55 protein-coding genes and 1 pseudogene (1 of these 56 running past the window's edge) are annotated in these 55,118 nt (G+C 73.0%); 26 read left to right on the top strand and 30 right to left on the bottom strand.

The genetic code is table 11. The features are described from left to right. From AB0E85_RS14930 to AB0E85_RS14910, 5 genes are all read left to right on the top strand, one after another. Window positions 1-71 carry the 3' portion of an ABC transporter ATP-binding protein gene (locus tag AB0E85_RS14930; protein WP_361926554.1) on the top strand. Its footprint begins 727 nt before the window's first position, so only the last 71 of its 798 coding nucleotides appear in the window; its start codon lies beyond the left edge, outside the window; the stop codon is at window positions 69-71. Between the two features lie 102 nt (window positions 72-173). Continuing rightward, window positions 174-890, top strand: coding sequence for a hypothetical protein (locus tag AB0E85_RS14925; RefSeq protein ID WP_361926346.1), 717 nt, complete (start codon window positions 174-176; stop codon window positions 888-890). Continuing rightward, window positions 887-1,429: a histidine phosphatase family protein gene (locus AB0E85_RS14920; protein ID WP_361926343.1), complete on the top strand. Its 543-nt coding sequence runs from the start codon at window positions 887-889 to the stop codon at window positions 1,427-1,429. The genes AB0E85_RS14925 and AB0E85_RS14920 overlap by 4 nt, the downstream gene beginning before the upstream one ends. 124 nt (window positions 1,430-1,553) lie before the next feature. Continuing rightward, window positions 1,554-1,838: a hypothetical protein gene (locus tag AB0E85_RS14915; RefSeq protein ID WP_361926340.1), complete on the top strand. Its 285-nt coding sequence runs from the start codon at window positions 1,554-1,556 to the stop codon at window positions 1,836-1,838. Window positions 1,839-1,904: 66 nt separating this feature from the next. Further along, on the top strand, window positions 1,905-2,531 hold the full coding sequence (locus AB0E85_RS14910; protein WP_361926337.1) for a YigZ family protein: 627 nt from the start codon (window positions 1,905-1,907) through the stop codon (window positions 2,529-2,531). Between the two features lie 42 nt (window positions 2,532-2,573). Here the strand turns inward: AB0E85_RS14910 and AB0E85_RS14905 are convergent, their stop codons facing one another. Beyond that, a complete protein-coding gene (locus AB0E85_RS14905) occupies window positions 2,574-4,112 on the bottom strand; it encodes an MFS transporter (protein WP_361926335.1) in 1,539 nt (512 codons plus the stop codon). Between the two features lie 70 nt (window positions 4,113-4,182). On the opposite strand from AB0E85_RS14905, the gene AB0E85_RS14900 reads away from it, so the two are divergent. The 3 genes from AB0E85_RS14900 (at window position 4,183) to AB0E85_RS14890 (ending at window position 9,271) form a co-directional block, all read left to right on the top strand. Beyond that, window positions 4,183-4,785 carry a MarR family winged helix-turn-helix transcriptional regulator gene (locus AB0E85_RS14900; protein ID WP_361926332.1) on the top strand — a complete coding sequence of 201 codons (603 nt, stop codon included), beginning with the start codon at window positions 4,183-4,185 and terminating at the stop codon, window positions 4,783-4,785. A 332-nt stretch (window positions 4,786-5,117) separates the two neighbouring features. Then, window positions 5,118-6,281 (top strand): exonuclease SbcCD subunit D, encoded by a 1,164-nt coding sequence (locus tag AB0E85_RS14895; RefSeq protein WP_361926329.1) that lies wholly within the window; start codon window positions 5,118-5,120, stop codon window positions 6,279-6,281. Further along, a complete protein-coding gene (locus AB0E85_RS14890; protein WP_361926327.1) occupies window positions 6,278-9,271 on the top strand; it encodes an SMC family ATPase in 2,994 nt (997 codons plus the stop codon). The genes AB0E85_RS14895 and AB0E85_RS14890 overlap by 4 nt, the downstream gene beginning before the upstream one ends. A 2-nt stretch (window positions 9,272-9,273) precedes the next feature. Here AB0E85_RS14890 and AB0E85_RS14885 read toward each other — a convergent pair whose 3' ends face one another. Further along, window positions 9,274-9,720 carry an Lrp/AsnC family transcriptional regulator gene (locus AB0E85_RS14885; RefSeq protein ID WP_361926324.1) on the bottom strand — a complete coding sequence of 149 codons (447 nt, stop codon included), beginning with the start codon at window positions 9,718-9,720 and terminating at the stop codon, window positions 9,274-9,276. Between the two features lie 94 nt (window positions 9,721-9,814). Between AB0E85_RS14885 and AB0E85_RS14880 the strand changes: the two genes are divergently transcribed. From AB0E85_RS14880 to AB0E85_RS14870, 3 genes are all read left to right on the top strand, one after another. Then, window positions 9,815-10,288 carry a rhodanese-like domain-containing protein gene (locus AB0E85_RS14880; protein WP_361926321.1) on the top strand — a complete coding sequence of 158 codons (474 nt, stop codon included), beginning with the start codon at window positions 9,815-9,817 and terminating at the stop codon, window positions 10,286-10,288. A 45-nt stretch (window positions 10,289-10,333) separates the two neighbouring features. Beyond that, complete coding sequence (locus AB0E85_RS14875; RefSeq protein ID WP_361926318.1) at window positions 10,334-10,852, top strand: immunity 21 family protein; 519 nt, start codon at window positions 10,334-10,336, stop codon at window positions 10,850-10,852. Window positions 10,853-10,913: 61 nt separating this feature from the next. Next, a complete protein-coding gene (locus AB0E85_RS14870) occupies window positions 10,914-11,747 on the top strand; it encodes an SDR family oxidoreductase (RefSeq protein ID WP_361926315.1) in 834 nt (277 codons plus the stop codon). Here AB0E85_RS14870 and AB0E85_RS14865 read toward each other — a convergent pair whose 3' ends face one another. After that, entirely contained in the window at window positions 11,748-13,439 is a 1,692-nt protein-coding gene (locus tag AB0E85_RS14865) for a DUF885 domain-containing protein (protein ID WP_361926311.1), read from the bottom strand. A gap of 31 nt (window positions 13,440-13,470) precedes the next feature. Beyond that, window positions 13,471-13,962 (bottom strand): Lrp/AsnC family transcriptional regulator, encoded by a 492-nt coding sequence (locus AB0E85_RS14860; RefSeq protein WP_030835643.1) that lies wholly within the window; start codon window positions 13,960-13,962, stop codon window positions 13,471-13,473. Window positions 13,963-14,029: 67 nt separating this feature from the next. Between AB0E85_RS14860 and AB0E85_RS14855 the strand changes: the two genes are divergently transcribed. Further along, window positions 14,030-15,250 (top strand): PLP-dependent transferase, encoded by a 1,221-nt coding sequence (locus AB0E85_RS14855; RefSeq protein WP_361926551.1) that lies wholly within the window; start codon window positions 14,030-14,032, stop codon window positions 15,248-15,250. 9 nt (window positions 15,251-15,259) lie between these two features. Here the strand turns inward: AB0E85_RS14855 and AB0E85_RS14850 are convergent, their stop codons facing one another. From AB0E85_RS14850 to AB0E85_RS14830, 5 genes are all read right to left on the bottom strand, one after another. Then, complete coding sequence (locus AB0E85_RS14850; protein WP_361926309.1) at window positions 15,260-16,516, bottom strand: GNAT family N-acetyltransferase; 1,257 nt, start codon at window positions 16,514-16,516, stop codon at window positions 15,260-15,262. 109 nt (window positions 16,517-16,625) lie between these two features. Next, window positions 16,626-18,188 (bottom strand): alkaline phosphatase D family protein, encoded by a 1,563-nt coding sequence (locus AB0E85_RS14845; protein ID WP_361926306.1) that lies wholly within the window; start codon window positions 18,186-18,188, stop codon window positions 16,626-16,628. Between the two features lie 127 nt (window positions 18,189-18,315). After that, the gene (locus AB0E85_RS14840; protein WP_361926303.1) at window positions 18,316-19,758 is read right to left on the bottom strand and encodes a PLP-dependent aminotransferase family protein; all 1,443 of its coding nucleotides are present in this window, start codon (window positions 19,756-19,758) and stop codon (window positions 18,316-18,318) included. Between the two features lie 43 nt (window positions 19,759-19,801). Further along, entirely contained in the window at window positions 19,802-20,632 is an 831-nt protein-coding gene (locus AB0E85_RS14835) for an alpha/beta fold hydrolase (protein WP_361926300.1), read from the bottom strand. Between the two features lie 163 nt (window positions 20,633-20,795). Further along, the gene (locus AB0E85_RS14830; protein ID WP_361926548.1) at window positions 20,796-21,449 is read right to left on the bottom strand and encodes an NAD(P)-binding domain-containing protein; all 654 of its coding nucleotides are present in this window, start codon (window positions 21,447-21,449) and stop codon (window positions 20,796-20,798) included. 110 nt (window positions 21,450-21,559) lie between these two features. Here AB0E85_RS14830 and AB0E85_RS14825 point away from each other — a divergent pair, with 110 nt between their 5' ends. Together AB0E85_RS14825 and AB0E85_RS14820 are read left to right on the top strand one after the other, a co-directional pair. Continuing rightward, entirely contained in the window at window positions 21,560-22,444 is an 885-nt protein-coding gene (locus tag AB0E85_RS14825) for an RNA polymerase sigma-70 factor (RefSeq protein WP_361926297.1), read from the top strand. Between the two features lie 168 nt (window positions 22,445-22,612). Next, window positions 22,613-23,374 (top strand): GntR family transcriptional regulator, encoded by a 762-nt coding sequence (locus tag AB0E85_RS14820; protein WP_361926294.1) that lies wholly within the window; start codon window positions 22,613-22,615, stop codon window positions 23,372-23,374. A 222-nt stretch (window positions 23,375-23,596) separates the two neighbouring features. Here the strand turns inward: AB0E85_RS14820 and AB0E85_RS14815 are convergent, their stop codons facing one another. From AB0E85_RS14815 to AB0E85_RS14805, 3 genes are all read right to left on the bottom strand, one after another. Continuing rightward, window positions 23,597-24,745, bottom strand: a complete 1,149-nt coding sequence (locus AB0E85_RS14815; RefSeq protein WP_361926291.1) for an ROK family transcriptional regulator — start codon at window positions 24,743-24,745, stop codon at window positions 23,597-23,599. Window positions 24,746-24,832: 87 nt separating this feature from the next. Next, window positions 24,833-25,495, bottom strand: a complete 663-nt coding sequence (locus tag AB0E85_RS14810) for a response regulator transcription factor (protein ID WP_361926288.1) — start codon at window positions 25,493-25,495, stop codon at window positions 24,833-24,835. A gap of 14 nt (window positions 25,496-25,509) precedes the next feature. After that, entirely contained in the window at window positions 25,510-26,679 is a 1,170-nt protein-coding gene (locus tag AB0E85_RS14805; RefSeq protein WP_361926285.1) for a histidine kinase, read from the bottom strand. A gap of 108 nt (window positions 26,680-26,787) precedes the next feature. On the opposite strand from AB0E85_RS14805, the gene AB0E85_RS14800 reads away from it, so the two are divergent. Next, entirely contained in the window at window positions 26,788-27,708 is a 921-nt protein-coding gene (locus AB0E85_RS14800) for an ATP-binding cassette domain-containing protein (protein WP_361926281.1), read from the top strand. Between the two features lie 2 nt (window positions 27,709-27,710). Beyond that, window positions 27,711-28,436, top strand: coding sequence for an ABC transporter permease (locus tag AB0E85_RS14795; protein ID WP_361926278.1), 726 nt, complete (start codon window positions 27,711-27,713; stop codon window positions 28,434-28,436). 436 nt (window positions 28,437-28,872) lie between these two features. Here AB0E85_RS14795 and AB0E85_RS14790 read toward each other — a convergent pair whose 3' ends face one another. Continuing rightward, the gene (locus AB0E85_RS14790; RefSeq protein WP_361926276.1) at window positions 28,873-29,451 is read right to left on the bottom strand and encodes a PadR family transcriptional regulator; all 579 of its coding nucleotides are present in this window, start codon (window positions 29,449-29,451) and stop codon (window positions 28,873-28,875) included. A gap of 220 nt (window positions 29,452-29,671) precedes the next feature. Between AB0E85_RS14790 and AB0E85_RS14785 the strand changes: the two genes are divergently transcribed. From AB0E85_RS14785 to AB0E85_RS14755, 7 genes are all read left to right on the top strand, one after another. Beyond that, window positions 29,672-30,043 (top strand): nuclear transport factor 2 family protein, encoded by a 372-nt coding sequence (locus tag AB0E85_RS14785; protein ID WP_361926273.1) that lies wholly within the window; start codon window positions 29,672-29,674, stop codon window positions 30,041-30,043. A gap of 121 nt (window positions 30,044-30,164) precedes the next feature. Then, window positions 30,165-30,989: an alpha/beta hydrolase gene (locus tag AB0E85_RS14780; protein WP_361926270.1), complete on the top strand. Its 825-nt coding sequence runs from the start codon at window positions 30,165-30,167 to the stop codon at window positions 30,987-30,989. Between the two features lie 148 nt (window positions 30,990-31,137). After that, window positions 31,138-32,472 carry an MFS transporter gene (locus AB0E85_RS14775; protein ID WP_361926267.1) on the top strand — a complete coding sequence of 445 codons (1,335 nt, stop codon included), beginning with the start codon at window positions 31,138-31,140 and terminating at the stop codon, window positions 32,470-32,472. 23 nt (window positions 32,473-32,495) lie between these two features. Further along, a complete protein-coding gene (locus tag AB0E85_RS14770) occupies window positions 32,496-32,921 on the top strand; it encodes a PPOX class F420-dependent oxidoreductase (RefSeq protein ID WP_361926265.1) in 426 nt (141 codons plus the stop codon). Window positions 32,922-33,008: 87 nt separating this feature from the next. Continuing rightward, window positions 33,009-34,250, top strand: a complete 1,242-nt coding sequence (locus AB0E85_RS14765) for an MFS transporter (protein WP_361926263.1) — start codon at window positions 33,009-33,011, stop codon at window positions 34,248-34,250. A gap of 63 nt (window positions 34,251-34,313) precedes the next feature. After that, the gene (locus tag AB0E85_RS14760) at window positions 34,314-34,745 is read left to right on the top strand and encodes a VOC family protein (protein WP_361926260.1); all 432 of its coding nucleotides are present in this window, start codon (window positions 34,314-34,316) and stop codon (window positions 34,743-34,745) included. A 145-nt stretch (window positions 34,746-34,890) separates the two neighbouring features. Beyond that, complete coding sequence (locus AB0E85_RS14755; protein WP_361926257.1) at window positions 34,891-35,322, top strand: hypothetical protein; 432 nt, start codon at window positions 34,891-34,893, stop codon at window positions 35,320-35,322. A gap of 4 nt (window positions 35,323-35,326) precedes the next feature. Here AB0E85_RS14755 and mug read toward each other — a convergent pair whose 3' ends face one another. The 8 genes from mug to AB0E85_RS14715 form a co-directional block, all read right to left on the bottom strand. After that, window positions 35,327-35,872, bottom strand: a complete 546-nt coding sequence (gene mug, locus AB0E85_RS14750) for a G/U mismatch-specific DNA glycosylase (protein WP_361926254.1) — start codon at window positions 35,870-35,872, stop codon at window positions 35,327-35,329. Window positions 35,873-35,885: 13 nt separating this feature from the next. Then, complete coding sequence (purB, locus tag AB0E85_RS14745) at window positions 35,886-37,328, bottom strand: adenylosuccinate lyase (protein ID WP_361926251.1); 1,443 nt, start codon at window positions 37,326-37,328, stop codon at window positions 35,886-35,888. Window positions 37,329-37,526: 198 nt separating this feature from the next. After that, entirely contained in the window at window positions 37,527-38,306 is a 780-nt protein-coding gene (locus tag AB0E85_RS14740) for an SGNH/GDSL hydrolase family protein (protein WP_361926248.1), read from the bottom strand. A gap of 62 nt (window positions 38,307-38,368) precedes the next feature. After that, window positions 38,369-39,382 carry a hemolysin family protein gene (locus AB0E85_RS14735; RefSeq protein ID WP_361926245.1) on the bottom strand — a complete coding sequence of 338 codons (1,014 nt, stop codon included), beginning with the start codon at window positions 39,380-39,382 and terminating at the stop codon, window positions 38,369-38,371. After that, on the bottom strand, window positions 39,379-40,719 hold the full coding sequence (locus AB0E85_RS14730) for a hemolysin family protein (RefSeq protein WP_361926243.1): 1,341 nt from the start codon (window positions 40,717-40,719) through the stop codon (window positions 39,379-39,381). Before AB0E85_RS14730 ends, AB0E85_RS14735 begins: the two co-directional genes overlap by 4 nt. Before the next feature lie 175 nt (window positions 40,720-40,894). Then, window positions 40,895-41,320, bottom strand: coding sequence for a GNAT family N-acetyltransferase (locus tag AB0E85_RS14725; RefSeq protein WP_361926240.1), 426 nt, complete (start codon window positions 41,318-41,320; stop codon window positions 40,895-40,897). A 55-nt stretch (window positions 41,321-41,375) separates the two neighbouring features. Continuing rightward, complete coding sequence (locus AB0E85_RS14720; protein WP_361926237.1) at window positions 41,376-43,943, bottom strand: FtsX-like permease family protein; 2,568 nt, start codon at window positions 43,941-43,943, stop codon at window positions 41,376-41,378. Between the two features lie 4 nt (window positions 43,944-43,947). Beyond that, a complete protein-coding gene (locus tag AB0E85_RS14715; protein ID WP_361926234.1) occupies window positions 43,948-44,769 on the bottom strand; it encodes an ABC transporter ATP-binding protein in 822 nt (273 codons plus the stop codon). Window positions 44,770-44,899: 130 nt separating this feature from the next. Between AB0E85_RS14715 and AB0E85_RS14710 the strand changes: the two are divergent. Continuing rightward, a pseudogene (locus AB0E85_RS14710) lies at window positions 44,900-45,255 on the top strand (fic family toxin-antitoxin system, toxin component); the annotation flags it as partial. Window positions 45,256-45,259: 4 nt separating this feature from the next. Here the strand turns inward: AB0E85_RS14710 and AB0E85_RS14705 are convergent. The 6 genes from AB0E85_RS14705 to bioB all read right to left on the bottom strand — a co-directional run bounded on the left by AB0E85_RS14705 (window position 45,260) and on the right by bioB (window position 51,094). Continuing rightward, window positions 45,260-45,934, bottom strand: a complete 675-nt coding sequence (locus tag AB0E85_RS14705) for a class I SAM-dependent methyltransferase (RefSeq protein ID WP_361926230.1) — start codon at window positions 45,932-45,934, stop codon at window positions 45,260-45,262. Between the two features lie 69 nt (window positions 45,935-46,003). Next, window positions 46,004-46,939 (bottom strand): endonuclease/exonuclease/phosphatase family protein, encoded by a 936-nt coding sequence (locus tag AB0E85_RS14700; RefSeq protein ID WP_361926227.1) that lies wholly within the window; start codon window positions 46,937-46,939, stop codon window positions 46,004-46,006. Between the two features lies 1 nt (window position 46,940). Further along, window positions 46,941-47,864 (bottom strand): class A beta-lactamase, encoded by a 924-nt coding sequence (gene bla / locus AB0E85_RS14695; protein WP_361926224.1) that lies wholly within the window; start codon window positions 47,862-47,864, stop codon window positions 46,941-46,943. Window positions 47,865-47,924: 60 nt separating this feature from the next. Beyond that, entirely contained in the window at window positions 47,925-48,650 is a 726-nt protein-coding gene (gene bioD / locus AB0E85_RS14690) for a dethiobiotin synthase (RefSeq protein ID WP_361926221.1), read from the bottom strand. Window position 48,651: 1 nt separating this feature from the next. Further along, complete coding sequence (locus AB0E85_RS14685) at window positions 48,652-49,932, bottom strand: adenosylmethionine--8-amino-7-oxononanoate transaminase (RefSeq protein ID WP_361926218.1); 1,281 nt, start codon at window positions 49,930-49,932, stop codon at window positions 48,652-48,654. Beyond that, window positions 49,925-51,094 (bottom strand): biotin synthase BioB, encoded by a 1,170-nt coding sequence (gene bioB / locus AB0E85_RS14680; RefSeq protein WP_361926215.1) that lies wholly within the window; start codon window positions 51,092-51,094, stop codon window positions 49,925-49,927. Before bioB ends, AB0E85_RS14685 begins: the two co-directional genes overlap by 8 nt. A 150-nt stretch (window positions 51,095-51,244) precedes the next feature. Here bioB and AB0E85_RS14675 point away from each other — a divergent pair, with 150 nt between their 5' ends. Next, window positions 51,245-52,372, top strand: a complete 1,128-nt coding sequence (locus tag AB0E85_RS14675; protein WP_361926212.1) for an 8-amino-7-oxononanoate synthase — start codon at window positions 51,245-51,247, stop codon at window positions 52,370-52,372. 51 nt (window positions 52,373-52,423) lie between these two features. Here the strand turns inward: AB0E85_RS14675 and AB0E85_RS14670 are convergent, their stop codons facing one another. Continuing rightward, the gene (locus AB0E85_RS14670) at window positions 52,424-52,654 is read right to left on the bottom strand and encodes a DUF397 domain-containing protein (protein WP_361926209.1); all 231 of its coding nucleotides are present in this window, start codon (window positions 52,652-52,654) and stop codon (window positions 52,424-52,426) included. A 9-nt stretch (window positions 52,655-52,663) separates the two neighbouring features. After that, a complete protein-coding gene (locus AB0E85_RS14665; RefSeq protein WP_361926207.1) occupies window positions 52,664-53,524 on the bottom strand; it encodes a helix-turn-helix transcriptional regulator in 861 nt (286 codons plus the stop codon). Between the two features lie 213 nt (window positions 53,525-53,737). On the opposite strand from AB0E85_RS14665, the gene AB0E85_RS14660 reads away from it, so the two are divergent. Continuing rightward, window positions 53,738-54,196, top strand: a complete 459-nt coding sequence (locus tag AB0E85_RS14660) for an ATP-binding protein (RefSeq protein WP_361926204.1) — start codon at window positions 53,738-53,740, stop codon at window positions 54,194-54,196. Window positions 54,197-54,331: 135 nt separating this feature from the next. Here AB0E85_RS14660 and AB0E85_RS14655 read toward each other — a convergent pair whose 3' ends face one another. Next, a complete protein-coding gene (locus tag AB0E85_RS14655) occupies window positions 54,332-54,961 on the bottom strand; it encodes a DUF6328 family protein (RefSeq protein ID WP_361926201.1) in 630 nt (209 codons plus the stop codon). Between the last annotated feature and the right edge of the window lie 157 nt (window positions 54,962-55,118).

Below are 55,118 nucleotides of genomic sequence, written 5' to 3'. Positions count from 1 at the left end.
TGCGGGCCGCCGTCAGCCGCGAAGGGCCCGACGGGCGGCCCCACGTGCGGTTCCTGGGCACGCTGGCCTGAGAAGGGAGGCCGGGCACACCACGGGTGGGGGGATTGCGCCACAGCGACCGGGAAACGCCGAACCTGCCTGCGTGGGGCCGCCCGCGCGCCTACGCTCGCCTCGTGCTGCGCATCATCGACGACCGGACCGGCGAGCCGGTCGACGCCGCCCCGGCCCGCCGGGGCCTGACCCGTGTCGAGGTGCACGCGTCCGGCTCCGAAACGACGAACCTGCGGGTGCTGCTCGTCGGGGACCTGCTGGTCAGGGCCCTGGAACTCGGCGGCACACCGGTGTGGGCGCTGCTGACCGGCGGCCACCGCCAGGCGGAGCTGCGCGCCGACGCCGCGACGCTCGGCATCCGCCCCTTCGAGGACAGCCCCGACGTCGGTGCCGGCCTGGGCGAGGCCCAGGCCGTCCACGTCACCGCCGGGGGCGGCACGGTGCCCGACGGGGTCCGGCTCACCGTCGCGCCGGCGGAGCCGGAACCGCCGCGGTCCTGTGACCCGGCCGCCCTGCGCCTCGCGCTGATCACCCGTCACCACAGCACCCCGGTCCGGCTGGAGGAGGCCGGGCTCGACGACGCCCACGCCACCCTCGCCCGCTGGCGTGGCGCGGTCGCCCGCTGGGCACGGCAGCCCTCACGGCCGATCCCCGACGCCGTACGGGGCAGGCTGCGCGACGCCTGGGAGGACGACCTGGACGTACCCGGTGTGCTGGACGTCCTGCGCCATGTGGAGACCGAGCCGGACCTGGCCGACGGCGCCCGGTTCGAGACGTACGCCTACGCCGACCGGCTGCTCGGCCTCGACCTCACCCGCGATCTGGGAGCCCCGTCATGATCGAACGCGCCGGAGCAGGCCCGCTGCGCCGCCTGGTCGTGCTGCGGCACGCCAAGTCCGCCTGGCCCGTGGACGTCGCCGACCACGAACGCCACCTCGCCCCGCGCGGCCGCCGGGACGCCCCCGCGGCCGGGCGGGTCCTGGCCGATGCCGACCTCCTGCCGGACCTCGCGCTGTGCTCCACCGCCGTCCGCGCCCGCGCGACCTGGGACCTGGCCTCCGCCGAGTGGGGCACGCCCCCGCCGGTCCGTTACGACCGGCGGCTGTACGCCGCCGGCCCGGCCGGTCTGCTGGCCGTCGTCCACGAAGTGCCCGCCGAGGTCGAGACGCTGCTGCTGATCGGGCACAACCCCGGGCTGGAGGAACTGGTCCTGGCCCTCGCCGCCGATGGCCTCGACGACACCCTGGAACGGGTCCGCACGAAGTTCCCCACCTCGGCGATCGCCGTCCTGACCTGGCGCGGCACCGCCTGGCGGGCCCTCGCGCCCGACGCCGCGCTGCTCACCTCCGTGACCGTCCCCCGGGGCAAGAAGAAGTAGCCGGGGACCCCGCGCCGGTATGGGGCCGTTCCGGTGATGTGCGCCGGGTTCGGGCTGCGCACACCTGCCGCGGCGGGTACGCCGACTGCGAAGAACGGCCGTCCCATCCATGAGGAGAGCAGCGATGCACGCGGTGATTCGGCGGTACGAAGGGGTGACCGACCCGGCTGAGGCGGGACGCAGGGTGAACGAGGAGTTCCTGCCGCTCATCCGCCAGGTCCGGGGGTTCGTGGCCTACTACTTCGTCGATGCCGGCGGCGGGGTGGTGGTGTCGACGGGGTTCTTCGAGGACCGGGCCGGAGCCGAGGAGTCGACCGAGAGGGCGGGCGGATTCGTCCGGGACCGGCTCGCCGAGCTGCTGCCCAACCCGCCCCAGATCACGGCCGGCGAGGTCGTGGCCCGCTCGTAGGGGAGGTCCCGGCGTCCCGGCCGGCGCCCGCCGGGACGCCGGCGGCCACGCGATTAGGCTGGCCGGATGCAGGACGAATACCGCACGGTCGCCGGCACCGGCGTGCACGAGACCGAGGTCAACCGCTCCCGCTTCCTGTGTGCCCTCGCCCCGGCGGCGACCGAGCAGGAGGCACAGGACTTCATCGCCGCGGTCCGCAAGGAGCACGCCGACGCCTCCCACAACTGCTGGGCCTATGTGATCGGTGCCGACGCCTCCGTCCAGAAGGCGAGCGACGACGGCGAACCGGGCGGCACCGCCGGCGTCCCGATGCTCCAGATGCTGCTGCGCCGCGACATGCGGTACGTCGTCGCCGTCGTCACCCGCTACTTCGGCGGGGCGAAACTCGGCGCCGGCGGCCTCATCCGGGCGTACGGCGGGGCGGTCGGCGAGGCCCTGGACACCCTCGGCACCCGCACCCGCCGCAGGTACCGGCTGGCCACCGTCACCGTCGACCACCTGCGGGCCGGCAAGCTGGAGAACGACCTGCGCACGACCGGGCGCGACGTCCGCGACGTGCGCTACGGGGAGGCGGTCACGATCGAGATCGCCCTCCCCGACGCCGACGTGGACGCCTTCCGGTCCTGGCTCGCCGACGCCACCGCCGGGACGGCCGGCTTCGAACCGGGCGGGGAGGCGTACGGGGACGCTTGACGGCGGTTCCGTCCCTGCGCCCCCTGCCGTCGCCGCCGGAGGTCAGCGGCCGGTGCCGTTGCGGCCCCCGTCGTCCGCCGCTTTCCCGGCCGCCGCACCCGCCGGCACGCGCCCCAGCCGGTACGCGAGCAACGCCGTACCCGCGGCGAGGGCCGCGAGGACGTAGGCCGTGAGGCCGAAGGCCCGCGCGAAGTCGCCCGAGTCCGTGTCCGGGCCCGGGGACTGGGGGTTGGTACCCAGTGAGCCGCGGTACAGGGCGCCGATGACGGCCACCCCGAAGGCCATCCCCGCCTGGGTCACGGTGTTCAGCACACCCGACCCGGCGCCCGCGTCGTCCGGGTGGACCCGGGTGAGGACGGTGTCCACCAGGGGCGCGACGACCAGGCCCTGCCCGAGCCCGGAGACGCCCATCACCGCCGCGAGCGCGACCACCTGGGCCGAGCGGTCCAGGCCGGTGACCGCCGGGACGGCCGCGAGACCCGCCGCCATGACCAAGCCGCCCGCCACCGACACCCCGATCCCGAACCGGGCGGCGAGCCGACGGCACGCGGCCGAGGCGACGATGAACCCGAGGCCGAGCGGCACGAAGACCAGGCTCGCTGCCAGCGGGGTCTGCCGCAGGCCCGACTGGAGGTGATAGGTGAGCACCAGGAACAGCCCGGCGTTGCCCGAGAAGAACATCAGCACCGTGCCCATGCTGAGCGGGAAGCCCTTGGCCCGCAGCAGCTGGCCCGGCAGCAGCGGGTCGTTGCCGGCGGCCTCCGTCCGGCGCTCCCAGCGCAGGAACGCCAGGGTGCCGGCGGCGCCGAGGACGAAGCACGGGTACGTCCACCAGGGCCAGCCGTGTTCACCGCCGAGGATCAGCGGGATCAGCACGAGGGGCAGCAGCAGGGCGGTGAAGGCCGCGCCGACGATGTCGAGGCGCGGCAGGTCCGCGCTGCGGCTCTCGCTGACGGCGGGCACCGCCGCGCACAGGATCGCCGCACCGATGGGCAGGTTGATCAGGAAGATCATGCGCCAGCCCAGACCCGCCACGTCGAGGTCCAGCAGCAGGCCTCCGCCCACGAGGCCGGCGATGACGCCCGCGCCGATGGAGGCGCCGTAGGCACCGACGGCCCTGGCCCGGTCGCGTTCGTGCACGAAGACGGCCCGGATGAGGGAGAGCACCTGCGGTGTCATCACCGCGGCCGACAGGCCCTGGAGCACGCGGGCCGCGATGAGCGTGCCCGGGCCGGGGGCGAGCGCGCACAGCAGGGAGGTCAGGGTGAAGGCGGCCACGCCGTACTGGAAGGTGCGCTTGCGGCCGATCCGGTCGCCGAGACGGCCGCCGGTCACCATGCCCGCCGCGTAGGCGATCACGTATCCGTCGATCACGAACTGGAGCTGGCCGAACCCGGCGTTCAGGTCCGCCTGGATCCCCGGAGCGGCGACGTTCACGATGAACATGTCGATCTGGCTCATGAACATCGCCAGGAGGACCACCGTGAGCCCTGCCCATTCCCGCCCGGTGGCTCGGGAGCCGGTTGTGGTGGAGGCCCCGGCCGTGGCCTTCGCGTTCGCTTTGCGTGTATCAGTGCGCATGTCACCACTCGTCGTCACGTACGTTTAGCGCTAAATTCAGATCTAAATGTAGCAGCTGGAAGGGAAGCCCATGCAGACGCCGGAACGAAGCGATGACCGGCCGGCCGCCGTCGGTGCGGCAGGAGACGATCCGGCGGATGCCATCGCGGCCGCCTGGAGCCGCGAACGCCCCCAGACACCGGTGGACTCCGTCGGTGTGGTGACGAGGATCTGGCAGCTCGCCAAGCACTTCGGGGACGACCGCCGGCGGGTCCTGGCCGAGGCGGGAGTCGATCCGGCCACCCTGGACCTGCTGAGCGTGCTGCGCCGCAGCGGCCCGCCCTACACGATGAGCACCCGGGATCTCGCCGCGCACTCCCTGGTCACCGCGGGTGCCATCTCGCAGCGGGTCGCGCGCGCCGAACGCGAGCACCTGGTCACCCGCCGCCCCGCACCCGGCCGCAGCCGCGCGGTGCTGGTGGAACTCACCCCGTCCGGACACGAACTGGTCGAGCGCACGGTGGACCGGGTGCTCGCGCGTGAGGCGGAACTCCTGGAAGGGCTGGGTGCGGAGCGGCAGGGAGCGCTCGCCGAACTGTTGCGGGAACTGCTCGGCGACGTGCAGGAGCGGCTGGGCGTGCGGGGCGTCTCCCACGTGGGGCACGAGGGCCTCGACCACCCGGAGCGGGGCTGAGCCCGCCCGGCCTCGCGCTGCCCCGGCCCGGCCGCCCTCGTGCCCCGAGGCCGTCGCCGAGCGGCTGAACGGCCGTGGGCACTCGGGGGGTTCCGGTCGTCGTCCGGGGGATGTCCGGGCCGTTGAACCACCGCATCGCGCCAGAATGACTCTGTTTCACGGCGCATCCGAGACATTTCCCCTGAATTGCCGTCGGATGGGCGTGGTGGTCCGGGGTTCGTGGTGGACCAGGGGCTCACACGCGTTAGCGTGGTGGGTCTGACATCGGGCGGGGCCGGCTCGTGCCGGTGGAGAACGACAGCAGGGGGAGCCATGCAGGCCGGGGCGGCGTCTTGAGGCTGCTGCACACCTCCGACTGGCATCTCGGCCGGGCCTTCCACCGGGTGAACATGCTCGGCGCCCAGGCCGAGTTCATCGGCCACCTCGTCACGACCGTGCGGGAGCGGGCCGTGGACGCGGTGGTCGTGTCGGGAGACGTCTACGACCGTGCCGTGCCGCCGCTCGCCGCCGTCGAGCTGTTCGACGACGCCCTGCACCGCCTCGCCGCCCTCGGCGTGCCCACGGTGATGATCTCCGGGAACCACGACTCGGCCCGCCGGCTGGGCGTCGGCGCGGGGCTGATCGGGCGGGCCGGCATCCACCTGCGGACCGAGCCGTCGGCGGCCGGCACCCCCGTCGTGCTGGCCGACGCCCACGGGGAGGTCGCCTTCTACGGGCTGCCCTACCTCGAACCGGCCCTGGTGAAGGACGAGTTCGGGGTGGAGAAGGCCGGACACGAGACCGTGCTCGCCGCCGCCATGGACCGCGTCCGCGCCGACCTCGCCGCCCGCCCGCCCGGCACGCGCTCGGTCGTCCTCGCGCACGCCTTCGTCACCGGCGGCGAACCCAGCGACAGCGAGCGGGACATCACCGTCGGCGGCGTCGCCGCCGTACCGGCCGGGGTCTTCGACGGCGTCGACTACGTGGCGCTCGGGCATCTGCACGGCTGCCAGACCATCACCGACCGCGTCCGCTACTCCGGATCCCCGCTGCCCTACTCCTTCTCGGAGGCCGCCCATCGCAAGAGCATGTGGCTGGTCGACCTGGCCGCGGACGGCTCCGTCGCCGCCGAGCGCGTCGACTGCCCGGTGCCCCGCGCGCTGGCCCGGATCCGCGGCACGCTGGAAGACCTCCTGGCCGATTCCGAACTGACCCGGCACGAGGAGGCGTGGGTCGAGGCCACCCTCACCGACCCCGTCCGCCCGGCCGACCCGATGGCCCGGCTCACCGCCCGCTTCCCGCACACGCTCAGCCTCGTCTTCGATCCCGACCGCGAAGACGACGAGTCCGAGGTGTCGTACGCCCGGCGCCTCGCCGGCCGCAGCGACCAGGAGATCGCCGAGGACTTCGTCGCCCATGTGCGCGGCGCCGGTCCCGACCCGCACGAACAGGGCGTGCTGCGGGACGCGTTCGACGCGGTGCGGGCCGACGAGACCGTGCGGGAGGTGGCCCGGTGAGGCTCCACCGGCTCACGGTCACCGCCTTCGGGCCCTTCGGAGGCACCCAGACCGTCGACTTCGACGAGCTGTCGAGCGCGGGGCTGTTCCTGCTGCACGGGCCCACCGGCGCGGGCAAGACCTCCGTCCTCGACGCCGTCTGCTACGCCCTCTACGGCTCGGTGCCGGGCGCCCGGCAGGGCGGCGGGCAGGGCACGACCCTGCGCAGCGACCACGCCGCCCCAGCGACCCGCACCGAGGTCACCCTCGACCTCACCGTCGCCGGACGCCGTCTGGAGGTCACCCGCCAGCCGCCCTGGGAGCGCCCCAAGAAGCGCGGCACCGGCACCACCCTGGACAAGGCGCAGACGTGGCTGCGCGCGTACGACGCCACGGCCGGGACCTGGAAGGACCTCAGCCGTTCCCACCAGGAGATCGGGGAGGAGATCACGCAGCTCCTCGGTATGAGCCGGGAGCAGTTCTGCCAGGTCGTGCTGCTGCCGCAGGGCGACTTCGCAAGGTTCCTGCGCGCCGACGCCGAGGCCCGCGGCAAACTGCTGGGCCGCCTGTTCGACACCCGCCGCTTCGCCGACGTCGAGAAGCGCCTCGCCGAGCGCCGCCGTGCCACCGAGGCCCAGGTGCGGGACGGGGACACGGAGCTGCTGGCCGATGCCCACCGAATGCAGCAGGCCGCGGGCGACGCGATGGAGCTGCCGGCTCTCGCCCCGGGCGAACCGGGACTCGCCGAGGCCGTCCTGAGCGCGGCCGCCGTCGCCCGCAGCACCGCCCGCGAGCAGCTCACCGTCGCCGCGTGCACCCTCACCGCCGCCGAGTCCGCGCAGGCCGCCGCAGCCCGTGCCCTGGACGACGCCCGGGAACGGGACCGCCTCCAGCGGCGGTTCGCCCAGGCACGGCAACGGGCGGCGAGCCTGGAGCAGGGAGCCGAGGCCTACCGGGAGGCGCAGGCGCTCATGGAGCGGGCCCGCAAGGCCGAAGCGGTCGCCCCCGCCCTGGACCTGCGGGAATCCTCCGAAGCCGAACACCGCCGGGCCGCCGCCGCCGAGGCACGCGCCCGTGCCCTGCTGCCGGAGACCTTCGCCGACGCGGGCGCGGCCGGGCTCGCCTCCGCCGCCCGCCGGGCCGCCGAGGAACTGGGCGGACTCGACTCGGCCCGCCGCGCCGAGCGGCGGCTGGGCGAACTCCTCGACGAGCGCGCCGGCCTGGACCGCCAGGAGCACGCCGACGCCGACCTCCTCCAGGAGGCGGAGGCCTGGCTCGACGGCTGGGAGGAGACGCGCACCGCACTCCAGGAGCGGGTCGACTCCGCCCAGAAGGACGCCGCCCTCGCCGAGCAGCTCGCCGAACGGCGCGAGCCCGCGCGGCAGCGGCTGCGGGCGGCCCGCCTGCGCGAGAGGCTCGCCCAGGACACGGACCAGGCGGTCGAGCGGGTCCGCACCGCACAGGACAAGGCACTGCGGGCCAAGCAGCACTGGCTCGACCTCAAGGAACAGCGCCTGAACGGCATCGCCGCCGAACTCGCCGCGGAGCTCACCGACGGCCGACCGTGCGCCGTCTGCGGCGCCACCGAACACCCCGCCCCCGCCCGCAAGGTCGCCGGGCACGTCGACCGCGAGGCGGAGGAGCACGCCCTCACCGCCTACCAGCGCGCCGACGAACAGCGCGCCGAGGACGAGCGGCGCCTCGGGCTCGTACGGGAGGAACTGGCGGCCGCGAGCGCGGCGGCCGGTGACACCCCGACCGGCCAACTCGCTCTGGAACTGGATGAGTTGGAGGAGCAGTACACGCGCGCCCGCAGTGCGGCAGCCGAACTGCACGCCGCGCAGGAGCGGCTGCGGCACGCCGGGCACGAACACGAACGGCGCCTGGCCGCCCGGCAGGAGGCCGCCGTACGGACCGCGTCCCGGGTCGGTCACCGGGAGCGGCTGGACCGCGAACGGACCGCTCTGGAGGAGGAGCTGGCCCGGGCCCGGGGCTCCCTGGACAGTGTCGCCGCCCGGGCCGCACAGCTGGAGCGGCGGACCGCGCTGCTCACGGACGCCGCCGACGCCGCCCGGGCCGCCGAGGACAGCGCCCAGCGGCTCAAGGACGCCGACGCCCGGCTCGCCGACGCCGCCTTCCGCGCCGGCTTCGAGACGCCGCAGGCCGCGGCCGCCGCCCTCCTCGACAACGCCGCCCACCGCGAGCTGCAACACCGCCTGGACGCCTGGCAGAACGAGGAGGCCGCCGTCCGGGCCGTCCTGGCCGAGGCCGACACGGTCGCCGCGGCCCGCGAGCCGCGGGCCGACCCGGAGACGGCGCAGCGGACGGCCGACGCGGCGGACCGGCGGCTGCGCGACGCCGCCTCCGCCCACGACGCCGCCCGCCGGCGCTGCGCCGAACTCGACCGGCTGTCCGCCCGGGCGGCCGCCTCCGTGCGCCGGCTGGCGCCGCTGCGCGAGGAGTACGACCGCGTCGCCCGCATGGCCGGTCTCACCGCCGGCACCTCGGCGGACAACGAACGCCGGATGCGCCTGGAGTCATACGTCCTGGCGGCCCGGCTGGAGCAGGTCGCCGCCGCCGCGACCGTGCGTCTGCGGCGCATGTCGTCCGGCCGCTACACCCTGGTCCACTCCGACGACCGCACCGGCCGCGGCCGCAGCGGACTCGGACTGCACGTCGTCGACGCCTGGACCGGCCGCGAACGCGACACGGCGACGCTGTCGGGCGGCGAGACGTTCTTCGCCTCGCTGGCCCTGGCCCTCGGCCTCGCGGACGTCGTCACGGACGAGGCGGGCGGGGTGCGGCTGGACAGCCTCTTCATCGACGAGGGCTTCGGCAGCCTCGACGACCAGACCCTGGACGAGGTCCTCGACGTCCTCGACTCCCTGCGCGAACGCGACCGCAGCGTCGGCATCGTCAGCCACGTCCCCGACCTGCGGCGCCGGATCCACGCCCAGCTGGAGGTCGTCAAGGGCCGGTCCGGGTCGGCACTGCGGCAGCGCGGCGCCTGAGGTCAGCGGCCCAGGGGACGCCGGGGGAGGGGCGAGGAGTACACCACGCTCGTCGTCACCGAGCCCAGTGTCCCGATCTTCCCCGACACCTCCTCCAGGTGGCGCATCGAGCGGGCCGTGACCTTGATGACGAAACAGTCGTCGCCCGTGACGTGGTGCGCCTCCAGGATCTCGGGCGTCACGGCGACGAGGTCGTGGAAGGGCTTGTAGTTGCCGTTCGGATAGCGCAGGCGCACGAACGCCAGGATCGGCAGGCCGAGCCGCTCCGGATCCACCACCGCCGCATAGCCCCGGATGACTCCGGCCTCCTCCATGCGGCGCACCCGCTCGGTGACCGCGCTCGCGGACATGGACACCGCACGGGCCAGCTCGGTGAAACTGGCCCGGCCCTCCCTCTGGAGGACGTCCAGGATGCGCCAGTCGGTGGAGTCCGGGGAATACTCGGTCATGCCCGAGGGATAGCAGGGGAATCCCCGGCGGATCAAGCGGAGCACCGGGGATCGTCACTTCAGGGACGGGACCGGCGCCCGTAGTTTCTCTCCCATGACCACCACCGTGAACCCCGTCCTGCGCGTCGCCCCCGCCGCTCCCGCCGAGGCCGCCGCCCACTTCCGCGCCGGTCTCGCCTTCCACACCGACGTGTCCGACGTCGCCGCCGCCCTCGGCGCCGGTGGTGACCCCGGTTTCGTCCTCGTCGACTCGCGCTCCACCGAGGCATGGGACCAGGGCCACATCCCCGGCGCGCTCCACCTGCCGACCGCGCTCGTCCCCGAGCAGGCCGGGCAGCTCCTGGACCGGTCGGTGCCGGTCGTGGCGTACTGCTGGGGCCCCGGCTGCAACGGCGCCGCCCGGGCGGCCCTCGCCCTCGCCGAACTCGGCTACCGGGTCAAGGAGATGCTCGGCGGCTTCGAGTACTGGGTGCGCGAGGGCCTGGCGTTCGAGACCTGGCGGGGTCGCGAGCGCAGGGCACCGGACCCGCTGACGGCGCCCGTGGACGCCGGTGACTGCGGCTGCTGAACCCTCGATCTTTTGCCGCGAGTTGACCCTGTAGGTTCTTGCGCCATGGTGCGATACGCGGAGCCGGGCGCAGTGGAATGGGTGGAGTCGGGCGGCGGGCCGCTGATAGCGGTGCCGGAGACCGTCCTGCCGTTCTGGGCGGGGGCCGACGGTGAGGAGACGGCCTCGGACTACGACCGGGCCTGCGAGGTGGACGGCCACGTCGGCCTGCTCCCGGTCGGCGACTGCACCGCCCTGGTCCTGGGCGACGAGCCCGCCACGACGGCCTACCTGCCCGAGCACGGCCTGTTCGTCCGGTGGTGCGCCGGCAACTCGGAGGACGAACTGCTGGCGAGCGTCCCGCCGGCCCTCGACGGCGCGGAGTGGGAACCGGAGGTGCACTGGGAGGTACCGGGCACGGTCCTCCTGTTCGACGCGGCCTGGCCCGGGGCGCACCCGTCGGGGTCCGAGCACGTGCGGGTGGCCCTGGAGCCGGGCCGGTACGCCGTGCGCGCGGCAAGGGTCCAGCCCGGCCCGGAGACCTGGCTCGGCCTGGTCCAGCTCCGGCTGCTCGCACGGAGATGACCCGGCGTCACCGACGGAAAAACCGTGTGCGCCGGACGGCCGGCCCGATCACCATGAACCCATGCCACGCCTTCCCCACCCCACCCCTGAGGAACTGCGCCGCGACCCGCTGCCTCTGCGCGGCCGTACCGCGCTCGTCACCGGCGCCAGCCGCCGCGGCGGCATCGGACACGCCGTCGCCCGCCGCCTGGCCGCCTACGGCGCGAGCGTCTATCTGCACCACCACGTCCCGCACGACGCCGGCCTGCCCTGGGGCGCCGACCGCCCCGAGGACGTCCTCGCCTCCGTACGCGGCGCGGCCGGCGACCCCGGGGCCCTGATCCTCGCGGGCCCCGGTGACCTGGCCGACCCCGCCGTACCCGCGGAACTCGTCGGCAGGGCCGCCGACGCCCTCGGCGGGCGTCTCGACATCCTCGTCGCCAACCACGCGCAGAGCGGGTTCGACGGCTCGCTGGACGAGATCGACGCGGCGATGCTCGACCGGCACTGGTCGGTCGACACCCGCGCGGTCCTGCTGCTCGTCCAGGCGTACGCCCGGTCGAGGCCGCCGGGCCCGGGAGGCCGGGTGATGATGATGACCTCGGGTCAGGACATGGCGGGCGGCATGCCCGGCGAGATCGCCTACGCCCTCCAGAAGGGCGCCCTCGCGTCGATCACCCGCTCGCTGTCGACGACGCTCGCCGAGCAGGGCATCACGGTCAACACCGTCAACCCCGGCCCCGTGGACACGGACTACCTGACCGGCGAGGACTACGAGGCCGTCGCCGCCCGCTTCCCCTCGGGACGATGGGGCATGCCCGACGACCCGGCCCGCCTCATCGCCTGGCTCGCGACCGACGAGGCGGGCTGGATCACCGGTGAGGTCATCAGCTCCGAAGGCGGATTCCGGCGCTGATCACAGCGCCGACAACTCGTCCACCAGGTCGTCCAGGCCGAGCGACCCCTGCGACAGCGCCGCCATGTGCCACGCCTTCGGGTCGAAGGCGTCGCCGTGGCGGGCGCGGGCGTTCTCCCGGCCCAGCAGCCAGGCCCGTTCGCCGAGCTTGTAGCCGATGGCCTGGCCCGGCATGGACAGGTAGCGGGTCAGCTCGCTCTCCACGAAGTCCGCCGGCCGGCTGCTGTGCGAGCCGAAGAACTCCTGGGCCAGCTCGGCCGTCCAGCGCTCGCCGGGGTGGAAGGGCGAGTCGTCCGGGATCGTCAGCTCCAGGTGCATGCCGATGTCGATGATGACGCGCACCGCCCGCATCATCTGCGCGTCCAGGTAGCCGAGCCGCCGCTCCGGGTCGGTCAGGAAGCCCAGTTCGTCCATCAGCCGCTCCGCGTACAGCGCCCAGCCCTCGGCGTTGGCGCTCACCATGCCGACGCTCGCCTGGTAGCGGGAGAGGTTCTGCGCCACGTGCTTCCACTGGGCCAGCTGGAGGTGGTGGCCGGGCACGCCCTCGTGGTACCAGGTCGACACCAGGTCGTAGACCGGGAAGCGCGTCTCGCCCATGGTGGGCAGCCAGGTGCAGCCGGGCCGTGAGAAATCGTCCGACGGCGGCGTGTAGTAGGGGGCCGCGGCGCTGCCCGGAGGGGCGATGCGGGACTCCACCCGGCGCACCCGCTCGGCCAGGTCGAAGTGGGTGCCGTCGAGCGCGTCCATCGCCTCGTCCATGAGGCTCTGGAGCCAGTCGCGGACCTCGTCGACGCCCTCGATGTGCGTGCCCTGCTCGTCGAGGTGGGCCAGCGCCTCCCACGGCGTGCCGGCGCCGGGCAGGATCTTCTCGGCCTCGGTCTTCATCTCGCCGAGCAGGCGGTGGTATTCGGACCAGCCGTAGGCGTACGCCTCGTCCAGGTCGAGGTCCGTGCCGTTGAAGTAGCGCACCCAGCGCGCGTACCGCTCCCGGCCCACCACGTCCGGCGCGCCCTCGATCCCCGGGGCGTACACGTCCCGCATCCAGTCGCGCAGCCGGACGACGGCCTCGGTGGCCGAGCGGGCGGCGGGGTCCAGCTCGGACCGCAGGGCTTCGGGGCCGGCGGCCGCGTACTGCTCGAACCAGCCGTGGCCCTCGCCGTCCGCGTCGGCCCACTCGCCGAGTTGCGTCACGAAGGTGGCGGTGGCGCGGGGTCCGGCGTACAGCTTCCGCTCCAGCCCCAGCGCCAGGGACTCCCGGTAGCCCTCCAGCGCGGCGGGGACGCCGCGCAGCCGCTCGGCGATCGCCGTCCAGTCCTCCTCCGACTGCGCCGGCGTCACGGTGAACACCTGCCGCACCGCATGGGCGATCGAGCTCAGGTTGCTGACGGAACGCAGGCTCTCGTCGGCCTCGTGCACCGCGAGTTCGGCGCCCAGCCGCTCGCGCAGCAGCCGCGCGCACCGGCGCTCGATGTCACTGTCCGCGCCGGGCAGCCGCTCGGCCTCGTCCAGCCGGGCCAGTGTCCGCCGCGCCAGCTCGGCAAGTGCCTCCTGCCCCGCGGGCGAGGTGTCGGGCAGCCTGCTCGAACTCTCCTTGTCGCCGAGGAACGTACCGGTGATCGGGTCGAGGGCGACGAGTTCGTCGACGTACGCGTCGGCGACCTCACGGGGCAGCTGGCTTTTGATCTCAGACATGCGGCCATCCTCGTACGCCGGACCGCGCACGTCACGCCGATTGAGCCGAGGGCGAAGGGGGCAGCAGCGGCCCGCACTCCCACTGCTGGAAGATCAGCCGGGTCTCCACCCGCGCCACCTCCCGCTGCGATGTGAACTCGTCCAGCACCAGCCGCTGAAGATCGGCCATGTCGGCGACCGCGACATGGACCAGGTAGTCGTCGGGGCCCGTCAGGTGGAACACCGTCCGCGATTCCGGCAGGACCCGGATCCGCTCCACGAACGGCCCCACCAGTTCCCGGCGGTGCGGCCTGACCTGCACCGACAGCAGGGCTTCCAGTCCCCGCCCGAGCTTGGCCGGATCCAGCTCCAGCCGGTGCCCGAGGATCACGCCCGACCGGCGCAGCCGCGTCACCCGGTCCAGACACGTCGACGGAGCCACCCCGACCTGCGCGGCGAGATCCCGGTAGGTCGCCCGGGCGTCGTTCTGCAACAGCCGCAGCAGATGGAGATCCACCGGATCCAGTACGACAGATTCAGCCATTCGTCGAACGTAGCACGGGACTCGCCCGCGGCTGCCCGGTCGATGTTCACCCTTGCCCACCATGGACATGGACACAACGAGCACGCGCGCCCACGACGGCGCCCGCACCGCACCGCGAGCCCTCGCCACCGAGGCCGTGCACGCCGGGCGGGACGACCTCGCCCGGCAGGGTCTGCACGCCCCGCCGATCGACCTGTCCACCACGTATCCGTCGTACGACAGCCGCGGCGAGGCGGCCCGTATCGACGCGTTCGCCACCACCGGCGCCGAGCCGGACGGTCCGCCCGTCTACGGGCGGCTGGGCAACCCGACCGTCGCCCGCTTCGAGACCGCCCTGGCCCGGCTCGAGGGCACCGAGGCGGCGGTGGCGTTCGCCAGCGGCATGGCGGCGCTGAGCGCCGTCCTCCTCGTCCGCGGCTCGATGGGCCTGCGCCACGTCGTCGCCGTCCGCCCCCTCTACGGCTGTAGCGACCACCTGCTGACCGCCGGGCTGCTGGGCTCGGAGGTGACCTGGACCGATCCCGCCGGTGTCGCCGACGCGCTGCGCCCGGACACCGGCCTGGTCATCGTCGAGTCCCCGGCCAACCCCACCCTCGCCGAGGTCGACCTGCGGGCCGTCGCGCACGCCTGCGGTTCGGTGCCGCTGCTCGTGGACAACACCTTCGCCACACCCGTCCTCCAGCGCCCCGCCGAGCACGGCGCGCGGCTGGTGCTGCACAGCGCCACCAAGTACCTCGGCGGCCACGGCGACGTCCTGGCGGGCGTGGTCGCCTGCGACGAGGAACTCGCGGGCCGGCTGCGCCAGGTGCGCTTCGCCACCGGCGGCGTCCTGCACCCGCTGGCCGGGTACCTGCTGCTGCGCGGCCTGTCCACCCTGCCCGTCCGGGTCCGGGCGGCCTCCGCCACGGCGGCCGATCTCGCCCACCGCCTCGCCGCCGACCCGCGGGTGGCGCGTGTCCACTACCCGAGCATCGGCGGCGCGATGGTCGCCTTCGAGGTGTACGGCGACCCGCACGAGGTCATCGCCGGCGTCCGCCTGATCACCCCGGCCGTCAGCCTCGGCAGCGTCGACACCCTCATCCAGCACCCGGCGTCCATCAGCCACCGCATCGTCGACGCGGAGGACCGCAGGGGAGCCGGAGTGAGCGACCGGCTCCTGCGCATGTCGGTGGGCCTGGAGGACGTGGACGACCTGTGGTCGGATCTGGACGGGGCGTTGGGACGACGCCCCGACAGGAGCGCGGGGAACTGCGCGAACGACCACGACGCACCCGCACTCGCCGGCTGACGTACGCCCCTACGACGCGGAGGCGCTCCCCAGCTCCTCCGCACTCGTCACGACCGCCTCACCCAGCCGCGCAGTGATCACCAGCGTCCCCTCCTCGACCTGATAGTCCAGAGGGAGCCCCAGCCCCCGCATCGCCGCGACCATGCCCGTGTTGGACGCCTGCGTCACGGCGTACACGCTGGAGCACCCCGCCTCGACGGCCATGGCCGCCAGCCGCGAGAGCAACTCCGCCCCGACACCCCGCCGCTGCCACGCGTCCTCGACGAGCAGTGCGACCTCCGTCTCGTCCCCGTCCCACAGGAGGTGACCGAGCCCGACGATCCGCCCGGAGGCCGTCTGCACGGCGAGCGTGCGGCCGTAGCGCGGACTCAGCAGGTGGTTGAGGTAGCGGTCGGCGTCACCGACGGGACCGTGGTAGCGCAGCTTCAACGTGCGCGGCGAGCACCGCTCGTGCATCGCCCGGGCCGCGTCGAGGTCGCGTGTGTCGGCCCGCCGCACGGTGATGTCGCTGCCCTCGGCGAGCGTGAGCACGTCCCGTCCGTGCGGCAGGCGCGGTCCGAGCCGGGCGTCCAGTTCCACCAGGGCCCTGGCCCGGGCGAACTCGGTCGGGGTGAACGGCAGGTACGGCCGCTCCACGGTGATCACTCCGCCTTCCGGGGCACGCAGCCGCATCACCGTGTCGTCCAGGGCGCCCTCCACCGGCAGTCCGGCGGGCGCCCGGCCGCCACGGGCCGGAGCGGGCTGGGACCGGATCGTGCACCGGCCCAGCAACTGCCGCAGGGCCAGCGGCAGTTCCGCCGCGTCCAGGGCGGTGCGGGCGGCGAGGCCGAGGACCCGGGTCGGCGCGTCCACGAGGTCGTGGGCGTCGGCCCGCTCGATCCAGGTGTCGGCGCCACCGGCCGACTCGACGGCCGCGGCGATCGCGGACGCCGACAGGGTGGCAGGGCCCCGCAGCAGGAACTCGTCGACCGTGCCCTCGGCCAGCGGGTGCGTCTGAAGGCTGAGGATGTCGACCTGCTGCCCGGCCAGGGCGCCGCACAGAGCCGCCAGCGACCCCGGCTCGTCCTGAACCGTGGTCCGCATCCGCCACAGGGTGTTCGCCCCCGGCACCGCTTCCGGTGCCGGGGACCCGGTATCACTCGTCGGCGGCGCGTGTTCCTGGCGTCGTGTCCGCCAGGCGTGGAACGCCGCCGTGGCCCGCCGCCACGAGGAGGCGGGGCGGCGGTTGTCGTCGGGCTGCGTCCGGTGGGTCACTTCTCGCGTCATGCACCCACTGTGACGGAACGGTGTTGCGTGATCGCGAACGCATTGTGACCGGCGGGTAAAGAGGCCAGCTTTCCCTCTTCGTCCATGCTTCAAACGTTGCGTTCCGTGCCTACTGGCCGACCAGGCCCGGCTGGAGCGTCCGGGTGAACAGCACGGTGCCGTCCTGCTCCCGCAGACGCACCGTCAGTTCGCCGCTGTGGCCGTCGATGTCGACCTCGCCGAAGAACTGGAAGCCGCCGGCGGGGGAGACGTTGGCGGTCGTCGGTGCCTTCACGAACACGCGGTCCGGGCCGAAGGTGCCGTCGAGCGCGTTTGCCGGGAAGGCACCGGCGTTGAGGGGGCCGGAGACGAACTCCCAGAACGGCTCGAAGTCGGTGAAGGCGGCCTTCGACGGCAGGTAGTGCTGCGCCGAGGTGTGGTGCACATCGGCCGTCAGCCACACCGTGCCCGTGACCCGCCGGTGCTTGACGAACCGCAGCAGTTCGGCGATCTGCAGCTCGCGGCCGAGCGGCTTGCCGGGATCGCCCTGGGCGACGGCCTCGATGTTCGTCCCGTCCGGGACGACGAGGCCGATCGGCATGTCGGATGCGATCACCTTCCACACCGCCCGGGAGCGGGACAGCTCGCGCTTGAGCCACTCCAGTTGCTCCCGGCCGAGGATGCCCTGCGGATCGGTGGGCTGGTCGTCCGGCGAGTTCGCGTTGCGGTAGGTGCGCATGTCCAGCACGAACACGTCCAGCAGCGGACCGTGGTGCTGCACGCGGTAGACACGGCCGTCGGGGCGGCGCAGCGTGGAGACCGGGAAGTACTCGGAGAAGGCCTGGCGGGCGCGGGAGGCGAGCACGTCGACGCGCTTCTCGGTGTAGCGGGCGTCGGTCAGGATCTCGCCCGGGTACCAGTTGTTGGTGACCTCGTGGTCGTCCCACTGGACGATGGACGGGACCCGGGCGTTGAAGGCCCGCAGGTTCTCGTCGAGCAGGTTGTAGCGGAAGTTGCCACGGAACTCCGCGAGGGTCTCGGCGACCTTCGCTTTCTCCTCGGTGGTGATGTTCCGCCAGGTGCTGCCGTCGGGCAGGGTCACGGTCCCGGTGATCGGGCCGTCGGCGTAGATGTTGTCTCCGCTGCACAGGAAGAAGTCCGGGTCGAGAGCGGCCATCGCGTCGTAGATGCGGTAGCCGCCGAACTCCGGGTTGATGCCCCAGCCCTGTCCGGCCAGGTCCCCGGACCAGACGAACCGCACACCGTCGCGGCGCTTGGCGGACGCCGTGCGGAAGGTGCCGGTGACCGGCTCGCCGGTGCGGCGCGGGTCGTCCGGGTCGGCGAGCAGCACGCGGTAGTGGATCTGCTCACCGGCGGGCAGTCCGCGCAGCCGGGTCGAGCCGGTGAAGTCGGTGCCCGGACCCAGCAGCGGGCCGTGCCATCGGTGCGGATTGCGGAACGACTCCGTCGCCGACGTCTCCACGATCATCCGGGCCGGCCGGTCGGAGCGCACCCACACCAGCCCGGAGTCGCAGGTCACGTCTCCCGCCTGTACACCCCAACCCGCCGTCGGGCGCCCGGAGCGCGCGAACGCGGGTGCCGCGCCGAGAGCGGTGGGCAGGGACAGGGCGGCCGACGCCGCGAGGGAGCCACGCAGGACGCTACGGCGCCCGGGCAACGGACGGTGTGACATGGATGCGCCTCCAGGGACGGGATCCGGCCAAGTGTGCAGAGCCACAACTACTGGCACGTCGCAGCGCACACACGAACCCCAAGTGAACAACTGACCGCAGGGTGAGGGAACCCGCGAACCGGTCGGCTCACCCGGTCGCGGCCTCGGCCATCCGGCGCACGCCCTCGGCGATCCGGGCGGGCGGCACATGGGCGTAGCCCAGGACGAGCCGAACCCCGTCGGCCCCCTCGGGCGCGGCCGGCGCGTGGGCGTAGGCCGACAAGGGGCGCACCGCCACCCCGGCCGCCGCCACCCGTGCGAGGAACCGCTCCTCGGGCCCGTACCGCTGCGGCAGTGTGGCGATCACATGGAGGCCGGCGGCGATCCCGGACACCTGCGAACCGGGGAAGTGCGCGTCCAGGGCGGCGACGAGCGCGTCGCGCCGGTCGCGGTAGGCGCGCTGGCAGCGGCGCAGCTGACGGTCGTAGTCGCCGCGCTCCAGGAAGCGGGCGAACAGGGCCTGGTCGAGGGAGGGATGGCCGAGATCCATGGTGCGCTTGCGTTCGACGACCTCCTGCGCCCAGGACTCCGGCACCAGCATCCAGCCCAGCCGCAGGCCCGGCGCGAGGGACTTGCTGACCGAGCCGGTGTAGGCCACGTGGTCCGGGTCGAGGCCCTGGAGCGCGCCGACGGGTGCGCGGTCGTAACGGAAGTCGCCGTCGTAGTCGTCCTCCAGGACGATGCCGTCCACCGACCGCGCCCAGTCCAGGAGTTCCGCGCGCCGCCGGGCCGAATAGGCGATGCCGGTGGGGAACTGGTGGGCCGGAGTCGTCACCACGGCACGGACGCCCGAGGCCCGCAGCGGCTCCGGGGCCACGCCCTCGTCGTCCACCGGCAGCGGCACGACGGTGACGCCGGCCGACGCGTACAGCGCGTCGTGCTGCGGACTGCCCGGGTCCTCCACGCCGACCGTGCGCACACCGCGCGCGTGCAGCGCGAAACCGAGCAGGGTGGTCGCCTGGGCCACCCCCGACACGACGACGATCCGCTCCGGGTCGGCCACCACGCCCCGGCGCCGGGCGAGCAGTTCGGCCAGCGCGGTACGCAGCCGCGGCAGCCCGCGCGGGTCGGGGTAGCCCAGGTCCTGGTGCGGCAGGTCCGCCAGGACACCGCGGTGCGCGGCGGCCCACGCGGCGCGCGGGAACAGCGCCAGGTCCGGCGTCCCGGGCACGAAGTCCGCGCGGGCGCCGGGTGAGCGCGGAGCGAGATCGTGCGCCCGCGGCTCCGCCGCCCGGACGGCCGCGCCCACCCAGGTGCCCGAACCCCGGCCGCTGCGCAGGTACCCCTCGGCCGTCAGCTGCTCGTAGGCCTCCGTGACCAGCCCGCGCGACACCCCCAGGTCCGCTGCGAGATCCCGGCTCGACGGCAGCCGGGTACCCGGCGCGAGACGGCCCGAGCGGACCGCCTCGCGCAGCGCCGCCTGGAGGGAACGGCCCCGCGTGCGTGCCGGAGCCGAAGCGGCGGGGAGCAGCAGCTCCCAGGCGGCGGACGCCGCGCCGTCGCCCGGGTCGCCGCTGCGCGTTGGCCTCATGGGGCAGAACCCTAAGGGAGCTTCCGCCCTCACCCGGGGCCGGTCAGCGGCTGCCGTCGAGGACCACCCGGGCCACCAGCGCCGGGTCGTCGTTCATCGGGACGTGGCCGCAGCCGGGCAGCCGCACCAGCCGGGCCCCGGGGATGACGCCCTTGGCGCGCACGCCCTGGCGCGGGATGAGCAGCCGGTCCCGGTTGCCCCACGCGACGGTGACCGGCGTGCCCACGATGTCGTCGGTGAACTGCACGGTCCGGCCTGAGCGCAGCGTCTCGGAGAACCCCTGCGCCCGGGCCAGCGCGAGCGTCTCGGCGACCACGGCCTCGGGGGAACGCCGGCCCGGCCGGGCGTAGATGGTGCTCGTCAGCAGGGTGCGGCCGATGGCCGGGCGGGCCAGCCGCTCGACGACGGGCGGCGGCATCCGGCGGGCGATCTGCCGCATGGCCATCAGCACCGTGAAGGCGTAGCGGCGCTCGGCCTCGTTCCAGAACCCGGCGGGGGACAGGGCGGTGACGGAGCGCACGAGCCGCCCCCGGGCCAGGTCCAGCGCCAGCAGGCCGCCCAGCGAGTTGCCCGCCACGTGCGGCCGTTCGATCTCCAGGGCACCGAAGAGCGCGCTCAGGACCGTGCTCATCGTGGGCAGGTCGTGCGCCATGCCGTCCGGGAGAGCCGGCGACTCGCCGCAGCCGGGCAGGTCCACGGCGATCACGTCGCGCTCGGCCGCCAGCGCGGGGATCACCGGGTCCCACACCTGGCGGTGGTGGCCGATGCCGTGCAGGAGCAGGAGCGGCTCGCCGCTGCCCCGGCGCGTGTAGGACAGGGTCACGTTCTGCTCGCCCTGCGCGGAGGCGACTTTGAAGGAGACGATGGCGGACATGGGGTGCTCCTCGGCTGTACTCGCTGACGGACGCTGTAGACAGCTTGTCAGCAATTGCTACCCGTCGGTAGCCCCAGGGTGGCGCCGCCTTTGCGATACCGGGCAGCAGTGGCTACCCGGCCGTGGCCGCATGGTGCCGCCGGCCCTCACGGTGCCGGGCCGCTCAACGGGCCCGCCGCACCTCCAGGTTGAACTCGCCGTGCCCGAACTTCCGGAACAGGCCGGCCCACAGGGGCAGCCACATCTCCACAGCCCGGGCCGCCCGGATCCCGCCGAGGTCGAGCACGCGGTCCGCCGGCCAGCCGAACTCGCCGAGCAGCGCCGTGACCTGCTCCTTGGCGCCCGGGTCGTCCCCGCAGACGAAGACGTTGTGCTCGCCCGGCACGCTCGCCGGATCCACCATCACCCGGCAGTTGACCGTGTTGAGCGACTTCACCACGCGCGCGTGCGCAAACGCCCGCTGGATCTGCTCGCCCACGCTGTCCGACTCGACGGGGGACAGCCGCAGCTCACCCTCCTCGACCGCCAGCGGGTTGGACACGTCCACGATGACCTTCCCGTCGACGTTCTCCGCCCCGGCCGCCTCCAGCGCGGCGAGCGCCACCCGCCCGCCGACCGCGTTAACCACCACCTCCCCGAACTCCGCCGCTTCCGCGAACGTCCCCACGCTCCCGGCCGGGCCCGCGGCGGCCGCCCACTGCACGGCGGCCGTGTTGTCCCGCGTGCGCGAGCCGAGCCGCACCTCGTGTCCCAGCTCCACCAGTCGCCCGCCGAGCGTGCGTCCGACCTGTCCCGTGCCCAGCACCGCGTACCGCATCGCCACCTCCGGGAACCGTGCCGCCGATCACCGGCGCCCTGTCGGCCATTCTGTCCGGGAAGAGGCGATTCCGCCTGGACAGGGCCGCAGCGGTGGGCTGGGATGGAGCCGTGACCACCGAGACCGCCACCGACGTCTTCGAAGCACACCGCCCCGTCCTGCTGGGCGTCGCCTACCGCATGCTCGGCCGGGTGGCCGACGCGGAGGACGTGGTGCAGGAGGCCTGGCTGCGCTGGTCCGGCAGCCACCGCGCGGACGTGCGCGAACCGCGCGGCTACCTGGTACGGATCACCACCCGCCTCGCCATCGACCGGCTGCGTCAGATCAAGGCCCGCGGCGAGACGTACGTCGGCCCCTGGCTGCCCGAGCCGTACGTCACCGACTTCGGCGACACCGTGCCGGACACCGCCGAGCGGGCCGTGCTCGCCGACTCCGTCTCCCTCGCCGTCCTCGTGGTGCTGGAGTCGCTGTCACCGCTGGAGCGGGCCGTGTTCGTGCTGCGCGAGGCCTTCGGCTTCCCGTACGCCGACATCGCCGCCATGCTCGACCGCGGCGAACCGGCGGTGCGCCAGCTCGCCGGACGGGCCCGCAAGCACGTCGAGGAGCGGCGCCCGCGTTACGACGTCGACCCCGCCCAGCGCCGCGACCTCACCGAGCGGTTTCTCGCCGCAGCGGCCGACGGCGACCTCGAAGGCCTCATGGCGCTGCTCGCCCCGGAGGTCCGGCTCGTCGGCGACAGCGGCGGCAAGTCGCGGGCGCCGCTGCGGATCCTGCGGACCGCCGACAAGGTCGGCCGTTTCCTCATCGGCACCGCGCAGAAGAGCCTCCCGGGCCTGACCGTGCGCTTCCTGGAGGTCAACGGCGGCCCGGCCGTGCTGATCCTGTCCGACGGCAGGCCAGACTCCGTCTTCCAGCTCGACGTGGCCGACGGCCGCGTGCAGTCGGTCTACGTCATCCGCAACCCCGACAAGCTGCGGTCCCTGGCCGCCGCCTAGACACGCGGCGGGCACGGTCCGAAGCCCCGCATGAACGCCCCGTGAACGTTCCCGGCCATTGGTCTTGACCAAGGATCAGGGCCGCCCTATGGTCGCAGAGAAGTGCAACAACCTTTAATAAACAAGGGCGCTAAAACGCCGCCGACCACGGCGATTGCGGAGGACAGGGTGGGGACCACGCAGCTGGAATCGGTGCAGGAGCCGAAGTACTGGCATCTCAAGACGGTGCTCAGTGAAGCGCTCGACTCGGAGTTCTCGGTGGGGGAGATCCTTCCGAACGAGCGCGACCTCGCGGCCCGCTTCGGCGTTGCCAGGGCCACGCTCCGCCAAGCCTTGGAACAGCTCGAACTCGAAGGCAGGCTCCAGCGCCGCCGCGGTGTCGGCACGACCGTCGCGCCGCCTCGGGTAGGAGTCTCCCTCGGCACCGGCTCGCACACCTGGCCGGGCGGCTCCGAGGACGCCTGGCAGCCCGTCGGCTGCACGGCGGACGTGCCGCCGGCGGCCGTCGCCGACGCGCTGGAGACCGGCCGCGACGAGCCCGTGCACATCGTGCGGCGCTCCCGGGTCTCGCACGGCCGGCCCGTGGCCGCGGAGCTGCTGTACATCCCGCACCCCTCGGTGCCCGAGCTCTCCGGCATCGACGCCATGTCCGGGGCGGCGCACGCCCGTGCGGTGCTGCGGGAGTTGCAGCGGCTGGAGCCGGAGCGGCAGGAGAACGCGGTGGAGCTCGGCTCCGCCGGGGCCGACGAGGCGAAGGAGCTGGATCGGCTGCCGGGGGCGCCGGTCCTTGTCGTCACGACCCGCTTCATCGCTCTGGGGCGTACGGCTGCGCTGTCCGTGGCGACCTACCGCGCTGACACGTGCCGACTGACCTTCGGTGACTCGGGGAACGTGGAGATCCACGACGGACATCAGCGGCAGGCGTCCTGACCTTCGCGGCGCGGGGGTGTGGTGCATCGGGGGCCGCGCGCTCGTCGTGGCTGATCGCGCCCACGCGGTGGAGCAGCATGGCAGCACAGCCCCTCCCGTAGAGGGGGCGTTGCTGTCGCGCCCGCGTGGTGGAGCCGCATGGCGACACAGCCCCGCGCCCCCAGAGGGGGCGTTGCTGTCGCGCCCAGCGGTGAAGCCGCATGGCGACACAACCCCACACCCCTAAAGGGGGCGCTGCTCCACCGCGAAGAGTTGTTCCTCCACGTGGTCCAGGGCCAGGCGCAGGGCGCCTGTCGCCACGGCCGCGTCCCCGAGGCCGGAGAGGGTCACCTCCGGGGGGCGCAGGCAGTAGCGGGCGAGTTCCTGGCGGAGGGGGCCCAGGACCCCGTCCAGGCCCGCGGCCCAGCCGCCGATGACGACCAGCTCCGGGTCCAGGGCGAGGACGAGCGCGGCCACGTCGTGGACCAGGCGCTGGAGGAAGCGGTCGACGGCGGCGCGGGCCCGCTGGTCGCCCTCACGGGCCTGCGCGAAGACCCCGGCGACCGCCTGCTCGTCGAGGGGGTGCAGGGGCTCGTCCGTGGTGGACAGGAGCTTCTCGGGCGTCACCTCCCGGCCCAGCAGATGCAGCGCGCCGATCTCGCCCGCCGCTCCGCCGTACCCCCGGTGCAGCCGGCCCCCGATCAGCGAACCGGCTCCCGGGCTGAGCCCCGCCAGCACGAACACCACGTCGTCCGACTCGGTGGCCGCGCCCTTCCAGTGCTCGGCGACGACGGCCGCGTTGGCGTCGTTCTCGACCAGCACCGGGCACTTGAACGACCGGCTCAGCCGCTCGCCCAGCCGCAGCCCCGTCCACCCCGGCAGCGCCGTGCCCAGCGCCACCGTGCCGTCGGCCTCCACGATCCCGGGCGTCGCCACGCCCACGGCCCGCAGTGAGCCGCGGGCGACGCCGGCCCGCCGCAACAGCTCGGCGACGGCCCCGCGCAGGCGCTCCAGCCGCTCATCGGCCTCCGCCGTCTCGGGGACCTCCTTGGCCTGGGCGCCGATCACCCGGCCGTCCAGGTCGGACAGCAGCGCGGCCACCCGGTGCGCCCCGATCTCCAGCCCGAGCAGATGACCGGCCTCCGCCCGGAACCGGAACCGCCGCGCCGGACGACCCTGCCGCCGGGCAGCCCCCTCCTCGGCCGCCTTCTCCACGACGAGCCCGGCCTCGATGAGCCCCTCGACGACGCCCTCCACGGTCGGCCGGGACAGCCCCGTCACCCGGGTGATCTCGGTCAGCGTCGCGCAGTCCGTGGCGCGCAGCGCGTGCAGCACCACCGCGGAGTTGATCCTTCGCAGCAGCGAGGGGTCCCCGCCGGTCAGCCGCCCCACCGTCCGTCCTCCCAGGTCGCGCCCGTGTTGGCCGGATCGTACTTCGACGCGGCACACCCCGGCGAGGGGCAGGCACCCGCCCGGTGATCAGCCGGGCGCCACGAACCCCGACTCGTACGCCGCGATCACCGCCTGGGTGCGGTCCCGCGCCCCCAACTTCGCCAGCACCGCGCTGACATGCGACTTCACGGTCTCGGTCCCCACGACCAGGCGGCCGGCGATCTCCGCGTTCGACAGGCCCCGCGCCATCAGCCGCAGCACCTCGGACTCGCGCTCGGTCAGCTGGGCCCGCTCCAGCACGGCCCGCGCCGCGCGGTTCCCGCCGGTGTCGCCGTATTCGGCGGCGAGCTGCCGCACCGAGGCCGGGAACAGCAGCGAATCGCCCTCGGCGATCAGCCGCACCGCGTGCACGATCTCGGCCGGCCGGGCCCGCTTGAGCAGGAACCCGTCGGCTCCCGCGCGCAGCGCCTCGTACACGTACTCGTCGTTCTCGAACGTCGTCACCACGAGGATCCGCGGCGGGTCGTCGACCGTCCGCAGCAGCGCCCGGGTGGCCTCGATACCGTCCAGCAGCGGCATCCGTACGTCCATGGCGACCACGTCCGGCCGCAGCCGCCGCACGAGCGGGATGACCGCCGCCCCGTCCGCGGCCTCACCGACGACCTCGATGTCGGGCTGCGCCTCCAGCACGGCGCGCAGCCCCGCGCGGACCAGGGGTTCGTCGTCGACGAGGAGAACGGTGACCGGCATCGGACCAGCGTAGATCAACTCAGCGGTAGTTCGGCATGGACCTGCCAGTCACCTCCGTCGGGCCCGGTCCGGGCCAGCCCGCCGAGCAGGGCCGCCCGTTCGCGTATCCCGCGCAGACCGCTGCCGCGCCCGGAACCGGGAGCCCCGGCCGGCAGCGGATTGCGTATCGCGAGGACGAGGGTGTCGCCGGCGGCGTGCACCCGGACGCGCACCGGGACCGCCCCCGCATGCCGCAGCACGTTGGTCAGCGACTCCTGGAGGATGCGGTAGCCCTCCCGGGACACCGGCCCCGGCACCGTCTCCACCGGCCCGGTCACCTCGGCGTCGACCTTCGCCCCGGAGGCCCGGGCCGACTCCAGCAGCCGATCGGCGTCCGCGAGGGTCGGTCTGCCGCTCACCGGTTTCCCCGACTCGCGCAGGACGCCGAGCACCCGCTCCAGGTCCTCCAGGGCGGCCCGGCCGGTCTCTTCGATGGCGCCCAGGGCCCGGTCGGTGAAGGCGGGATCGCCCGCGGCCCGGGCCGCCCCCGCCTGCACGACGGCGACCGTCAGCGCGTGCCCGATGGAGTCGTGCAACTCCCGGGCGATCCGCGTGCGTTCCAGGAGCTGTTCCGTGCGCTCCTCCAGCGCGGTGAGCCGCTCGGCGGGGGAAGGTCCCAACAGCCGCAGGGCGATCGCCGTGATGAGGTGCCCCGAGCCGACCACGACCGCGGCCGAAACGGCCAGGGACAGGGGCGCGAGCAGGGCGTGCCACCCATTCCGGCCCGTGACGACGAGCCAGGCACCGCCGACGCGTTCGCCGCTGAGCGCTGTCGACACCAAGTCCAGCGTGAGCAGGAGAAGCTGGACGGCGAGATGCGACACCAGGGCTCCGAGGAACAGCCTCGTCAGGAGCCACACCACCAGCCGGCCGCGGTCGCCCCAGGTGGCCGAAGGGGCGACGACGATCTCCGGGCTCTCGCCGCCGTCCCGATGGCCCATCAGCAGCAGCCTGGCCTGGAACCCCTCCACGACCCGCATGGCGGGGACCAGGCCCGCGAGCCCCAGCAGCACGGTCGCCGTGGCCACCGTCCACCACGCCTCGTCGATGAACAGCCACAGGGACGGCCACACGATGGCCATGGACAGATGCAGCCACCGCGTGTACGTCACCGCCCGCGTGAACGGGCGCAGCATGCGGACCATGGCGTCATCGTGCCAGCCGGCACCGACAGCGAGCCTCCCCCGCACGGGGGAGACGATCTCCACGGCCGGGGGAGGACCGCACTCCGGTCCGGCCGCCACGCTGCTGCCATGACCAGCATCGACGTCCAGGCCCTCACCAAGGAGTTCGGCGCACGGCGGGCCGTGGACCGGCTCACCTTCCGCGTGCACCCAGGCCGTGTCACCGGCTTCCTCGGCCCGAACGGCGCCGGGAAGTCCACCACCATGCGGCTGGTGCTCGGCCTCGACCGGCCGACCGCCGGCTCCGCCACGATCGGCGGCCGGCCCTACCCGGAGCTCCGCGAACCCCTGCGCCACGTGGGCGCCCTGCTCGACGCACAGGCCGCGCACGGCTCCCGCACCGCCCGCGACCACCTCCGGGTCCTGGCCGCGAGCAACCGCATCCCGGACCGGCGGGTCGACGAGGTCCTTCAGGAGACGGGCCTGGCGTCGGTGGCCCGGCGCCGCGTGCGGACGTACTCCCTCGGCATGCGCCAGCGGCTCGGCATCGCCGCCGCCCTGCTGGGCGACCCCGAGGTGGTCATGCTGGACGAGCCGTCCAACGGTCTCGACCCCGAAGGCATCGTGTGGATCCGGACGTTGCTGCGCCGACTGGCGGGGGAGGGCCGCACGGTCCTGGTCTCCAGCCACCTGATGAACGAGACCGCGTCCTTCGCCGACCACCTCGTCGTCCTCGGCCGGGGCCGGCTCCTCGCCGACACCCCGATGCGGGACTTCATCCACGCACGCGTGCGGCCCCGTGTGCGCATCCGCACGACCGATCCCGTCGCGCTCACCTCGGCCCTCGCCCGGCACGGCCACGACGCGGAGGAGCACGCGGACGGGCACTGGACCGTGCACGACGCACGGGTGGACGACATCGGCCGCATCGCCTCGGCCGCGGGCCTGCCCGTCCTCGAACTGGCCTCCGAGGAAGGCATGTTGGAGCAGGCCTACTTCGACCTCACCGGGGCCGAGACCGAGTTCACCGCACAGCACCAGGAGGCCTGACCATGGAACTCACGCCCGTACTGCGCTCCGAGTGGCTGAAGATCCGCACGCTGCGCTCGCTCCCGGGAGCGCTGCTGGCGCTGTTCGCGGCCACCGTCGCGTTCTCCGCGCTCGCGGGTGCCTCCGACACCTCGGATCCGGGGTTCGATCCGCTGTTCGCGTCCCTGTCCGGCGTCATACCGGGTCAGATCGCGGCCATCTCCTTCGGTGCCATGGCGGTGTCGTCGGAGTTCCATCCGGGCGCGCTGCGGCTGTCGTTGGCCGCGGTGCCGCGACGCGGCCGGTGGTTCGCGGCCAAGGCGGCCGTCATCGCCGTACCGGCGTTCCTCGTGGGGCTGGTGACGGCCCTCGCCGCCCTGCTCGCCGGGCGGGCCGGGCTCGGCGCGGCGGCCGGCGGGCTCAGCGCCGGTGAGCAGGTGCGCGCTGTCACGGGCTGCGGTGTCTACCTCATGCTGATGGCGCTGCTCGCCGCGGGGATCGCCGCCCTGCTCCGCAGCGGCGTGGCCACCCTCTCCCTGCTGGTGCCGTTCATCCTCGTGGTCTCGTTCGTGATCGGCGACGCCACCGGCACGGTCGCCGACTTCCTGCCCGACAAGGCCGGGCAACTGGTCCTCCGGGAGACGTACGACGGCACCCTCGGGCCGTGGTCGGGGCTCGCGGTGACCGCGCTGTGGACGGCCGCCGCCCTGCTGGCGGGAGCCTGGCGCCTGCGCCGCAGGGACGCCTGACGGCGAGCCGGATGGGGGGCCAGTAGGAACTGACCAGAGAACCGGTGTTGCTGTCAGAAGTTTTGACAGCGTGTGATCGGGGCGGCCAGGGTGTGCGGGTGAGCGATGACCCGAGGGCGGGTTTCCTGATGGCGGACGGGGCCCGATCAGGATGCCGTGGGTCCAGGAGTTGACCTCCAGCACCATCTCGGGCAGGTCGACGGCGGGCATCCGGTCCAGCCGAGCCGGTTTCTGGCGTCCTTGGCGGCCATGGCCCGGCGCCGCGCGGTCTGGTCCATCAGGAAGGACCCGGCGAGCTTCCCCCGTCGGGTTCCTCGCAGAAGCGACCGAACCGGGTGCGCTGGTCTTCGCTCAGAACGTCGGTGGCACGAGGGCCATGCCGAGGGCCCGCATGCGTGCAGGACGTGGTTCTGCTGCCTCCGGAATCATCTGCAGATCAGCGCGGCGGCTGGGCTTCCTGCGGCGTTGCGGACTGCTGGGGCATGCCGAGGTCCTGGTCGTCGTCGAGGATCTCGTGGATCCAGGCGCACTCGGTTCGGGTGACGGCTCGGGCGGTGAGCATCATGCCGCGCCGATAGGGGTCGTTCACGTCTTCCGCGCGCAGTGAGCGGTCGTTCTCGTCGTGGAAGAAGCTGGCGGGGGTTTCCAGGAATTCCAGGCGCCGACGGAGTACGGCGTGCTGTTCCTTCACCTCGGGGAGGAGGGAGAGGAACGCAAGGACGGCGAAGAACCGGTTGAAGTCGGTGATCTCCACCTGGGCGGGGTCGCGCAGGCGCTGGAGGAGTTCTTCCCGGCCGGCGTCGGTCAGGGTCAGTACGTAGCGCTGGGTGGCTCCAGCGCCCGGCTCTGAGTGCCGGGTCAGCAGGCCGCGTTTCACCAGACGGTTGATCGCCGGGTAGAGGCTGCCCTCACTCACCGGCCGGGCATAACCGGAGAGCCGATTGACCCGGCGGCGCAGCTCGTAGCCGTGCAGCGGGCCGTCGGCGAGATTTCCCAGGATCGCGAGTTCTAGCACCCCCTCATGGTCGCACAACACGTCGCAGTACCTCGATGCGAGGCGCCGCGTTTCGTATTACTACGAAACGATGTACCGTGGGAGAGGTTGGGCGGACGGCTACGCCTCCGCCGGACAGGCCGGAGGTCCCAAGGCCCCGGTACTCGCCCAAGCGGCCGACGCGGATCACTGCAGATCCCGACAGCGCCCGTGCACACCCAGATGAAGTGGAGCCACCTCTATGAGCCAGAACAGCCCTGCCCTGGACGTCGCCCTCGCCTACTACGAGGCCTGGTCGAACAAGCACCTCGACGAGGCCATGACGTACTTCGCCGACGGCTTCACCAGCCGGACCCCCGTCGGCCCCCTGGACGCCGAGGCGTACCGGTCCTTCCTCGACGGATTCCTGGGGATCCTCAAGAAGGCGGAGCTGGTCTCCGCCTTCGGGGACGAGACCACCGCGCTGATGTACTACGACGCCGAGACGGCCCCGGTGCTCTACTCCCCGGTGGGCGAATGGTTCCGGGTCGAGAACGGAAAGATCGTCGAGAGCCGGATCGTCTTCGACAACTTCCCCCTCCAGGGCGCTGCGGCCATCGCCGCCGTCTCCTGACGCGTCCCCTGCCCCGCCACACAGGGGCGAGCACGCCTGCCCCTGTGCTGCGTCACAGGAGGGCGCGCCCGGTCCTGTACGGCCGCCCGCGACGCGGGACGAACATGAGGAAGTGACGAACATGCCTCAGCGCACCCAGGTGGAGCTGCACTTCGCGGAGCAGGGCGACGGGGTCCCGGTGCTCGCGCTGCACGGGTGGGAACCCGACCACCGTCTGATGCTCGGCGCCCTGGAGCCGGTCTTCTCCCGGCGCCCCGGCTACCGGCGCCTTTATCCCGACCTGCCTGCCATGGGCCAGTCCCCGGCGCCCGCCCGGATCGCTTCCTCCGACGACATGCTCGCCGCCGTCGAGGACTTCGTCGACGACCACATCGGCGACCAGCCCTTCCTGCTGCTCGGCGAGTCCTACGGCGGCTACCTCGCCCGCGCGCTGGCCCGAACCCGCCGTGATCAGGTTCTGGGACTCGCCCTGATCTGCCCCTCCGCCCGACGCGTGGAAACCGCCGAGAGCCGCCCGGCCCCGCGGCTGGTCCTGCGCCCCGACCCGGCCCTGATCTCCTCCCTCGACGCGCATATCGCGGAAGCCTTCACCTCTGTCGCGGTCGTCGAGACGCCGGAGGTCGTGCGCCGGTTTCGCGAAGAGGTCCTAGCGGGGCTGGACATCGCCGACACCCGCGCGCTGGAACGTATCCGCCGCAACTGGCAACTCACCCATGAGCCCGAGGACGGCGAGCCCTTCACCCGTCCCGCATTGATCCTGGCGGGACGGCAGGACGACAGCGTCGGGTACCTCGACCAGTTCGACCTCCTGCCGCACTACCCGCGCGCCACCTACGTGGTCCTCGACACCGCCGGCCACAATCTGCAGATCGAGCAGCCCGAACTGTTCACCGCACTCGTCAGCGAATGGCTCGACCGGATCGCCACCGAGCCCGCCGGCTCATAGGCCCAGGCCCGGCAGGAGCTGCCCGCCTCGCAGCTTCGAGGCCATCCGGGCGGCGCCGCAGTGACCAGCAATCACCTCCACGGGCAACCGTGCCCTCCCCCCTGCGCGGTCATCCGGGCCCGACCGCCACCCCTCCGTAAGGCAGAACATGCAATCCCCCACCCCCACCTCGACCGGCACGACAGCCGTGCTGCCCCGGTCCTCGATCGTGGTCGCCGCCCTGTCCACCGTGGTCGAGTGGTACGACTTCACGCTGTACCTGTATATGGCCACCGTCCTTTCGAGGGCGTTCTTCGGCACCGGTGCCTCCTCTCTCCTGGAGACCCTCGCCGTCTTCGCCATCGCCTACCTGATGCGTCCCATCGGCGCGATGGTCTTCGGGCACATCGGTGACCGGATCGGCCGACGCACGGTGATGCTCGGCTCAATGGGCGTGATGACGGCCGCGATGCTGGCCACCGCACTGCTGCCCACCGCGGCGCAGATCGGCTCCGCCGCCGGAGCCCTGCTGCTCCTGCTGCGCTGTGTCATGGGCTTCGCCGTCGGCGGTGAATACACCGGCGTCACCGCCTACCTGGTCGAAGGCGCGGCCCCGCGCCGTCGCGGCCTGATCGCCTCCCTGGCCTCGGCCGCCAGCCAGATCGGTGCGCTGCTGGCCGCCGCGGTCCCCGCCCTGACCGTCACCCTCGTCCCCGCTTCCGCCATGGACACCTGGGGCTGGCGCATCCCCTTCCTGTTCGGCGCGCTGCTCGCCGGCGCCCTGCTGATCGCGCGCTCCACCATGCGGGAGTCGCCCGCGTTCGAGAAGCAGCGGGAAACTCAGCGGAAGCAGAAGCCGAGCCCGCTGATCGTCACGCTGCGCATGCACCGCCGCGCCGTGCTCCGCACGTTCGCGATCTCGGCCCTCGGCTCGGTGACGTACTACGTCGGGATCAGCTACGTCCCCACCTACTTGGGTACGGTCAGCGGGTTCAGTGAAGCCGAGTCGCTCTGGCTCTCCACGATCGCGGTCGTCGCCATCATCGTCGTCACCCCGCTCGCGGGCGCCCTGTCCGACCGGATCGGCCGCCGGCCCGCTCTGATGCTCTTCGGGGCCCTGTCCGTGGTGCTGCCGCTGTCCATGTTCGGCCTGATGAGCCAGGGCGGCTTCGCCGCCGCACTGACCGGGGCGATCGTCCTGGCCTGCGTGGCGGGCGGCATCAGCGCGGTCGCGTGCTCCGCGATCGCCGAACAGTTCCCCGTCGCGCAGCGCCTCAGCGGCCTCGCCCTGGGCGCCACCGCCGCCACCGCGATCTTCGGCGGCCTCACCCCGTACGCCGCACAAGCCCTGATCGACTCCACCGGCTGGGCCCTGGTCCCCGGCGCCATGGTCGCCGTCATCGCGCTCGCCGTCGTGCCGGTCCTGCGCCGCCTGCCGGAAACCGCGCCGGACGCGCGCCCGCTCCGGCCGGCCGACCACGCCCCGCAGGCCCAGCCCCGCTGACCCCGCACAGAAGGAGACCAGCCATGCACCGCATGACGACCGAACAATGGCACGCCTTCGTCGCCCGCTCCACGGCCACCGGACGCTTCGCCACCGTCGGGGCCGACGGACTGCCGAACATCAGCCCCGTCTGGTACGTCTTCGACGGCCAGGACTTCCTGTTCACCACCGGCGGGAACACCGCCAAGGCCCGCAACCTGCGGCGCGACCCGAGGGCGTCGCTGTGCGTGGCCGACGACGTCCCACCGTTCGCCTACGTCGAGGTCCGCGGCGACGTCACACTCGGCGACGACCCCGCCGAGCTGTACGACACCGCCTACCAGGCCGGCGCCCGGTACATGGGCCAAGGCCGGGCCGAGGAGTTCGGCAGGCGCAACGGCGTCCCCGGCGAACTCGTCGTCCGCCTGCGCCCCACCAAGGTCATCACCTTCGGCGGCATCACCGACTGAGCCGCACCGTCCCCTCACCACCCACTCGGCTGCCTGACAGGGCAGCGCACGCCACGTCCTGCATCTCTCATCTCCCGGAGCACTCTCATGCCCAAAGCCGCGCTCACCGCGCTGGCCATCGTCGCCTTCGCCCTCGGAACCGCTGAGTTCGCCGTCATGGGCCTACTGCCGCAGATGGCGGACGGCACCGGTGTGTCCATCTCGCGAGCAGGCTGGCTCATCTCCGCGTACGCGATCGGCGTCGTCATCGGCGCCCTGCTGCTCACCGCTCTCGCGGCCCGGATGACCCACATCTCCCGCAAGACGGTGCTGATCGGCTTCGCCGCGATCTTCACCATCGGGAGCCTGCTGTCCGCGGTCGCCCCGGACTTCTGGTCCCTCGCCGCAGCCCGGGTCATCACCGGTCTGCCGCACGGTGCGTTCTTCGGCGCGGGCGCCGTCGCCGCCGCCGAGTTGGCCGCCCCGAACAAGCGGGCCCGTGCCGTCGCCATGATGTTCGCCGGCCTGACCGTGGCGACCATCGTCGGCGTGCCCGCCGCCACCCTGGTCGGCCAGCAGTTCGGCTGGCGCGCCACCATGCTCGCGATAGCCGCCATCGGCACCCTTGGCACCATCGCCCTGTGGAGGCTGATGCCCGAACTGGCCCCGCAGCCGCAGAGCGGACTGCGCGGCGAACTGCGCGCGTTCCGCAGCGGTCAGCTGTGGCTGGCTCTCGCGACGGTACTCATCGGCTGCGGCGGCTTCTTCGCCTGCTACTCGTACATCACGCCGATGCTGACGGACGTCGCCGGGTTCTCCGACTCCATGGTGCCGGTGATCCTCGCGCTCTTCGGTGTCGGTATGACGCTGGGCAACATCGCCGGCGGGTACGCCGCCGACCGCGCGCTGCGGCCGAGCATCTGCGCGGCATTCCTGCTCCTGGCGGCGACCCTCGCACTGTTCACGGCCACCGCACACGTGCAGTGGGCAGCGGCGCTGACCGTCGTCGCGATCGGGTTCTTCGGCTTCGCGATCGTGCCGACCGTGCAGACCCTGGTGATGCAGAAGTCCGGGAACGCACCCACTCTCGCCTCCGCGGCGATGCAGGCCGCCTTCAACCTGGCCAACGCGGCCGGCGCCTACCTCGCCGGCCTTGCCATCGCCGCCGGCTTCGGCCTGACCTCCCCCAACCTCGTCGGCGCAGCCCTCGTCGTCTCAGGCTTCGCCGTCGCGGCCGCGGCCTGGGCCGCGGACCGCCGCAAGGGCACGTACCGCGCCTCATCGACGGTGGCCCAGCAGGCCGAAGCAGTCTCCGACCAGCCGCTCGTCGCCGGCGCGCGGACCGACTGACCGGCAGGTGTTCTCGCACCCGCCGCACCCACATTCATCGAGCCGGAAAGGCACCACGTTCCCATGAGCGTTCTCAACTCCCCGATCCCGCGTTTCCACCTGGCCGTGCCCGTCGACGACATGGCCGCCGCCCGGCACTTCTACGGCGAGGTCCTCGGCTTGGAGCAGGGTCGCAGCGCCGGCACCTGGGTCGACTGGAATCTGCAGGGCCACCAGTTCGTCACCCACCTCGCCCCGGCCCGTGCCGAGCAGATCCACAACCCGGTCGACGGCCACGACGTCCCCGTACCGCACTTCGGCCTGATCCTCGCGATCCCCGAGTTCCACAAGCTCGCCGACCGGCTGCGCGCCGCGGACATCGAGTTCGTCATCCAGCCCTACGTGCGCTTCGAAGGCCAGGCCGGAGAACAGTGGACGATGTTCCTCCTCGACCCGGCAGGCAACGCCCTGGAGTTCAAGGCCTTCGCCGATGACGACCAGGTCTTCGCCGTCTGACCGCGTCGGACAACGCGCTCGGGGAGGGCGCCTGAATCACACGCTGTCAAAACTTCCGACAGCAACACCGGTTCCCTGGTCCGTTCCTGCCGGACCCCCGGATGATGCCCCGCCAAGTGTCAGTGCGGGCGGGTTTACTGGACCCATGAACATCGCACAGCACATCGCCCTCATCGACGAGCTGTGCTACCGCCCCTTTCCGGCGGAGCACGGCCCGTCGGACGTCGGCTTCTCGGGACCGGGGCACCACGTCGCGGTGTTAGAGGCCGCGACGGACACCGACCCGGCGGCCCGGGCGGTGACGATCGACCAGTACGAGAAGGACCGCGACGCGCTCTACGAGCTCCTCGCCTCCCGCTGGGGCGACACGGACCCCTACAACCTTCAGACCGTCCTGCTGCGCACCGGGCGCGAGGAGATACCCCGGCCGTGGGCCGAGTTGAGCGCGTGCGCGGGCGTCGCCCACCTGTGGGAGGTGGAGGGCACGGGCCGCTGGGTCGCCGTGGCGGTCGCGGACCGGGACGCCTCGCGGGAGGTCCGGCTGCTGGCCCTGGTCACGGAGACGGACCCGCCGTAGCGGATCAGTCCCCGGCGGCCTCCCGCAGCCGCCCGAACTCCTCCGCCATGGTGTCGACCGTCCAGTGCGCGTTCAGCCCGCTCGGATTGGGCAGCACCCACACGCGCGTGTCCCCGATCGTCCGCGACTGCGGCCCCACCCGCGCCGTGCGGTCGTCGAACGCGACCCGGTACGCGGTCACCCCCACGACGGCCAGCCAGCGCGGCCGCAGCCGCTCCACCTTCGCCGCGAGCAGCCGCCCGCCCTCCCGGTACTCCTCGGCGCTCAGCTCGTCGGCCCGCGCGGAGGCCCGTGCCACGACGTTGGTGATGCCGAGCCCGTACGACAGCAACTCCTGCTGCTCGGACGGCTTCAGCAGCCGCGGGGTGAACCCGGACCGGTGCAGCACCGGCCAGAAGCGGTTGCCCGGGCGGGCGAAGTGGTGGCCCGTCGCGGCCGTCATCAGACCGGGGTTGATGCCGCAGAACAGGACGTGCAGACCCTCCGCGACCACGTCGGGCACGACGCGGTCGCGGGCGGCCTCCAGTTCCTCGGGCGTGAAACGCGCCATTACGAGCGGCGTGTCAGAGGATCGCCCCGGGCGTGTAGCCCGCGGCCTGGGGGTTCTGCTTGACGATCTCCTCGACCCGGGCGACGACGGTGGCGACCTGGTCGCCCGCGGCGCCGGTGAAGGACAGCTTGTCGGCCATCAGCGCGTCCAGCTCGGCACGGCCCAGCGGGATCCGTGCGTCGGCGGCCAGCTTGTCGAGCAGTTCGTTGCGCTCGGCGCCCTGCTCGCGCATGGCGAGCGCGGAAGCGACGGCGTTCTCCTTGATCGCCTCGTGTGCGAGCTCCCGGCCCACGCCCGCGCGCACGGCGCCCATCAGCACCTTCGTGGTGGCGAGGAACGGCAGGTAGCGGTCCAGCTCGCGGGCGACGACCGCCGGGAACGCCCCGAACTCGTCGAGCACCGTCAGGAACGTCTCCAGCAGACCGTCCAGCGCGAAGAACGCGTCCGGCAGCGCGACCCGGCGCACCACCGAGCAGGACACGTCGCCCTCGTTCCACTGGTCGCCCGCCAGCTCGCCGGTCATCGAGGCGTAGCCGCGCAGGATCACCATCAGGCCGTTGACGCGCTCGCAGGAGCGGGTGTTCATCTTGTGCGGCATCGCGGAGGAGCCGACCTGGCCGGGCTTGAAGCCCTCGGTGACCAGCTCGTGCCCGGCCATCAGCCGGATCGTCTTGGCCAGCGACGACGGAGCCGCCGCCAGCTGCACCAGCGCGGTGACGACCTCGTAGTCCAGCGAGCGCGGGTAGACCTGGCCGACCGAGGTGAACGCCTGCGAGAAGCCGAGGTGTCCGGCGATCCGCTGCTCCAGGTCCGCGAGCTTCCCGGCGTCCCCGCCCAGCAGGTCCAGCATGTCCTGCGCGGTGCCGACCGGGCCCTTGATCCCGCGCAGCGGGTAGCGGCTCAGCAGCTCCTCGATGCGGCCGTGGGCGACGAGCAGCTCGTCGGTGGCGGTGGCGAAGCGCTTGCCGAGGGTGGTGGCCTGCGCGGCGACGTTGTGCGAGCGGCCGGCCATGACCAGCTCGCCGTACTCGCCGGCGAGCTTGCCGAGCCGGGCCAGGACGGCGACCGTGCGGTCGCGCATCAGCTCCAGCGAGAGGCGGATCTGGAGCTGCTCGACGTTCTCGGTGAGGTCGCGGGAGGTCATGCCCTTGTGCACGTGCTCGTGCCCGGCGAGGTCGTTGAACTCCTCGATCCGCGCCTTCACGTCGTGCCGCGTGACCTTCTCGCGCTCGGCGATGGAGGCCAGGTCGACGGTGTCGAGGACGCGCTCGTAGTCGGCGAGCGCCGCGTCCGGCACCTCGATCCCGAGGTCCTTCTGAGCCCGCAGCACGGCGAGCCAGAGCTGCCGCTCCAGCTTCACCTTCTGCTCGGGCGACCAGAGCGTGGCGAGCTCGGCGGAGGCGTAGCGTCCGGCGAGGACGTTCGGAATGCGGGGCTTGGCGGGAGCGGAAGTCACGTGACCGGATTCTACTGGCGATTCGTGCAGGCCAGCGCCGCGGGTGTCTTTGTCGGAACCTACGACGGTGTGACCGGCGCGTCCAACCTGGGCCAGGGCCTGTCGTCTGGATCAGGTCGCGGGGCTCGACCGTGCCTCTCGACGCCGCAGATGCGCGTGCCAGGCCCCGCGTCCGCGACCTGATCCAAACGACAGGCCTTACGTCAGGTCTTCGTAGGGCGCCAGCTCCGGCCGCTTGGGGGGCCGTCCGTCGCCGGAGGAGCGGCCCGTCAGGCGGCGGCCTATCCACGGGAGCAGGTGCTGCCGGGCGAACCGCGCGTCCGTCACGCGCCGCGCCACCCAGCCCGGCGGCAGCGTCGCCGGCATCGGCGTGTGCCACTCGGCGTCCTCCGCGTCGTGGCCCAGCGTCTGCCAGACCGCCTCCGCGACCCGGCGGTGGCCCTCGGCCGTCAGATGCAGCCGGTCCACGTCCCACATCCGCGGGTCGCTCAGGGAGGGTGCGCCGTACAGGTCGACGACGAGCGCGCCGTGCCGGGCGGCCAGCTCGTCGACGCAGGTGAACAGCTCCTCCATGCGCGGCCGGAACCGCGCCTGGACGGGTCCCTGGCGGGCCGGGCTGCGCATCAGGACGAGCTGCCGGCAGGCAGGGGCCAGCTTCTCCACGGCCTCCGTGAGGAGCCCGCGGACCCGGCCCATGTCGCACTTGGGCCGCAGCGTGTCGTTGAGGCCGCCGACCAGGGTGATCACGTCGGCTCCCATGGCCGCCGCGACGTCGACCTGCTCGTCGACGATCTGCTGGATCAGCTTGCCGCGCACCGCGAGGTTGGCGTACCGGAAGCCGGGCGTCCGGGCCGCCATCCGGGCGGCGAGCAGGTCGGCCCAGCCCCGGTAGGTGCCGTCGGGCATCAGGTCCGACATGCCCTCGGTGAAGGAGTCGCCGAGGGCGACCAGGCTGCTGTAGGTGGGGTTCGTCTGCATGGCGACGGAAATGGTATCCCGTGCACATACCCCCCGGTCGGTCGGTCCGGCGAACCCGGTCCTCACGCCCTCTGACCGAACAGCTCCCGCAGCACGTCCTCCATGGTGACGAGCCCGGCCAGCCGCCCGTCCGCCCCGAGGACGGCCGCGAGGTGCGTTCGGCTGCCCCGCATCGCCGTGAGGACGTCGTCCAGCGGGGTGTGCTCCCGCACCCGGGCGATGGGGCGCATGTCCCGCAGGCGGAACGGCGTGTTGCGCCCGGCGGCGTCCAGGGCGTCCTTCACATGCAGGTAACCGACGATCCGCCGTCCCTCGTCCACCACCGGGAAGCGGGAGAACCCGGAATCGGCCGACAGCCGCTCCAGTTCCTCAGGGGTGACGCCCACGCTCGCGTACTCCACGCGTTCCAGCGGCAGCACCACGTCCCGCACCGGACGGCGGCCCAGCTCCAGCGCGTCGCGCAGCCGCTCCTGGGCGCGGTCGTCGATCAGGCCCGCCTCGCTGGAGTCCTTCACGATCTGCGCTATCTCCGCGTCCGAGTAGGAGGCCGCCACCTCCTCCCGCGCCTCCACGCGCAGCAGCTTCAGCAGCGTGTTCGCGAACGCGTTCACCGTGAAGATCACCGGGCGCAGCGCCCGGGACAGCGCCACCAGGGGCGGTCCGAGCGCCAGCGCGCTGCGCACCGGCTCGGCGAGCGCGATGTTCTTCGGCACCATCTCGCCGAGCAGCATGTGCAGATACGTCGCGAGGGACAGCGCGATCACGAAGGACACCGCGTGGCCCGCGCCCTCGGGCACGCCCATCGCATGGAACGCCGGCTCCAGCAGATGCGCGATCGCCGGCTCGGCCACCACGCCGAGCACCAGTGTGCACAGTGTGATGCCGAGCTGCGCGGCCGCCATCAGCGCGGACACGTGCTCCAGGCCCCACAGCACGCTCTTCGCGCGCCGGTCACCCTGGTCGGCGTACGGCTCGATCTGGCTGCGGCGCACCGAGATCAGCGCGAACTCGGCGCCGACGAAGAAGGCGTTGACGAAGAGCGTCGCCAGTCCGATCAGCAGCTGGACGGCGGTCACAGCTCCACCCCCTTCTCGTCGGGCTTGTGGTCGTCGAGCGGGGCGCGCAGCCGGACGCGGGCGGCCCGGCGCCCCGTGGCGTCCAGGACCTCCAGGTGCCAGCCGGCGACCTCGAGGGTGTCACCGACGGCCGGTATCCGCCCGAGCACCGTCGCCACCAGCCCGGCGAGCGTCTCGTAGGGCCCCTCCGGCGCGCGCAGCCCGATCCGTTCGAGGTGGTCCACGCGCGCGGAGCCGTCGGCCGAGTACAGGGGGTGCCCGCTCTCGTCGGTGCCGGCCGCGGCCAGGTCGGGGGTCTCGTGCGGGTCGTGCTCGTCGCGGACCTCGCCGACGACCTCCTCGACGATGTCCTCCAGCGTGGCGACGCCCGCCGTGCCGCCGTACTCGTCGATCACGACCGCCATCGTGCGCTTGCCGGAGAGCCGGTCCAGGAGCCGGTCGACGGTGAGCGTCTCGGGAACCAGCAGCGGCTCCCGCATCAGCTCGGAGACGTAGATCCGGGTCCGCCGCTCGGCCGGCACCGCCAGCACGTCCTTGACGTGGGCCGTTCCGACGACCGAGTCGAGGGTGTCGCGATAGACGGGGAACCGGGACAGGCCGGTCGCCCGCGTCGCGTTCGCGACGTCCTCCAGCGTGGCCTGCACCTCCAGCGCGACGACCTGCACCCGGGGCGTCATCACGTTCTCCGCGGTCAGATCGGCGAGGTTCAGCGTGCGCACGAACAGCTCGGCGGTGTCGGGCTCCAGGGCGCCCTCCTTCGCGGAGTGCCGGGCGAGGGCCGCCAGCTCCTGCGGCCCGCGCGCCGAGGCGAGCTCCTCGGCGGGCTCCACCCCGATCCGCCGCACGACCCGGTTCGCCGTGTTGTTGAGGTGCGTGATGAACGGCCGGAACGCGGCACTGAACCCGCGCTGGGCGTTGCCCACGGTCTTGGCGACGGTCAGCGGCGAGGAGATCGCCCAGTTCTTGGGCACCAGCTCGCCGACGACCATCAGGAACACCGTGGACAAAGCGGTGCCGATCACCAGCGCGATGCTGTGCGACGCCGAGGCCGAGACACCGAGGCCTTCCAGGGGCCCGGCGATCAGGGCGGCGATCGACGGCTCGGCGAGCATGCCGACCACCAGGTTCGTGACGGTGATCCCGAGCTGCGCGCCGGAGAGCTGGAACGTCAGACTCCGTACGGCCTTCAGCGCCCCCTGCGCACCGCGCTCGCCGCGCTCGACGGCCCGCTCCAGCTCGGCGCGCTCGACCGTGGTGAGGGAGAACTCGGCCGCCACGAAGGCGCCGCAGGCGAGCGAGAGCGCGATCGCCGCCAGGAGGAGGAGCACTTCGGTCATCGGTTCACCCCCCTTCCATGGTTGTCCAGGACGGGGCGGGACGCGCGGTGTCGCGCACGGGGAGGCTCGCCCATGGGCGGAGGCTCACAACCTTTCATGCAGGACCGAGTGGCCCATCAAGAGTAAAGGATGGGCAAAGTCCGCCTGTGTTGTGATCACGGCACAGCGGCCATGACTACTCGGTGAGCGGCTTCACCCAGCGTCGCCACTGCTCCTCTGCCCCGTATCCGGCCGCATCCCACGTCCGGTGCGCGGTTTCGTTGCGCGTGAGCACCATCGCGTCCGCGCGGCGTCCGCCGAGCCGTACGAACCGCTCCTCGGCGGCGGCGAGCAGTGCGGTCGCGATGCCCCGGCGGCGGTGATCCGGGTGCACGGCGAGCCGGTACAGATGGCAGCGCCAGCCGTCGAACCCGGCGATCACCGTGCCGGCCAGTTCGCCGCGCCGCTCCGCCAGGATCAGCGCCTCGGGGTCACGTGCGACGAGCCGCTCCACACCGGTGCGGTCGTCACTGATGCTCGTGCCCTCGGCGGCCACCTTCCAGAAGGCCAGCACGGCGTCGAGGTCCCCGGGCGTCGCGGCCCGGATGTGCAAGTCGGTCATCGCATGATCACAGCACGCGCAGCGGCCCACGTCAGACCGTTTCACCATGCGGACCTCACTCGTGCGCGATGGCCGCCAGGACGTTCATGCGCGACGCGCGCAACGCCGGCAGCAGCGCCGCCACGACCCCGACCACCGCCGAGCCGACCACCACCAGCACGATCGTCAGCCACGGGATCGCCAGCGCCGTCATGCCCTGGAGCGCCAGCACCTGCTGCGTGCACACACCCCACACCAGCCCCAGCACCAGCCCCAGGACCGCGCCGAACACCGCGATGACCACCGACTCCAGCCGGATCATCCGCCGCAGCTGCCGCCGGGCCAGCCCGATCGCCCGCAACAGGCCGATCTCCCGGGTGCGTTCGACGACCGACAGCGCGAGGGTGTTGACCACGCCGAGCACGGCGATGATGATCGCCAGCCCGAGCAGCGCGTACACGAGGTACAGCAGGACGGCGATCTGGTCCTGGACCAGCTGCTTGTAGTCGGCCAGGTCCCGCACCTGCACCTGCGGGTACGGCTCCAGGGTCTCCTCCAGGTTCGCGCGCAGATCGCCGTCGCGGGTGCCCGGGGCGGCATTGACGTACAGCGCGGAGTCCTGCCCGCCCGGCGCGTACCGCTCCAGGGTGCCCATGCCGAAGAACAGCCCGCCCTGCGTGCCGAACCCCTCGGCGGAGTCCTGGTCGGTGAGCGCTCCGACCGTCAGCTCGGCCGAGCGTCCGGCCGGGAACCGAACGGGGAGGGTGCTGCCGACCCGCACCCCGTGGTCGCGGGCGAAGTCCCGGTCCATGGCCAGCTGCCCGCTCGCGAGTGCGGCCGCGGAGTCCCCTTGCGCGTAGGTGATGTTGGCGACCTCGTCGAGCCGCGGATCGTAGCCCGCGGCCGTGGTCTCCACCCGGTCGCCGTCCGGGAGCCGCACCGCGACGGGCGTGAACCGCCCGCGCACCACCAGGCCCACGCCCTCGGTGGCGCGCACCTTCTCGGTGACCTCCGGCGGGAACGGCTGGAAGTTGGAGTTCTGGATCACGAAGTCGGCGCCCAGCGTCTTGTCGATCTGCCGGTCGAACGACGCGGTCATCGACTCGCTCGCCACCGACATCCCGCCCACCAGGGCGATTCCCACCATCAGGGCGGCGGCGGTGGCCCCGGTACGGCGCGGATTGCGCAGGGCGTTGCGCTGGCTCATCCGTCCGATCGACCCGAAGAGCGCCGGGAAGGCCCCGCCCAGCACCCGGATCACCGGGCGCACCAGCAGCGGCCCGGCGATCACGGTCGCGATCAGGGTGAGGACCACACCGAGCCCCAGCAGGGAGGCCGCCGACGACGTCTGCCGCGATGCCGCGCAGCCCGCGAGCGCCGCCGCGCCGGCCGCCCCGACGACGGCGCCCGCCACCGCGCGCACCCGCAGCGGCCGGCCCACCCCGGCGACCTCGGCGTCCGAGAGCGCGGCCATCGGCGACACGCCCGCGGCCCGCCGCGCCGGGAGGTACGCGGCGATGAAGGTGACGCCGAGCCCGACCACGTAGGCCGCCACCGGTGTCACCCAGCCGATCTCCATCTCGTCGGCGTCGATGTTCATGCCCAGCAGGCCCATCAGCCCGATCAGCCCGGCCGCGAGCCCGATGCCCGCGGCGAGCCCCAGCGTGGAGCCGACCAGCCCGAGCAGCAGGGCCTCGGTGAGCACCGAGTTGCGGACCTGGCGCCGGTCGGCGCCCAGCGCGCGCAGCAGGCCCAGCTCGCGGGTGCGCTGGGCGATGAGCATGGAGAAGGTGTTGACGATCAGGAACACGCCGACCAGCACGGCGATCCCGGCGAAGCCGAGCATCACGTACTTGATCACGTCGAGGAACCCGCCCAGTTGCTCGACGTCCGACTCGGCCTGCTCGCCGGCCGTCCTGAAGTCGTAGGTGTGCGGGCCGAGCGCGTCGGCCACGCGCTGTTTGAGCAGGTCGTCGCCGACGCCCTCCGCCGCGTCGACCGCGATGGCGGTGGCCGTCCCCGGCCGGCCCAGCAGCTTCGTCTGCGCGGTGGGTGTGTCGAAGTAGATCAGCGCCGAGCCGGGGTTCGTGGTCGTGAAGGTGACGATGCCGACCACCCGTACCTGGAACGACCCGGGAGGCGCGATGACCGTGAGGGTGTCACCGATGCGCACGTTCTTGCGGCCGGCGGTCTCGGAGTCGAGCAGTGCCTCGGCGGGACCGCGCGGTGCGTGGCCCGAGGTCAGTTTCACGGGGCTGCGCTCGTTCGGGTTCCAGGCGTTGCCGAGCGTCGGCGCCCCGGTGGTCGGGCCGACCGGCTCGTTGGCCTCGTCGACGACGGTGAGGCCGTTCACCTCCACGTCGGCGCGGGCCGCCGCGACGCCGTCGATCTGCCGTACGCGCTCGGCGAGCGCGGCCGGCAGGGTGGCCGTCCGTCCGGAGGGCACCGCCTCGTCGAGATCCTCCTTCGGGCTGACCGTGACATCGGCCGCGGTGGAGGCGAACAGCCGGTCGAAGGTGCGGCTGACGGTGTCCGAGAAGATCAGGCTCCCCGTGACGAACGCGACGGACAGCAGGACGGCGAGCGCGGAGAGCAGCAGCCGCCCCTTGTGCGCCAGGAAGCTCCGCAGGGTCGCCTTGAGCACGGGCTCAGCTCTCCTCGGAGGAGGCCGGGGCGCCGGCGTCCTCGTAGCGGGTGCGGATCACGTCGAACCTCTTCATCCGCTCCAGTACCGCCTCCGCCGAGGGGCGCCGCATCTCGTCGACGATCCGGCCGTCCCCGAGGAAGAGCACCAGGTCCGAGTGGGCGGCCGCCCCCGGGTCGTGGGTGACCATGACGACGGTCTGCCCGAGCTGGTCCACCGCCTCGCGCAGGAAGCCGAGCACCTCCAGGCCTGCGCGCGAGTCGAGGTTGCCGGTCGGCTCGTCCGCGAAGATCAGCTCGGGCCGGAAGGCCAGCGCCCGCGCGCAGGCCACACGTTGCTGCTGCCCGCCGGAGAGCTGCGAGGGCCGGTGCCCGAGCCGGTCCCGCAGGCCCAGGGTGTCGATCACCCGGCTCAGCCACGCCTCGTCGGGTTTCCGGCCCGCGATGTCCATGGGCAGGGTGATGTTCTCCCGGGCGTCGAGGGTCGGGATGAGATTGAACGACTGGAACATGAACCCGATCCGGTCGCGGCGCAGCCGCGTCAGCTCGCGCTCCCGCAGCCCCGTGATCTCCGTGTCGCCGAGCCACACCTGACCGGCCGAGACGGTGTCCAGCCCGGCCAGACAGTGCATCAGCGTGGACTTCCCGGAACCCGAGGGGCCCATCACGGCGGTGAACCGGCCCCGGACGACGTCCACGTCCACCGAGTCGAGCGCGAGCACGGCCGTCTCGCCCGAGCCGTACGCCTTGGTCAGACCGCGGGCCCGGGCCGCGATCCCGTCGGCCGGCGCGAGGCCGGGAGCGTGCTCCGCAGCGGGTGTGGACAAGGCCGCCTCCTGTCGGGTGGACGTCAGGATTTCCTGGCTCTGACCGAGGGTAATGTGACCCGGCCCACACTCGGTATCCTCCGTGGGTCGGACTCACCCTTGCCGGTATCGGCACCCGGGCTGGCTGCTGATGCTCGCCGAGCAGAAGCCCCCCGTGGACCCCCAGGTCGCCGACGGGGGAGCCCTCGTCGCAGCCGTCGCCCGCCACCAGACCGCCGTGTTCGACGTCCCCGTCCGCGACAGCCCGTACGCCCGCGCAGCCGCCCTGCTCCAGATCCTGCTGCACGTTCCCGCGCTGGACGCTCCGACGCCCTGTTCGCCTCCGCCGTCGCCTACGCGTGCCTCGTCGCCGACGGTGTCAAGGCCGGCACCTCGTCCGAGCAGGTCGGCGCCTCGTCCGAGCAGGTCCGCGACCTCGCCCGGCCGGTCAAGAGCGGCGAGGCGTCCGTCCGGGACGTCGAGCGGGAACTGCGCCGGTGGAGCCTGTCACTCACCCCTCCACAGGGCGCCACGCCGTGCCGAGCACGCAGTACGAGGTGGGCAGCGTCGGCCCCTGTTCGGGCATGAGCACCCGCCGGTAGGGGCCGAGTTCGAACCCGGCGTCCCGCAGCGCCCTGACCGGCTCCCGCGCCACATGGCAGCCCCCGCTCAGCACCGGCCACACCGTCCGGTCCAGCGCGTGCTGCGTGAAGCACATCGCACGGCCGCCGCCCCGGCCGTGCTCGAAGAACCGCACCTCGCCGCCCGGCCTCAGCACCCGCCGCAGTTCCCCGAGCGCCCGGGGCACGTCCCGCACACTGCACAGCACCAGCGACACCACCGCCGCGTCGAAGCCCTCGCTCTTGACCGGCAGCGCCTCGGCCGCACCCGGCACGACGTCCACCGGCACCTCGGCGCGCAGCGCGGCCTCCACGGCCAGATGCCGCAGCCGCCGCTCGGGTTCGATGGCGACGACCTCCGCGACGGTGCCCGGGTAGTGCGCGAAGTTCAGCCCGTTGCCCGCGCCGATCTCGATCACCCGCCCGGACAGCCCGCCGAGGAGTCTCCCGCGGATCCGGCCCACGCCCATCCGGGTCTCGGCGGCCACACTGGCCCGGGCGTAGCAGCGGGCGAACAACGGATGGTGCACGGCGTCCCGGGGAACCCTGCCGGAGCGGAGTGGCATCGATAACCTCCTTGCGAGGCCGGCCTCACCCCGATTCTCCCCGCGCCGGGCCCCGCGCACCCCTGCCGTCTACCGCAGGAGTACGCGGCCCAGCACCGGAAGGTGGTCGCTGCCGGTCGCCCCCAGTGCCGACACCTCCGCCACCTCGGCACCTCGCCCCAGCACCTGGTCGATCCTCGCCACCGGCAGGCCGGCCGGCCAGCTGAACGCGAACCCCGTGGGCGGAGCGTGCAGCCGGGAGGTGAGCGGGGCGAGACCGCGGTCCAGCACCGTGCCGTTGAGGTCGCCCACCACCAGCAGCCGGCCGGCCGGGTCGGCGCCGATCCGGTCCCCGAGCAGGGCCGCGCTCTCGTCACGGGCCGCCGAGGCGAGCCCCGCCGGGCCCAGGCGCACCGACGGCAGATGGACCACGTACACCGCGACCTTGCCGCCGGGTGCGGACACCGTGGCCCGCAGAGCCCGCCGCCAGCCCTCCGGGAAGCCTTCGGGCCGGATGTCCACGGGCCGCACGTCCGACAGCGGATACGCCGACCAGAGCCCGACCGTGCCGTGAACGGCCCGATGCGGGTGGGAGGCGCCCAGGACGTCCTCGTACACGGGCCGTGCCGTGGGCGTGAGCTCCTGCACGGCCACCAGCCCCGCACGGCTCGCACGCAGGGCCCGGGCGGTGCCGGAGGGATCGGTGTTGTCGTCGGCCACGTTGTGCTGGACGACCGTCAGGTCGGACGGGCCGCCGGCCGAGGACCACCACATCCCGCCGAACATCCAGAGCCACACGGCCAGGGGCGCCAGGCAGGCGAGCAGCCCCGCTCGCGACCGCCCGAGCAGGGCGAGGCAGCCGATTACGGGCACGGCCGCCCCCAGCCACGGCAGGAACGTCTCCAACAGGCTCCCCAGCCGCCCGACCCGGTTGGGCACGGCGGAGTGCAGGGCGAGCAGAGCGGCGACCCCGAGGGCGCCGGCCACCAGCCAGGGGCCCCACGACGACCTGCCGTGGCCGGTCACGCTAGGCGAGTTCCGCCGCCAGCAGCGCGGCCGTCCGGGCCACCAGCGGGTTGTCGCCCTCGGCGTCCTCCTCCGGCTGCGTGGTCAGCACCGACATCACGATCGGCGGGCCGTCCGGCGGCCAGGTGATGCCCACGTCGTTGTTGCTGCCGTACCGCCCGCCCCCCGTCTTGTCGGCGAGCAGCCAGTCGGCCGGCAGTCCCTTGCGGAACCTCTCCAGGCTCGTGGTGTTGCGCAGCAGCCAGTCCGTGAGCCGGGCCCTGTCCCGTGGTTCAAGCGCGTCGCCGAGCACCAGCCGGGCGTAGGTCAGGCCGATGGCGCGTGGGGAGGTCGTGTCGGTGACGCGCCACGGCTCGCTTGAGTTGAGCTTGGGCTCCCAGCGGTCGAGCCGGGTGACGCGGTCACCGGTCGAGCGGGCGAAGCGGGTGATCGCGGTCGGTCCGCCCAGCTCCCTCAGCAGCAGGTTGCCCGCGGTGTTGTCGCTGAAGCGGATGGTGGCGTCGCACAGCTCCTCCACCGTCATGCCGGTCGCCACGTGCTTCTCGGTGACGGGGGAGAATTCCGACGCCTTGACGTATGCCTCGGTGTAGTGGATGCGCCGGGCCAGGAACTCGCCGTCGCGGTCGAGGTCGCGCAGCACCGCCGCGGCCGCGAGGGTCTTGAACACCGAGGCCATCGGGAAGCGCTCGTCGGCCCGGTAGGCCACCGTCCGGCCGGTGCGCATGTTGCGGGCGTACACACCCAGCCGGGCGGTGTGCTCCTGCTCCAGTTCCCGCAGTCGCGCGGTGACACCGGCGGTGCCGGTCGACGCCCGGGCCGTGCCACCGCCCAGTGAGAGGGCGGCGGCCGTGCCGAGCGCGAGAGCCGTGCGGCGGGACGGGCGTAATCCGTTCGCGTGCAAGGTGGTCCCTTCGGAGGCGATCATGTACATGGTTCAACACGCGATCGCGTCCGCGCCGGTTCCACCGCCCTCCCCACGGGACCCTCAGAACGCCCCGGGCGCCTCCCGCACCCGGAACGCCTCCGCGTCCCACGAGCCGTCCAGACGCGGTGCCAGCCAGTGCGGCGCGGCCGCCCGGAAGCCGGCCGGGTCCAGGGCGCCCGACCCGGCCGGGACCGCGCCCAGCAGCGGGGCCCCGGCCACGTCCGGCAGGTCCGCCAGATTGCAGCGGGCGGCGAGATCCGGGGTCGCGGGCCAGCTCCCGATCACGATCCCGGCCAGGTCCAGCCCCCGGGAGCGCAGTTCACGCGCCGTCAGCTCCGTCGTGTTCAGGGTGCCGAGCCCCGCGGGGGCCACGACCAGCACCGGCGCCGACAGCAGCCGTGCCGCGTCCGCGAGGGTGCCGCCGGCCGCGTCGAACCGGACGAGCAGCCCGCCGGCTCCTTCGACCAGCACCAGGTCGTGCTCGGTGGCCAGCTTCGCGGCGGCCTCCGCGACCTCGTGCGGATGGACCGGGGTCCGCCCCGCCCGGCGCGCTGCCGTGGCCGGCGCCAACGGCTCGGGATACCGGGCCAGTTCCGCAGACGTCACCGGGCCCGCGAGGCGCGCCACCTCGGCGGCGTCCCCGGGCTCGTCGGGCCCCACACCCGTCTGCGCGGCCTTCAGCACGGCCACCGAACGGCCGGCGGCCAGCGCCGTCGCGGCGACGGCGGCGGTCAGGACCGTCTTGCCGACCTCCGTGCCCGTGCCCGTGATCACCAGTACCGGCATGTCATCCCTCCCGCGCCGCCGCGCACACGGCCCGCGCGATCCGCGCCAGGTCCGCCTCGCCCGTGACGTACGGCGGCATGGTGTAGATCAGGTCGCGGAACGGCCGCAGCCACACGCCCTCGCGCACGGCCGCCGCCGTCGCCGCCGCCATGTCCACGGCGTGGTCCAGCTGCACCACCCCGATGGCGCCGAGCACCCGCACGTCCTTCACCCCCGGCAGCTCCGACGCCGCCGAGAGCCCGGCCCGCAGGCCCGTCTCGATCCGCTCGACCTCCGCGAGCCAGTCCTGCCCGCGCAACAGCTCGATCGAGGCGCAGGCCACCGCCGCCGCCAGCGGATTGCCCATGAACGTCGGGCCGTGGGCGAGCACCGGCACCTCGCCGCGCGAGATGCCGTCGGCCACCCGCGTGGTGCACAGCGTTGCCGCCATGGTCATGTAGCCGCCGGTCAGCGCCTTGCCCACGCACATCACGTCCGGCGTCACGGCGGCGTGCTCCGCGGCGAACATCGCGCCCGTACGGCCGAATCCGGTCGCGATCTCGTCGAACACCAACAGCACGTCATGCGCGTCGCACGCCTCGCGCAGCACCCGCAGATAGGCGGGGGAGTGGAACCGCATTCCGCCCGCGCCCTGCACCACCGGCTCGACGATCACCGCCGCCAGTTCGCCCGCGTGCCGCTCGATCAGCGACCGCAACTGCTCTGCGTACGCCTCGTCGTACTCCGCCGGGGGCGGGCCGGCGAACACCTGACGCTGGAGCACCCCGGTCCACAGCTCGTGCATCCCGCCCTCGGGATCGCACACCGACATGGGCTGCCAGGTGTCGCCGTGGTAGCCGCCGCGCCAGGTCAGCAGCCGCTGCTTGCCGGGGCGGCCCAGCGAACGCCAGTACTGGAGGCACATCTTGACCGCGACCTCGACCGACACCGACCCCGAGTCGGCGAGGAAGACGTGCTCCAGGCCCTCGGGCGACATGTCGACAAGGAGCTTCGCCAGCCGTACGGCGGGCTCGTGGGTGAGCCCGCCGAACATCACATGGCTCATCCGCCCGAGCTGCTCGCGGGCGGCCTCGTTGAGCACCGGGTGGTTGTAGCCGTGGATCGCCGACCACCAGGACGACATCCCGTCGACCAGCTCTCCCGAGCCGTCGGCGAGCCGCAGCCGCACCCCGCTCGCCGACTCCACGACGAGCGGTTCCTGCCGCCCGGGCATCGGTCCGTACGGATGCCACACGTGCCGCCGGTCGAGCTCCAGCAGCTCGGCCACGGCCGGCTCAGGCATTGGGAGCGAGGTCCGTCCCGGCGCCCCGGCGGCGCACGGCGACCAGGTCGGTCCGTGCTTCGTCGGCCCGGGGAGGAGCCGCCGTCCCGGCGGAACCACAGACCCCGCCGCCGCTCTCCTGCGAGCCGCACCCGCCGCCCTCGCCGCAGCCCCCGGACGCCCGGTGCTCCGGCAGCGTCACCTGGTCGGTGCCCTCCACCTCGAACCCGGCGTCCGCGATCATCTCCAGGTCGGCCTTGCCGGCCTGGCCTTCGCTGGTGAGGTAGTCGCCGAGGAAGATCGAGTTGGCCAGGTGCAGGGCGAGCGGCTGCATCGTGCGCAGATGGACCTCGCGCCCGCCGGCGATCCGCACCTCGACGTCCGGGCAGACGAACCGCGTCATCGCGAGGATCCTGAGGCACCGCTGAGGGGTCAGGTTCCACTCCTTGCCGAGCGGAGTGCCCTCGAACGGGATCAGGAAGTTGACCGGAACCGAGTCCGGGTCCAGCTCACGCAGCGAGAAGACGACGTCGACCAGGTCCTCGTCGGTCTCGCCCATACCGGCGATCAGCCCGGAGCAGGCGGACAGACCGGCCGCGTGCGCCTTCTGCACGGTGTCGACGCGGTCCTCGTAGGTGTGCGTGGTGGTGATCTCCCCGTACGTCGCCTCGGACGTGTTGAGGTTGTGGTTGTAGGCGTCGGCGCCGGCCTCGCGCAGCCGCTCCGCCTGGCCCTCGGAGAGGAGTCCGAGGCAGGCGCACACCTCGACGCCCTCGTTGTTGTCCTTGATCGCCTTGATCGTCTCGGAGACCCGGTCCACGTCCCGGTCGGTCGGGCCGCGTCCGCTGGCCACCAGGCACACCCGCTTGGCCCCTCCGGCCACACCGGCCGCCGCCGCGTCGGACGCCTGGCCGGGCTTCAGCCAGGTGTACTTCAGGATCCCGGCCGTCGAGCCGAGCCGCTGCGAACAGTACGAGCAGTCCTCGGGGCACAGGCCGGACTTGAGATTGACCAGATAGTTCAGTTTCACCCGCCGGCCGAACCAGTGCCGGCGCACCTTTCCGGCCGCGGCCACCACATCGAGCAGGTCGTCGTCGGACGTCGCGAGGACGGCCAGTGCCTCTTCGCGGGTCGGCAGCTCGCGCCGAAGCCCCTTGTCCACCAGCGTGTTCAGCAGGTCCATGGAAGCCGATCCTGTCCTAAGGAGGCGTCCGGGGCCAAGGAGACTTCGCACAAGAGAGTCGCTTCGAGGTGTGGGTATTGCCACACACTGACCTGCTGGTCGTCCCGCTAGTGTCTGTGCACTGCCTACAAATTCCCCGGAGGACCACCCATGGCGTTCGGCTGGATCGACGAGCAGGCGGAGCTGCGCGCCCGCGCCGGACTCGTACGGACTCTGCGCCCCCGTCCGGCCGACTCCCCGCTCCTCGACCTGGCGAGCAACGACTACCTCGGGCTGGCCCGCCATCCCGAGATCACCGAGGGCGCGGCCCGGGCCGCGCGGACCTGGGGCGGCGGCTCGACGGGCTCCCGGCTCGTCACCGGCACCACCGAACTGCACAGCGAACTCGAACGGGAACTGGCCGGTTTCTGCGGCTTCGAGGCGGCCCTCGTCTTCTCCTCCGGCTACGCCGCCAACCTCGCCGCGGTCACCGCGCTGGCCCCGCACGGCTCCCTGATCGTCTCCGACGCGGGCAACCACGCCTCGCTCATCGACGGCTGCCGACTGGCCCGCGGCACCACCCAGGTGGTGGAGCACGCCGAGCCGGACGCCGTGCGCAAGGCGCTGGCCGGCCACCAGGGCACGGCGATCACGGTCTCCGACACGGTCTTCTCGGTGGACGGCGACGCGGCCCCCCTCACCGCCCTGGCCGAGGCCTGCCGGGAGCACGGCGCCGGGCTGGTCGTCGACGACGCTCACGGCCTGGGCGTTCTCGGCGACGGCGGTCGCGGCGCCCCGCACGCGGCGGGGATCGCGGGCGCCGACGACGTCGTCGCGACGGTCACGCTGTCCAAGTCACTGGGCAGCCAGGGCGGAGCCGTCCTCGGCCCCGCCCGGGTCGTCGACCACCTGGTCAATGCGGCCCGGACGTTCATCTTCGACACGGGCCTCGCCCCGGCGGCGGCGGGGGCGGCCCTGGCGGCCCTCCGGTTGCTTCGCCGCGAACCGGAACGGGCGGCACGGGCCCGCGCGGTGGCGGGCGAACTGCACGCACGCCTGACCGCCGCGGGTCTGGAAGCGGTGCGTCCGGACGCCGCGGTGGTCTCGGTGCGCGCGCCCTCTCCCGAGGACGCCGTGGACTGGGCGGCACGGTGCCGCGCGGCGGGCCTGGCCGTGGGGTGCTTCCGTCCTCCCTCCGTGCCCGACGGCATCTCACGGCTCAGGCTGACCGCCCGCGCAGACCTGACCGGCCGGCAGATCGAACGCGCTGTACGGCTGATCGGCGAGACGCGGCCATGAGTCGGCGTGACACGGCCGTGCGTCGCTCGATGACGGTCTGAACGGACGGGGTTACATGCGCTCCACCCCGGCCGCGAACGCTGCCCAGCTCCCCGGGGAGAAGAGCAGCGCGGGTCCGGACGGGGTCTTGGAGTCGCGTACGGCGAGCAGTCCGGCCCAGGGCGGGGCGTCCGGACACGCGGTCTCGACGCAGTTGTTCGCGCCGGTGCTGTAGCTGCTGCGCAGCCACCGCACGCCGTGCAGTTCGGTGCTTGAGGGGACATGACGAGGCAGTGCACGCATGGTGCCTCCTTACGCGCCGGCGGCTGTCCCGGCGATGAAATCCAACGAGTCCTCGGGCGAAAGGGCGTGGATCTGAAGGGCGTTGAAGGCCTCCGTGTAGGCCTGGAGGTCTTCTTTCCGTTCGAGGTAGAGGCTACTCGTCAAGTGGTCGAGAACAACCACGTCCAGATCAGAAGTGCTCGAAAATGAGAAGATAACGAAAGGTCCCGTGACGCCGATGTGCGCCCCGGCGGCGAACGGCAGGACCTGGAGGCGCACTTGGGGCAGCCGGGCGGCTTCCACCAGCCGCTCCAGCTGGCGGGCCATCACCCCGGGCCCGCCCACCTCCCGGCGCAGTACGGCCTCGTCCAGGACGGCGCTGAGTCTCAGCGGAGGGTCGGCGCGCAGCACGTCCTGCCGGGCCAGCCGCACTTCGACGAGCGTGTCGAGCCGGTCCTCCGGGAGACCCTCCACCGCCGCGCGCGTCACCGCACGCGCGTACTCGGGCGTCTGGAGCAGGCCCGGTACGACCGTGGTCTCCAGCGTGCGCATCGCGCCTGCCTGGGACTCCAGGCTGATGAAGTCCCGGTACGTCGGCGGCAGCACCCCGCGGTAGGCGTGCCACCAGTGGTGCCGGCCGCCGTTGTCGTCGGCACCCGCCAACGCCATCAGCAGTTCGCGGAGTTGGGAGTCCGCCACGTCGTAGGCATCGAGAAGTAACCGCACGTCGGCCGGTTTCACCCCGCTCGTGCCCGTCTCGATCCGGCTGACCTTGGACTGGTGCCAGCCCACCAGCCGGGCCGCCTCACCGCTCGTGAGCCCCGCCGAGGTGCGCAGCGCACGCAGTTCGGCGCCCAGCTTCCGGCGGCGCACCGCGGGACCGTGCTGCATGGCTCCTCCTTACTCCTTCCGAGCCACCCAAATACGGTCTCGCGTCGCAGAGTTCACCGCTTTGAGCGACAGATATATGCATATCTTGGTGGATCGCCGCCCTTCGCGGGGGTTCTGGTGGCACTCTGGCGACGAAGCACCAGTCCGGGACCGTACTCGAACCATCCGCTCCGTGTCGGGCTGTGGTCCCGTTGGGAAAGGGACGACGTCGCCATGGCAGACCATTTGGAAGCATCCGTCACTCTGCCGAGCGATCCAGCCTCGGTCTCCGCAGCGCGTGCCTACGTGGTGGGCACGCTGGCGGAGTGGGGCCTGCCGGCGGACACGGAAGTGTCCGACACCGTCCGGCTCATCATCTCCGAACTCGCCACCAACGCCGTGCAGCACACCTTCGGCCAGTCACCCACGTTCACCGTGGACGTCGAGCTCGACCGCCACGAGCACCTGCGCATCGGTGTCACGGACAGCCATCCGCGCTTCCCCAGACGCCTGCCCGCCGCCGTTCAGCAGGACAACGGCCGCGGCCTGGTCATCATCCGCTGGTTGACCGCGGAATGCGGCGGCAGACTCCGCATCCGCCCCACCCGTGAGGGTGGGAAGACCATCTCGATCGAACTCCCGTGGGCCGTCCCGGCGCAGTCGCTGACGACCGCGGTGCAGCAGGAGCCGTAGCCGCTCCCGGCAGGACCCGGGAGACTTCCCCAGGGATGCCTTCCGCGCATCCCGGCCCGCGCGACCTGCATCCGGGCCACCCTCATGGCTGCGACGCCCGCTCCGAGCCCCAGGACCCGCCGGAGTGCGAGGCCGTCACCGGTGCCGTGCCGACGCCTCCCGGTATGCTGCCGCCCCTCGAAGCCCTGACGGCCGCCTGACGGTGTGCCGCAGCGGCGCGGGGACCTTCAAGGCGTCCCGGTCCGGTTCCTCCTCGGTGGTCTCCCCGGTTCCGTCCGCCTCCTCGCGCAGCCCCGCCCGCCGCACCAGCCGCGGGAGCAGCCCCCACAGCCCGACACAGACCAGGAAGGTCGCGGCGCCCGCGGCGATACCGCCGGCCCGGCCCGTGGTCACGTCGACCACCAGCAGCACGGAACCGCTGAACGCGAACACCAGCACGCACAGGCCGGTGGTGGCCAGACGCGAGGAGACCTGCACGATGCGGGGTTTGGCGCCCTGCTGGAAGAGGGAGCGGTGCAGCGCCGCCGGCGCGGTGAAGAGCGCGGCTGCCAGGACCGCCAGCAGCAGGGTGATGACGTACGTGACGCGCTGGACCGTGTCGAGGTCCTCGAAACGCGAGGTGAAGGCCAGCGACAGCAGGAAGGCGAAGAGGATCTGCACGCCCGTCTGGGTGACGCGGAGTTCCTGGAGCAGCTCCACGAAGTTGCGGTCGGCGCGTTGCAGCGGAGTCTCGTTGCGCGCGGTGCAGGGACGGTGCTCGGCCATGGGGTCACGGGTATCCACGTGAGCCCGTGTCACGCTCCGGCGTGCGGCGGCGCGTCAGGACGACCCTGGACGGACGCCCCACGACCGAGTACGCGCTCGACTCGCTGCGCCAGGGCATCGCAGTCGTCTCGCAGGAGACGTACCTCTTCCACGCCAC

This window comes from Streptomyces sp. NPDC029044 (assembly GCF_040637495.1).
Taxonomy (GTDB): domain Bacteria; phylum Actinomycetota; class Actinomycetes; order Streptomycetales; family Streptomycetaceae; genus Streptomyces.
Note: the sequence above shows the minus strand (reverse complement) of the source record. Positions and strands in the feature narration are given on the sequence as shown.

What these genes read in the sequence shown, in the direction of transcription:
- AB0E85_RS14675 (WP_361926212.1), top strand. Translation starts at nt 51,245, where the DNA reads ATGGCGTTCGGCTGGATCGACGAGCAGGCGGAGCTGCGCGCCCGCGCC.
- AB0E85_RS14800 (WP_361926281.1), top strand. Translation starts at nt 26,788, where the DNA reads ATGACCAGCATCGACGTCCAGGCCCTCACCAAGGAGTTCGGCGCACGG.
- AB0E85_RS14725 (WP_361926240.1), bottom strand. Translation starts at nt 41,320, where the DNA reads ATGACCGACTTGCACATCCGGGCCGCGACGCCCGGGGACCTCGACGCC.
- AB0E85_RS14775 (WP_361926267.1), top strand. Translation starts at nt 31,138, where the DNA reads ATGCAATCCCCCACCCCCACCTCGACCGGCACGACAGCCGTGCTGCCC.
- AB0E85_RS14730 (WP_361926243.1), bottom strand. Translation starts at nt 40,719, where the DNA reads ATGACCGAAGTGCTCCTCCTCCTGGCGGCGATCGCGCTCTCGCTCGCC.
- AB0E85_RS14855 (WP_361926551.1), top strand. Translation starts at nt 14,030, where the DNA reads ATGGACACAACGAGCACGCGCGCCCACGACGGCGCCCGCACCGCACCG.
- AB0E85_RS14900 (WP_361926332.1), top strand. Translation starts at nt 4,183, where the DNA reads ATGCAGACGCCGGAACGAAGCGATGACCGGCCGGCCGCCGTCGGTGCG.
- AB0E85_RS14845 (WP_361926306.1), bottom strand. Translation starts at nt 18,188, where the DNA reads ATGTCACACCGTCCGTTGCCCGGGCGCCGTAGCGTCCTGCGTGGCTCC.
- bioB (WP_361926215.1), bottom strand. Translation starts at nt 51,094, where the DNA reads ATGGACCTGCTGAACACGCTGGTGGACAAGGGGCTTCGGCGCGAGCTG.
- AB0E85_RS14705 (WP_361926230.1), bottom strand. Translation starts at nt 45,934, where the DNA reads ATGCCACTCCGCTCCGGCAGGGTTCCCCGGGACGCCGTGCACCATCCG.
- AB0E85_RS14760 (WP_361926260.1), top strand. Translation starts at nt 34,314, where the DNA reads ATGAGCGTTCTCAACTCCCCGATCCCGCGTTTCCACCTGGCCGTGCCC.
- mug (WP_361926254.1), bottom strand. Translation starts at nt 35,872, where the DNA reads ATGGCGCGTTTCACGCCCGAGGAACTGGAGGCCGCCCGCGACCGCGTC.
- AB0E85_RS14850 (WP_361926309.1), bottom strand. Translation starts at nt 16,516, where the DNA reads ATGACGCGAGAAGTGACCCACCGGACGCAGCCCGACGACAACCGCCGC.
- AB0E85_RS14810 (WP_361926288.1), bottom strand. Translation starts at nt 25,495, where the DNA reads ATGCCGGTCACCGTTCTCCTCGTCGACGACGAACCCCTGGTCCGCGCG.
- AB0E85_RS14780 (WP_361926270.1), top strand. Translation starts at nt 30,165, where the DNA reads ATGCCTCAGCGCACCCAGGTGGAGCTGCACTTCGCGGAGCAGGGCGAC.
- bla (WP_361926224.1), bottom strand. Translation starts at nt 47,864, where the DNA reads ATGATCGCCTCCGAAGGGACCACCTTGCACGCGAACGGATTACGCCCG.
- AB0E85_RS14885 (WP_361926324.1), bottom strand. Translation starts at nt 9,720, where the DNA reads ATGACCGAGTATTCCCCGGACTCCACCGACTGGCGCATCCTGGACGTC.
- AB0E85_RS14920 (WP_361926343.1), top strand. Translation starts at nt 887, where the DNA reads ATGATCGAACGCGCCGGAGCAGGCCCGCTGCGCCGCCTGGTCGTGCTG.
- AB0E85_RS14740 (WP_361926248.1), bottom strand. Translation starts at nt 38,306, where the DNA reads ATGCAGACGAACCCCACCTACAGCAGCCTGGTCGCCCTCGGCGACTCC.
- AB0E85_RS14655 (WP_361926201.1), bottom strand. Translation starts at nt 54,961, where the DNA reads ATGGCCGAGCACCGTCCCTGCACCGCGCGCAACGAGACTCCGCTGCAA.
- AB0E85_RS14840 (WP_361926303.1), bottom strand. Translation starts at nt 19,758, where the DNA reads ATGAGGCCAACGCGCAGCGGCGACCCGGGCGACGGCGCGGCGTCCGCC.
- AB0E85_RS14905 (WP_361926335.1), bottom strand. Translation starts at nt 4,112, where the DNA reads ATGCGCACTGATACACGCAAAGCGAACGCGAAGGCCACGGCCGGGGCC.
- AB0E85_RS14670 (WP_361926209.1), bottom strand. Translation starts at nt 52,654, where the DNA reads ATGCGTGCACTGCCTCGTCATGTCCCCTCAAGCACCGAACTGCACGGC.
- AB0E85_RS14665 (WP_361926207.1), bottom strand. Translation starts at nt 53,524, where the DNA reads ATGCAGCACGGTCCCGCGGTGCGCCGCCGGAAGCTGGGCGCCGAACTG.
- AB0E85_RS14860 (WP_030835643.1), bottom strand. Translation starts at nt 13,962, where the DNA reads ATGGCTGAATCTGTCGTACTGGATCCGGTGGATCTCCATCTGCTGCGG.
- AB0E85_RS14770 (WP_361926265.1), top strand. Translation starts at nt 32,496, where the DNA reads ATGCACCGCATGACGACCGAACAATGGCACGCCTTCGTCGCCCGCTCC.
- AB0E85_RS14880 (WP_361926321.1), top strand. Translation starts at nt 9,815, where the DNA reads ATGACCACCACCGTGAACCCCGTCCTGCGCGTCGCCCCCGCCGCTCCC.
- AB0E85_RS14830 (WP_361926548.1), bottom strand. Translation starts at nt 21,449, where the DNA reads ATGCGGTACGCGGTGCTGGGCACGGGACAGGTCGGACGCACGCTCGGC.
- AB0E85_RS14875 (WP_361926318.1), top strand. Translation starts at nt 10,334, where the DNA reads ATGGTGCGATACGCGGAGCCGGGCGCAGTGGAATGGGTGGAGTCGGGC.
- AB0E85_RS14910 (WP_361926337.1), top strand. Translation starts at nt 1,905, where the DNA reads ATGCAGGACGAATACCGCACGGTCGCCGGCACCGGCGTGCACGAGACC.
- AB0E85_RS14755 (WP_361926257.1), top strand. Translation starts at nt 34,891, where the DNA reads ATGAACATCGCACAGCACATCGCCCTCATCGACGAGCTGTGCTACCGC.
- AB0E85_RS14785 (WP_361926273.1), top strand. Translation starts at nt 29,672, where the DNA reads ATGAGCCAGAACAGCCCTGCCCTGGACGTCGCCCTCGCCTACTACGAG.
- AB0E85_RS14915 (WP_361926340.1), top strand. Translation starts at nt 1,554, where the DNA reads ATGCACGCGGTGATTCGGCGGTACGAAGGGGTGACCGACCCGGCTGAG.
- AB0E85_RS14795 (WP_361926278.1), top strand. Translation starts at nt 27,711, where the DNA reads ATGGAACTCACGCCCGTACTGCGCTCCGAGTGGCTGAAGATCCGCACG.
- AB0E85_RS14805 (WP_361926285.1), bottom strand. Translation starts at nt 26,679, where the DNA reads ATGGTCCGCATGCTGCGCCCGTTCACGCGGGCGGTGACGTACACGCGG.
- AB0E85_RS14660 (WP_361926204.1), top strand. Translation starts at nt 53,738, where the DNA reads ATGGCAGACCATTTGGAAGCATCCGTCACTCTGCCGAGCGATCCAGCC.
- AB0E85_RS14835 (WP_361926300.1), bottom strand. Translation starts at nt 20,632, where the DNA reads ATGTCCGCCATCGTCTCCTTCAAAGTCGCCTCCGCGCAGGGCGAGCAG.
- bioD (WP_361926221.1), bottom strand. Translation starts at nt 48,650, where the DNA reads ATGCCGGTACTGGTGATCACGGGCACGGGCACGGAGGTCGGCAAGACG.
- AB0E85_RS14865 (WP_361926311.1), bottom strand. Translation starts at nt 13,439, where the DNA reads ATGTCTGAGATCAAAAGCCAGCTGCCCCGTGAGGTCGCCGACGCGTAC.
- AB0E85_RS14685 (WP_361926218.1), bottom strand. Translation starts at nt 49,932, where the DNA reads ATGCCTGAGCCGGCCGTGGCCGAGCTGCTGGAGCTCGACCGGCGGCAC.
- AB0E85_RS14765 (WP_361926263.1), top strand. Translation starts at nt 33,009, where the DNA reads ATGCCCAAAGCCGCGCTCACCGCGCTGGCCATCGTCGCCTTCGCCCTC.
- AB0E85_RS14870 (WP_361926315.1), top strand. Translation starts at nt 10,914, where the DNA reads ATGCCACGCCTTCCCCACCCCACCCCTGAGGAACTGCGCCGCGACCCG.